The 54147-nt window shown below is 41.5% G+C and carries 46 protein-coding genes; 39 read left to right on the top strand and 7 right to left on the bottom strand.

All coding sequences use genetic code 11. The annotated features are described in order from the left end of the window. Positions 1 to 157 precede the first annotated feature (157 nt). From ACQRBJ_RS12130 to ACQRBJ_RS12095, 8 genes are all read left to right on the top strand, one after another. A complete protein-coding gene (locus ACQRBJ_RS12130) occupies positions 158 to 4510 on the top strand; it encodes a cobaltochelatase subunit CobN (protein WP_445303756.1) in 4353 nt (1450 codons plus the stop codon). 135 nt (positions 4511 to 4645) lie between these two features. Next, a complete protein-coding gene (locus ACQRBJ_RS12125; RefSeq protein WP_337501462.1) occupies positions 4646 to 5335 on the top strand; it encodes a hypothetical protein in 690 nt (229 codons plus the stop codon). Next, complete coding sequence (locus ACQRBJ_RS12120; RefSeq protein WP_445303755.1) at positions 5335 to 5937, top strand: MotA/TolQ/ExbB proton channel family protein; 603 nt, start codon at positions 5335 to 5337, stop codon at positions 5935 to 5937. The genes ACQRBJ_RS12125 and ACQRBJ_RS12120 overlap by 1 nt, the downstream gene beginning before the upstream one ends. A 70-nt stretch (positions 5938 to 6007) precedes the next feature. Next, positions 6008 to 6352, top strand: coding sequence for a DUF2149 domain-containing protein (locus ACQRBJ_RS12115; protein ID WP_117729579.1), 345 nt, complete (start codon positions 6008 to 6010; stop codon positions 6350 to 6352). Between the two features lie 170 nt (positions 6353 to 6522). Then, entirely contained in the window at positions 6523 to 7005 is a 483-nt protein-coding gene (locus ACQRBJ_RS12110) for a calycin-like domain-containing protein (RefSeq protein WP_445303754.1), read from the top strand. Positions 7006 to 7040: 35 nt separating this feature from the next. Beyond that, a complete protein-coding gene (locus tag ACQRBJ_RS12105; protein ID WP_445303753.1) occupies positions 7041 to 9215 on the top strand; it encodes a TonB-dependent receptor in 2175 nt (724 codons plus the stop codon). A 137-nt stretch (positions 9216 to 9352) separates the two neighbouring features. Then, positions 9353 to 10984 carry a beta-N-acetylhexosaminidase gene (locus ACQRBJ_RS12100; protein WP_445303752.1) on the top strand — a complete coding sequence of 544 codons (1632 nt, stop codon included), beginning with the start codon at positions 9353 to 9355 and terminating at the stop codon, positions 10982 to 10984. Between the two features lie 185 nt (positions 10985 to 11169). After that, the gene (locus tag ACQRBJ_RS12095) at positions 11170 to 12618 is read left to right on the top strand and encodes an AAA family ATPase (RefSeq protein WP_445303751.1); all 1449 of its coding nucleotides are present in this window, start codon (positions 11170 to 11172) and stop codon (positions 12616 to 12618) included. Positions 12619 to 12701: 83 nt separating this feature from the next. Here ACQRBJ_RS12095 and ACQRBJ_RS12090 read toward each other — a convergent pair whose 3' ends face one another. From ACQRBJ_RS12090 to ACQRBJ_RS12075, 4 genes are all read right to left on the bottom strand, one after another. Continuing rightward, complete coding sequence (locus tag ACQRBJ_RS12090; RefSeq protein ID WP_445303750.1) at positions 12702 to 13424, bottom strand: hypothetical protein; 723 nt, start codon at positions 13422 to 13424, stop codon at positions 12702 to 12704. Between the two features lie 7 nt (positions 13425 to 13431). Then, the gene (locus ACQRBJ_RS12085) at positions 13432 to 13758 is read right to left on the bottom strand and encodes a hypothetical protein (RefSeq protein WP_445303749.1); all 327 of its coding nucleotides are present in this window, start codon (positions 13756 to 13758) and stop codon (positions 13432 to 13434) included. 847 nt (positions 13759 to 14605) lie between these two features. Next, positions 14606 to 15610, bottom strand: a complete 1005-nt coding sequence (locus tag ACQRBJ_RS12080; protein WP_441937769.1) for a hypothetical protein — start codon at positions 15608 to 15610, stop codon at positions 14606 to 14608. An 11-nt stretch (positions 15611 to 15621) separates the two neighbouring features. Then, positions 15622 to 16647 carry a hypothetical protein gene (locus ACQRBJ_RS12075; protein ID WP_445303748.1) on the bottom strand — a complete coding sequence of 342 codons (1026 nt, stop codon included), beginning with the start codon at positions 16645 to 16647 and terminating at the stop codon, positions 15622 to 15624. Positions 16648 to 16799: 152 nt separating this feature from the next. Between ACQRBJ_RS12075 and ACQRBJ_RS12070 the strand changes: the two genes are divergently transcribed. Then, positions 16800 to 18092: an ATP-binding protein gene (locus ACQRBJ_RS12070; protein WP_445303747.1), complete on the top strand. Its 1293-nt coding sequence runs from the start codon at positions 16800 to 16802 to the stop codon at positions 18090 to 18092. A gap of 331 nt (positions 18093 to 18423) precedes the next feature. On the opposite strand, the gene ACQRBJ_RS12065 is transcribed toward ACQRBJ_RS12070, so the two are convergent. After that, positions 18424 to 18651: a hypothetical protein gene (locus ACQRBJ_RS12065; protein WP_218432065.1), complete on the bottom strand. Its 228-nt coding sequence runs from the start codon at positions 18649 to 18651 to the stop codon at positions 18424 to 18426. Positions 18652 to 19025: 374 nt separating this feature from the next. Here ACQRBJ_RS12065 and ACQRBJ_RS12060 point away from each other — a divergent pair, with 374 nt between their 5' ends. Continuing rightward, positions 19026 to 20156, top strand: a complete 1131-nt coding sequence (locus ACQRBJ_RS12060; RefSeq protein WP_445303746.1) for an ATP-binding protein — start codon at positions 19026 to 19028, stop codon at positions 20154 to 20156. 123 nt (positions 20157 to 20279) lie between these two features. Here the strand turns inward: ACQRBJ_RS12060 and ACQRBJ_RS12055 are convergent, their stop codons facing one another. Both ACQRBJ_RS12055 and ACQRBJ_RS12050 read right to left on the bottom strand, forming a co-directional pair. Beyond that, on the bottom strand, positions 20280 to 21839 hold the full coding sequence (locus ACQRBJ_RS12055; protein ID WP_445303745.1) for an ATP-binding protein: 1560 nt from the start codon (positions 21837 to 21839) through the stop codon (positions 20280 to 20282). 364 nt (positions 21840 to 22203) lie between these two features. Continuing rightward, entirely contained in the window at positions 22204 to 23499 is a 1296-nt protein-coding gene (locus ACQRBJ_RS12050) for an ATP-binding protein (protein ID WP_445303744.1), read from the bottom strand. 438 nt (positions 23500 to 23937) lie between these two features. On the opposite strand from ACQRBJ_RS12050, the gene ACQRBJ_RS12045 reads away from it, so the two are divergent. The 29 genes from ACQRBJ_RS12045 to ACQRBJ_RS11905 all read left to right on the top strand — a co-directional run bounded on the left by ACQRBJ_RS12045 (position 23938) and on the right by ACQRBJ_RS11905 (position 54015). Further along, positions 23938 to 24609, top strand: a complete 672-nt coding sequence (locus tag ACQRBJ_RS12045; protein WP_445303743.1) for a transcription termination/antitermination NusG family protein — start codon at positions 23938 to 23940, stop codon at positions 24607 to 24609. Positions 24610 to 24866: 257 nt separating this feature from the next. Continuing rightward, positions 24867 to 25019: an ABC transporter ATP-binding protein gene (locus tag ACQRBJ_RS12040; RefSeq protein WP_089542799.1), complete on the top strand. Its 153-nt coding sequence runs from the start codon at positions 24867 to 24869 to the stop codon at positions 25017 to 25019. A 117-nt stretch (positions 25020 to 25136) separates the two neighbouring features. Continuing rightward, a complete protein-coding gene (locus tag ACQRBJ_RS12035) occupies positions 25137 to 25409 on the top strand; it encodes a hypothetical protein (RefSeq protein WP_117588191.1) in 273 nt (90 codons plus the stop codon). A gap of 518 nt (positions 25410 to 25927) precedes the next feature. Further along, positions 25928 to 27580, top strand: coding sequence for a hypothetical protein (locus tag ACQRBJ_RS12030; protein ID WP_445303742.1), 1653 nt, complete (start codon positions 25928 to 25930; stop codon positions 27578 to 27580). A 146-nt stretch (positions 27581 to 27726) separates the two neighbouring features. Next, complete coding sequence (locus tag ACQRBJ_RS12025) at positions 27727 to 27996, top strand: hypothetical protein (protein ID WP_217761628.1); 270 nt, start codon at positions 27727 to 27729, stop codon at positions 27994 to 27996. 85 nt (positions 27997 to 28081) lie between these two features. Further along, positions 28082 to 28705, top strand: a complete 624-nt coding sequence (locus ACQRBJ_RS12020; RefSeq protein ID WP_445303741.1) for a hypothetical protein — start codon at positions 28082 to 28084, stop codon at positions 28703 to 28705. 364 nt (positions 28706 to 29069) lie between these two features. Further along, positions 29070 to 29891, top strand: a complete 822-nt coding sequence (locus ACQRBJ_RS12015; protein ID WP_153125141.1) for a hypothetical protein — start codon at positions 29070 to 29072, stop codon at positions 29889 to 29891. Between the two features lie 206 nt (positions 29892 to 30097). Continuing rightward, positions 30098 to 30508, top strand: coding sequence for a hypothetical protein (locus tag ACQRBJ_RS12010; RefSeq protein ID WP_445303740.1), 411 nt, complete (start codon positions 30098 to 30100; stop codon positions 30506 to 30508). Positions 30509 to 30597: 89 nt separating this feature from the next. Continuing rightward, positions 30598 to 31119 carry an IS66 family transposase gene (locus ACQRBJ_RS12005; RefSeq protein WP_445303739.1) on the top strand — a complete coding sequence of 174 codons (522 nt, stop codon included), beginning with the start codon at positions 30598 to 30600 and terminating at the stop codon, positions 31117 to 31119. 321 nt (positions 31120 to 31440) lie between these two features. Beyond that, positions 31441 to 32481 carry a M42 family metallopeptidase gene (locus ACQRBJ_RS12000; protein WP_445303738.1) on the top strand — a complete coding sequence of 347 codons (1041 nt, stop codon included), beginning with the start codon at positions 31441 to 31443 and terminating at the stop codon, positions 32479 to 32481. A gap of 206 nt (positions 32482 to 32687) precedes the next feature. Next, positions 32688 to 34022: a radical SAM protein gene (locus ACQRBJ_RS11995; protein WP_445303737.1), complete on the top strand. Its 1335-nt coding sequence runs from the start codon at positions 32688 to 32690 to the stop codon at positions 34020 to 34022. A 119-nt stretch (positions 34023 to 34141) separates the two neighbouring features. Then, positions 34142 to 36343 (top strand): DEAD/DEAH box helicase, encoded by a 2202-nt coding sequence (locus ACQRBJ_RS11990; protein WP_445303736.1) that lies wholly within the window; start codon positions 34142 to 34144, stop codon positions 36341 to 36343. A 7-nt stretch (positions 36344 to 36350) separates the two neighbouring features. Continuing rightward, positions 36351 to 38945, top strand: a complete 2595-nt coding sequence (locus ACQRBJ_RS11985; protein WP_445303735.1) for a hypothetical protein — start codon at positions 36351 to 36353, stop codon at positions 38943 to 38945. 48 nt (positions 38946 to 38993) lie between these two features. Then, a complete protein-coding gene (locus tag ACQRBJ_RS11980) occupies positions 38994 to 39302 on the top strand; it encodes a hypothetical protein (protein ID WP_445303734.1) in 309 nt (102 codons plus the stop codon). Positions 39303 to 39453: 151 nt separating this feature from the next. Beyond that, entirely contained in the window at positions 39454 to 41349 is a 1896-nt protein-coding gene (locus ACQRBJ_RS11975) for a P-loop NTPase fold protein (protein WP_445303733.1), read from the top strand. Positions 41350 to 41698: 349 nt separating this feature from the next. Further along, on the top strand, positions 41699 to 41968 hold the full coding sequence (locus tag ACQRBJ_RS11970; RefSeq protein WP_445303732.1) for a hypothetical protein: 270 nt from the start codon (positions 41699 to 41701) through the stop codon (positions 41966 to 41968). 461 nt (positions 41969 to 42429) lie between these two features. Next, positions 42430 to 42573, top strand: a complete 144-nt coding sequence (locus tag ACQRBJ_RS11965) for a hypothetical protein (protein ID WP_445303731.1) — start codon at positions 42430 to 42432, stop codon at positions 42571 to 42573. Positions 42574 to 42865: 292 nt separating this feature from the next. Beyond that, positions 42866 to 43027, top strand: a complete 162-nt coding sequence (locus ACQRBJ_RS11960) for a hypothetical protein (RefSeq protein WP_445303730.1) — start codon at positions 42866 to 42868, stop codon at positions 43025 to 43027. 138 nt (positions 43028 to 43165) lie between these two features. Further along, on the top strand, positions 43166 to 43579 hold the full coding sequence (locus ACQRBJ_RS11955) for a hypothetical protein (protein WP_445303729.1): 414 nt from the start codon (positions 43166 to 43168) through the stop codon (positions 43577 to 43579). Between the two features lie 113 nt (positions 43580 to 43692). Further along, positions 43693 to 45474 (top strand): KAP family P-loop NTPase fold protein, encoded by a 1782-nt coding sequence (locus ACQRBJ_RS11950; protein WP_445303728.1) that lies wholly within the window; start codon positions 43693 to 43695, stop codon positions 45472 to 45474. Positions 45475 to 45477: 3 nt separating this feature from the next. Beyond that, positions 45478 to 46329, top strand: a complete 852-nt coding sequence (locus tag ACQRBJ_RS11945) for a hypothetical protein (RefSeq protein ID WP_445303727.1) — start codon at positions 45478 to 45480, stop codon at positions 46327 to 46329. 2 nt (positions 46330 to 46331) lie between these two features. Continuing rightward, a complete protein-coding gene (gene qatC, locus ACQRBJ_RS11940) occupies positions 46332 to 47621 on the top strand; it encodes a Qat anti-phage system QueC-like protein QatC (protein ID WP_445303726.1) in 1290 nt (429 codons plus the stop codon). Continuing rightward, positions 47618 to 48352 (top strand): TatD family hydrolase, encoded by a 735-nt coding sequence (locus ACQRBJ_RS11935; protein ID WP_445303725.1) that lies wholly within the window; start codon positions 47618 to 47620, stop codon positions 48350 to 48352. Before qatC ends, ACQRBJ_RS11935 begins: the two co-directional genes overlap by 4 nt. Before the next feature lie 736 nt (positions 48353 to 49088). Next, entirely contained in the window at positions 49089 to 51071 is a 1983-nt protein-coding gene (locus ACQRBJ_RS11930) for a polysaccharide biosynthesis protein (protein WP_445303724.1), read from the top strand. 33 nt (positions 51072 to 51104) lie between these two features. After that, complete coding sequence (locus ACQRBJ_RS11925; protein WP_218417439.1) at positions 51105 to 51266, top strand: hypothetical protein; 162 nt, start codon at positions 51105 to 51107, stop codon at positions 51264 to 51266. A 691-nt stretch (positions 51267 to 51957) separates the two neighbouring features. Next, complete coding sequence (rfbC, locus tag ACQRBJ_RS11920; RefSeq protein WP_445303723.1) at positions 51958 to 52545, top strand: dTDP-4-dehydrorhamnose 3,5-epimerase; 588 nt, start codon at positions 51958 to 51960, stop codon at positions 52543 to 52545. Positions 52546 to 52653: 108 nt separating this feature from the next. Further along, positions 52654 to 53406, top strand: coding sequence for a hypothetical protein (locus ACQRBJ_RS11915; protein ID WP_445303722.1), 753 nt, complete (start codon positions 52654 to 52656; stop codon positions 53404 to 53406). A 50-nt stretch (positions 53407 to 53456) separates the two neighbouring features. Further along, a complete protein-coding gene (locus ACQRBJ_RS11910; RefSeq protein WP_445303721.1) occupies positions 53457 to 53726 on the top strand; it encodes a hypothetical protein in 270 nt (89 codons plus the stop codon). Further along, positions 53719 to 54015 carry a hypothetical protein gene (locus ACQRBJ_RS11905; RefSeq protein ID WP_445303720.1) on the top strand — a complete coding sequence of 99 codons (297 nt, stop codon included), beginning with the start codon at positions 53719 to 53721 and terminating at the stop codon, positions 54013 to 54015. Before ACQRBJ_RS11910 ends, ACQRBJ_RS11905 begins: the two co-directional genes overlap by 8 nt. Positions 54016 to 54147: the final 132 nt, after the last annotated feature.

The following is a 54147-nucleotide window of genomic DNA, read 5'->3' as shown; positions in this document are numbered from 1 at the left end:
TCAATCTGATACCAACTTCTAAGTATAAAAAATGTGAAAATCACAATTTCTCGGTATTGTGCAATTTCTAAATAACCCCTACCTTTGCAGCCCGAAAAAAGGAATAGATATGAAAAAAGGAATAGATATGAGAAAAGGATTAGGAAAAATCAGAAAGATTAAAAAGAAACACATCTTCCTGGCCTTATTGGCTGTGATCGTTCTGGGAGGTTTGGCGAAGGCTTACTCTGCCTGGGTGGGTACTACCCGCATCGCTTTCCTCAACTATCAGGCTATTGCGCTGGGACAGATTTCGTATGCCAACGACAATGCGATGATCAAACTGAGTGAGATTACGACCGATGATTTCGAGCATCTGGATGATTACGATATGATTATCGTGAATGGTATGGGTCTCCGAATCGACGAGAACCAGCGTAAGCAGTTGGAAGAGGCTTCCGACAAGGTGCCAACCCTGACTCATGCTGCTACCAACCCAGCCAACAATATCGTATCAGTAGATAACTTCGATGCCGATTATCTGATGCAGTACATCGAGAACGGCGGTAAGAAGAACTATCAGAGTATGCTCGCTTATATCCGTAAGTTTATCGACGGAAAGAAGTTCATGGCTCCAGAGCCGGAACGTGTAAATGAGCGACCAGACTATCTCCTGACTCATTTCGACCCGAAGGATGAAAAGGGCGATGAACTGGGCTTCAACAGCATCCGCGAGTACAACGCCTTCCTGGCAAAGAACGGTTTATATAAAGAAGGTGCTCCTACCATCATGCTTACTGGTTTTATGGGTGCGGCTCCTGATATGGAAAAAGCTTTCGAAAAGAAGGGATTCATGGTGTATCGCATCAATAAGCTTCAGAGCTTTATCGCCGGTCATCATGCCGACAGCATCCAGGCGAATGCCGTAGTGAATATGGCGCATGGCAGACTGGGCGATTACTTCGTTGAGTTCCTGAAGCAGAAGAATATTCCTCTGTTCTCACCTCTTAATATCAACCGCTTGACCACCGATTGGGAGAACGACAAGCAGGGAATGAACGGCGGCTTCATGTCGCAGAGCATCGTGACTCCGGAGATTGATGGTGCTATCCGTCCATACGTAGTTTTCGGACAGCGCATCAACAAGGAGGGCTTGCAGGAGGTTTACGGCATCCCAGACAGAATGGAGAGTTTCGTAGAGAGCGTGCAGGGCTATGTGAATCTGAAGAACAAGAAGAATAGCAACAAGCGCATCGCCATCTTCTACTTCAAGGGTCCCGGTCAGAATGCTCTCACCGCTTCGGGAATGGAAGTGGTTCCATCGCTCTACAATCTCCTGGTTCGCTTGAAGAATGAAGGATACAATGTAGGCAAGTTGCCAGCCAATCCTCAGGAACTGGCAAAGATGATTCAGGCTCAGGGTGCTGTCTTCGGAACCTATGCCGAGGGTGCCTATACCCAATTCCTCCAGTCGGGACATCCTGCCCTGGTTACCGCCCAGCAGTTTGCCGGATGGACCCAGAAGGCTTTGTCTAAGAAGATGATCAAGGAGATGAACCAGCTCTATGGTTCCTTCCCTGGCAAATATATGGCTACCGATGACGGTAAGTTGGCAGTGGCAAGACTGCAGTTCGGTAATGTAGCATTGCTTCCACAGGTGATGGCAGGTGTGGGAGGCGACTCCTTCAAGATTGTGCATGGCACCGACCAGGCACCTCCTTACACCTATGTTGCCTCTTATCTCTGGGCACGTTATGGTTTCAGTGCCGATGCACTCATCCATTTCGGAACCCACGGTTCGCTGGAATATACCCCGAGAAAGCAGGTGGCACTCGGCAGCAACGACTGGAGTGACCGATTGATTGGTGTGGTTCCACATCTTTATATATATACCATCGGCAATGTGGGCGAGGCAATGATTGCCAAGCGCCGCACCTATGCCCAGACCCAGAGCTATCTCACTCCTCCTTTCAAGGAGAGCGAGTTGCGACAGACCTATAAGCAGTTGAGTGATGCCATCCAGTCTTACGAAAAGAAGGCATCTGCCGAACAGTCGCTCAAGGTGAAGGCGCTTACCGTGAAGATGGGAATCGCCCGTGAACTGGGGCTCGATGCCAAGCAGATGAACAAGCCTTATTCTGCAGATGAATTTGCGAGAGTAGAGAACTATGCAGAAGAGTTGGCAAACGAGAAGATTACCGGCAAGCTCTATACTCTCGGTGTGCCATACGATAATGATGATGTCCGCACCAGTGTCTATGCGATGGCTACAGATCCTATTGCCTACGGAATGCTGGCAGTAGATAAGCTGAAAGGTCGTGCCCAGGAGGGTGTGGAGAAGCACAAGCAGCTTTTCGACCGTCTCTATCTGAGCAAGGCACGCAATACCGTGACTCAGCTTCTGGGTTCTGCCTCGGTTTCTGATGAATACATCTGCCGTTATGTAGGAATCACTCCTGCCGAACTCCAGATGGCTCGCAAGGTTGAAGCGATGCAGGCTGCTCCGGATCCTATCCAGATGATGATGCAGATGGCAGACCAGATGGGTGGAGCGAAGGAGGCGAAGCCGAAGAGGGTGGACCACCGTACGGTAAGCGAACTCCGTGCTGCCAAGGTTTCTCATAAGAAGAAGATTCCGCAGATGAGTCGTGAGGCTTTTGAGAAGATGGAACAGACCGGTCGCTTCCCTGACAAGATGATGGAAGCTATCAAGAAGGGACAGAAATGGTATCAGGAGGATTTGAAAAAGGCGAAGATGGCGAAAGCCGGCAAGGCTTCTCAGAAATCTTCTAAAGATAAGGGTATGATGATGTCGAAAGCACCTAAATATACCCGTCAGCAGATTCATCTGGCTCAGGCTATCACTACCATAGAGCATGCCTTGCAGAATGTGGGCAAGTATTCGGAGGCGCTCCGTCAGAGTCCGCTCAACGAGATGTCTTCTCTGATGAATGCCCTGAATGGCGGCTTTACCGCCCCATCTCCAGGTGGTGATCTGATTGTGAATCCGAACACTCTGCCTACCGGTAGAAACCTCTTCTCCATCAATGTGGAGAATACACCTTCGGAGGATGCCTGGGAGAAGGCGAAGGAACTTTGCGACAATACCATCAAGATGTATTGCGAGCGACATAAGGGTGAATATCCTCGTAAGGTGAGCTACACGCTCTGGAGTAGCGAGTTTATCGAAACAGAGGGTGCTACCATCGCCCAGATTCTCTATATGCTCGGTGTAGAACCGGTAAGAGATGCTTTCGGTCGTGTTACCGATCTGCGTCTCATCCCATCCAAGCAGTTGGGCCGTCCTCGCATCGATGTCGTGGTTCAGACTTCCGGTCAGCTCCGTGACCTGGCAGCATCCCGTCTCTTCCTCATCAACAAGGCGATAGAGATGGCGGCAAATGCCAAGGGTGATAAGTACGACAACCTGGTGAAAGCCGGTGTTACCGAATCCGAAAGAGTGCTCGTAGAGAAAGGCATGTCGCCAAAGGAGGCACGTGAGGTGAGTATGTATCGTGTCTTTGGTGGCGTAAACGGCAACTATGGTACCGGTATCCAGGAGATGGTAACCGCAGGCGATCGCTGGGATAAGGAGAGTCAGATTGCCGAGGTCTATCTGAACAATATGGGTGCCTACTATGGTGATGAGAAGAACTGGGAGACCGTTCGCAAGGCTGCTTTCGAGGCAGCGCTGACCCGTACCGATGTGGTAGTTCAGCCACGACAGAGTAATACCTGGGGTGCCTTGAGTCTCGACCACGTATATGAGTTTATGGGAGGTATGAACCTTGCTGTGCGCAACGTGACCGGTAAGGATCCGGATGCTTATCTCGCCGACTATCGCAACCATAGCAATATGAGAATGCAGGAGGTGAAGGAGGCTATCGGTATCGAGGGCAGAACCACCATCTTCAATCCTGCCTATATCAAGGAGAAGATGAAGGGTGGAGCCAGCAGCGCCAGCACATTCGCCGAAATCGTAACCAATACCTACGGCTGGAATGTGATGAAGCCAAAGGCAATCGACAAGGAGATGTGGGACGAGATATATAATGTATATGTCAAGGACAAGTACCATCTCGGAACCAAGGAGTTCTTCGACAAGCAGAATCCGGCAGCGCTGATGGAGATGACCGCCGTGATGATGGAGAGTGCCCGCAAGGGAATGTGGAAGGCTACTCCTCAGCAGCTCAAGGACATTGCCAAGCTTCATACCGAGACCGTGAACAAGTATAAGCCTTCATGCTCCGGTTTCGTCTGCGACAATGCCAAGCTGCGCAACTATATCGCCAGCAAGACCGATGCTGCTTCTGCCAAGGAATATCAGCAGAATGTAGAGCAGATTCGTGATGCTGAGGCTGCGAAGAACAGCAGCGACAAGGGTATGGTGATGAAGAAGGAGACGCTGAATGAGGAGGCTCAGAAGACCACCACTGTGGTGAGCAGCATCGTAGTAGGTGTCATTGTCATCGTAGCATTCGTGATGTTGGCTATCCTCATTCGCCGCAGACGGAGTCAGAGTGAAGAGTGAAGAACGAAGAGTGAAGAATTCAATAGTATTTATAAATAAAAATAGGTGAAGAATTATGAGTGATGAAGAATAACAATATAGCCAAAAGGACTATATGATTTTTCACTCTTCACTCTTCGTTCTTCACTTTCAAAAATGGAGACATTAGTTTTAGTAATGATGATATTGGTTTGCTTCAGTTTTGTGCTGAAGCAGACCTTCCACGGAGTGAAGGAGATTATGATCATCTCGGTGCTCGTAGCTTTCTTCGTGGGAATGACCTGGCCATTCGCCATCGAGCAGTCGAAGACGCAGATTGCGGCTTGGATAGCTGACCAGAAGCTGATGCTCGATATGGCGGTGCTGCTGAGTATCGACGTGGCACTCACGATGCTTTTCTGTGTGCACCACGTAGATCTGAAGACTTCAGAACATGTGAGCCGCCGCAAATGGGTGTTCTTCATCTTCCTGAAGTATTTCCCGGGGTTGCTGGTTTTCCCTGTGCTGTTCAGTGTTCTGGTGATGACCATCTTCCTGCTTCCCGGCGTATCGTTCCAGGTAGTAGCATGGGTGCTTGCGGTAGTGCTGCTGGTCTTGACTCCGGTATTCACCTATGGTTTGAGATGGCTCTTGCCGGAGCGACCAATCCGCTTGGAACTGCTTTTTCTGGTAGAGGTGCTGCTCGGATTGATGGGCATCATCGGTACGGTGAATGGCAGGACTGCCGTGGCAGGCTTCAATAGTTTCGATGCCCTCTCGCTTCTCGGCGTCATCGCCATCGTCATCGTAGGAATGGCTATCGGATGGGCAGTTTACAATTATCAAATTAAAAAATATAGAGTATAATGAATTACATATCAGACGTATTGTTTTGGATTTCCACAGGCATGCTGGTTCCTGTGATTATTTTGTTGATTTTCTTCTTCCTCAGAGCCTTGCTGCTCCTCGGAGGTTTCTTCGGACAGTATCTTGTAAAGCGCAAGTCGGGTGCGGAGATTCGTGAACAGATGAACACCCTGACGCTCGATAACATCGATACCTTGGGCGATCGCTTGCCGAAGAACAAGCAGGCTGTCATCGTTTCCTATATGAAGAAACTCGTGGACAACCGTCAGAGCAAGGCGCAGGTGAACCGCATCCTCGACCAGTATGCCCAGTTTGTTGAGAAGGATCTTTCTCTTCCTTCTACACTCCTGAAGATGGGTCCGATGCTCGGTTTGATGGGTACCTTGATTCCGATGGGTCCAGCCCTGGTAGGTCTTTCTACCGGCGATATTGCTTCGATGGCTTACAATATGCAGGTGGCTTTCGCTACCACCGTAGTGGGATTGTTTTCTGCAGCCATCGGTTTCGTAACCAAGCAGACCAAGAACCGCTGGTACACAGAGGATATGAGCAACCTCGAATTTATGGCAGACCTTTTGGAGGAAAAGCAAAAAGGCTTTTAAAGGTAAAAAGGTAAAAAAGTAAAAAGGTAAAAAAGGCTTTTAAAGGTAAAAAACTAAAGACATATAATTTATGAGACAGAGACGCAGAAATAGGCTTGCACATGATGGCGAGGATGATGATCCGATGAGCGTAGTGAGCAACCTCTTCGATGTGGCGATGGTGTTTGCCCTTGCCCTGATGGTAGCCCTCGTTTCGCGCTATAATATGACGGAAATGTTCAGCAAGGATAACTTCACGATGGTGAAGAACCCTGGCAAGGAGAATATGGAAATCATTACCAAGGATGGACAGAAGATCAATCGCTATACTCCTTCTGAAGACCAGAGCCAGAAATCTGGCAACAAAGGAAAGAAGGTGGGCATCGCTTACCAGCTGGAGAATGGCGAAATCATCTATGTTCCGGAAGATAAATAATTGAATTTCCGTATATCAGGAAGTTAAAGGAGTTAAGGCGTATGTCTTGCTGCTTAAAAACTACGCCAAAAAGACTATTGTCTTAACTCCTCAGCGACCGTAGGGAGCGATAACTCCTTTAACTTCTGAACTTGAATAAATAATATTGTAACTAAAAGAAAAATAAGAAAATGAAAAAGTTTAAGACAATGATGGCCATGATGTTGGCTTTGGTTTCTATGTGTGTAGCATTCAACTCTTGCAGCAGTGATGATGATAATGATACTGTGGCAGCTGCCAAGGAGATTGCCGGTTCATACACCAGCTCTCTGGATATGACCGTAATGGGCGAGGCTTCTACATACGATAATGTTACTTTGAAGATTGAGGCTATTGATGATGCTACCGTCAAGGTTACATTGCCTGCTTGCGGCGAGGGCATGATGGCTCTTCCTGCTCTAGAGGTTCCTGCAGTAAAGGTTTCTGGTTCAAATGGTGCTTATGCATTCGCTCAGGAAAACTATGCTGGTACTGTTACCGTGAATGGTGCTGAGAAGAACTATACTGTAACCTTGCAGGGTACTTTGAAGGACAAAACGCTGACTGTCAACTACTCAATACAGTATGGCAAGATGCCTATGCCGATGATTGCTAAGTTTGTTTGTACAAAATAAAGGGATTGTTTCAGGATAAACTTTGATATAATTCGATGAAACAAAAGATATTCGCACTATTCCTGATCCTTTGCGGATTGTGCCTGAATCTGAAAGCTGAAACCCAGGGAGATATCGTGGGTAGAGTGCTCGATGATTCGGGCGCACCTCTGGTGGGTGCCACCGTCCAGATGGTGAATGCCAAGGGAGGAGTAACCACTGATGAAGACGGATATTTCCGCATTCCTTACAGCAAGGAGGGAGCGGTGAGAGTGAAGGTGAGCTTTGTGGGCTATCAGACTCAGACTTTCGTACTGAAAGCGGATGAGAGAAAAGGTGAGCAGCATGTCCTTCGTCTTCAACCGGATGCTACAGCCCTCGATCAGGTGGTAGTTACCGCAACCCGAACTCCGAAGGCTTTGAAGGATGCTCCTATGGTAACCCGTCTGATTACCGCCAATGATATCAAGATTGCCGATGCTACCAATATCCAGGACCTCCTCACCGAGCAGATGCCGGGTCTGGAATTCGGCTATGCCATGAATCAGGAGACTTCTCTCAACATGAATGGTTTCGGTGGAAACGCCGTGCTCTTCCTCGTAGATGGTGAGCGATTGGCTGGTGAAACCATGGATAACGTAGATTACAGCAGATTGAATCTGGATAATGTGGGACGTATCGAGATTGTAAAGGGTGCTGCTTCGGCGCTCTATGGTGCCAGTGCCGTAGCCGGAGTCATCAATATCATTTCCCGTGAAAACAGCGAGCCTTGGACTGCCAATGTCAACACCCGCTACAACGACTTCAACAAGGAGTGGCGCCACGGTGGAAGCTTCAGCTTCAATGCCGGAAAATGGAATTCGCAGACCAGCATCCAGCGCACCACATCAGATGAGGTTCAGCTTACCAGTCCTTTCGATACAGAATCCAACATCCTTCATATCTATGGTGGAGAGACCTTCAATGTGAAGGAGCGGCTTACCTACAAGCTCTCTGACAAGGTGAAGCTGATAGGTCGTGGCGGCTATTTCGCCCGTATCAGCAATCGCAGCAACTACGATGACCACTATAAGGATTATTCTGCCGGACTGAAGACGGTGATGAATCTCTCGGAGAATGATAACCTGGAGATTTCATACGGCTTCGACCAGTATGACAAGACCCGATTCGTGAACAGTGAGCGCACTCACGACCACGATTATACCAATCGTCAGAACATCGTCCGTGCCCTCTATTCCCATATCTTCGGCAAGAACACATTGACGGCAGGTGCTGATTTCCTGAACGATTATCTCACCACCTATCAGTTTGCCAACAATGGTTCCAAGACTCAGAACTCATACGATGCCTTCGCCCAGTTCGATTACAATCCTTTGCAGTGGTTGAACATCGTGGCTAGCCTTCGTCATGATTACTTCTCTGCATCCAGCCAGCATGCCACCACCAGTCGTCTGGCTCTGATGACCAAGTGGAAGGGCTTTTCCATCCGTGCCAACTATGCCGGCGGATTCCGTGCCCCAACCCTCAAGGAGATGTATATGAACTTTGATATGGCGGGCATGCAGATGATTTATGGCAATCCGGATTTGAAGCCGGAGAAGAGCGACAACTTCAACCTGGCGCTGGAGCATACCGGAAGGGTGAAGAATGCAGGCTTCGTGACCGGTCAGTATAGTCTTACCCTGATGGGCTATTATAATAAGTATGATAAGCGCATCACTACCGAGGATTATGCCGATTATACCCCGGGAACCGGTCAGCCGGATGTGGCTTCCCGTTATTGCAATGAGGATGGAGTAGAGGTGAGCGGCATCGACTTCAGTGCCCAGTACCGTTCGGATATGGGTCTAGGTGTGAAACTCGACTACAGTTATCTCCATGTAGGTGGCAGAAGCGTAGATTCCCAGTTCTCCCAGCCTCGTCCGCATTCTGCAACCTGGCGTCTCGACTACGATCGTCAGCTCTGTTCGTTCTATCGCATCAATGCCGCTCTGTCAGGCAGATACCTGTCCTCTCCTGATACGAACATCGAGAAGCATGACAGCAGTTATCAGTTGTGGAAGTTCACGCTTCAACAGCGATTCCTGGATGCCGTCAATTTGAACTTCACGGTAGATAATCTCTTCGATTATACACCAGAGAAGTATTATTGGAGTTCGGCAATGACCACCGGTCGCACCTTCTCTGTGGGACTTTCGGTTGACATCGACCGCATCGTGAATCTCTTCTAGAAACCGCCATCTGGCAGTTTCCAGACCCAAAATAGGTTAAAAAAGCCATAGTGAAGGATGCTTTTCTTCAAATTATGCCGTACTTTCGGTATAAAATCGTAATTTTGCAGTGATTTAAAACCTATTCATTCAAAATTATGATACGAAGAATCATTCTAACTATGGCTTTTTTGGCTAGCCTTTCATTATCAGCCAAGGATGTGAACATGGGCAGTTGGCAGATTGTTCCATTGCCTCAGCAAGTCAAGGAGATGAGCAGTGCTCCTTTCCGCATCACAGCCAAAACTACAATCTATTATGCTGCTGGAGATGAGAAGCAGAAGAAGGACGCCGGGTTCCTGGCATCTCATATCAAGGAGGTAACCGGTATCGGGGTAAAGACTACCGACAAGCAGGCGAAGGGTCAGATCCGTCTGGCGCTGAATGCTGGCGATACCCAGTCTGAGGCTTATTCTCTGGTGGTCAACAAGAATGGCATCACCATTTCAGCCACCTCTCATGTAGGTATCTTCTATGGCATCCAGAGTGTGATGAAGGCATTGCCTATCACCCGGAACGTGAAGAGCGTTTCTCTTCCTGCTGCCGAGGTTACCGATGCTCCCCGTTTTGCTTATCGTGCGTTCATGATCGATGTGGGCCGTCATTATTTCAGCGTACCTTATCTCAAGAAGTTGATTGATGTCTTTGCGATGCACAACATCAATTATTTCCACTGGCATCTTACCGAGGATCAGGGCTGGCGTCTTGAAATCAAGAAGTATCCGATGCTTACCCAGATTGGTTCCAAGCGCAAGGAAACCATCCTGCCAACCAACAAGAACGAGTTTGATGGCGTTCCTGTTTCGGGATATTATACCCAGGAGGAAGCTCGCGAAATCGTGAAGTATGCTGCCGACAGATACATCACCGTGATTCCGGAGGTGGATATGCCGGGTCACATGCTGGCAGCCCTGGCATCTTATCCTGAGTTGGGCTGTACCGGTGGTCCTTACGAGGTAGCTACCCGTTTTGGTGTTTTCGAGGATGTGTTGTGTGCCGGCAAGGCTCAGACTCTTCAGTTTGCCAAGGACGTGATGGATGAAATCATGGATATTTTCCCATCAGAGTATATTCACATTGGTGGTGATGAGTGCCCTAAGAACCGCTGGAAGGTTTGCGGGAACTGTCAGAAGAAGATTGCAGATCTCGGCATCCAGGAACTTCCTAAGCACAGCAAGGAGGAGCAGCTCCAGACCTGGTTTATGGGTGAGATAGAGAAGCAGATCAGAAACCGTGGCAGAAAGATGATGGGTTGGGATGAAATTCTGGAAGGAACTCCATCCAAGGACATCACCGTTTGCGGTTGGACCAGTGTGAATGCCAGCATCCGTTCTGCCCGTGAAGGTCATCCTACCATCGTAGCTCCTATCAGCAATTTCTATTTCAGCAATCCTCGCATCAACAAGATAGAGGGTATTCCTAGCATCCAGCGAGTATATGATCTGGATCCTTGCTCTGATAAGCTGACTCCTACCGAGCAGAAGAACATCATCGGTGCCGAGGGTTGTATCTGGACCGAGTGGGTAAAGGATGCCAAGAAGATGGAGTGGGAGTTGTTGCCAAGACTTGCCGCCCTTTCTGAGGTTCAGTGGACTGCCAAGGATAAGCGCAACCTGGAGAACTTCTTCCCAAGAATGCTCCACATGCAGGATCTCTACCGCCTCTACGGCTTGAATTACAAGGCTGATATCGAGGATGCCGTGAAGAAGCATCTGGAAGAAAAGAAGTAATATTTGTAGATAGCACCGCCCTAACTATATAAAAATAGGTAGTTAGGGCGGTGTTATCGTTTATAGGTGCGCCCTAACTATGTTAAAAAAGGTAGTTAGGGCGGTACTATCCTTGCAGATTTCATTTTTTTTGTTTATCTTTGCACCGATAAAATTTAGTATAAATGAAATAAAATCAGAAAGTTATGGATGCAAACGGAATAATAGGACGTGAATATGAGCAGAAACTCATTCTGGAACGTTGTAAAAGCAACAAGGCAGAACTGATAGCTGTCTATGGTCGTAGGCGCGTAGGAAAGACTTTTCTGGTTCGAAAAATGTTCAACGACCAGTTTGCCTTTTCCTTTATTGGTATGTATGAAGTGAGCCGTGCGGTACAGCTGGAGCAGTTTCGGATGGCGTTGGCGCAGTATGCTAAGCAGACCGTGCCCAAGCTGAAAACCTGGTTTGAGGCTTTTGCTGCTTTGCGTGAATATCTGTCGGGCTTATCTCAGCAGGAACCGATTGTTCTGTTCTTTGATGAGTTGCCTTGGATGGATACGCCCAAAAGCAATTTTATCGCAGCTTTCAGTTATTTCTGGAATTCATGGGCTTCTATGGTCCCTCAACTGAAACTTATCGTCTGTGGCTCTTCCACCACGTGGATGTTGGCTAAGTTTATAGGCGATAAGGGCGGATTGTATGGTCGCGTTACCCGGCAGATCTATCTGGCTCCATTCTCTCTGGGCGAGACAGAGCTGTTCTTAAACGAATTGAAAGGCCTTGCTCTTACCCGCCAGCAGGTATTGGATGTGTATATGATATTGGGTGGTATTCCTTATTATCTTGATATGCTGGAGCGTGGTGTGCCGTTAGATGTGTGCATCGACAGACTGTTTTTCTCGCAGGATTCGCCATTACGTGGAGAATTCGATTTCCTCTTCCGTTCCCTCTTTAATGACTCCAAGCATTATCGCAAGATAGTAGAGGTGCTTTCTGAAAAAATGAAGGGGATGACCCGTAAGGAATTGATGGATGAGTTGAAACTGAAAGGTGGTGGACAGTTATCAGAAATCCTGGAGAATCTGAAAAAATGCGATTTTATCAGGAAATATGCTACCATAGGAAAGAGTGAAAGGGATGCCCTATATCAGTTAACTGACTTATACTCATTGTTCTATACCCGTTTTGTAGCAAATAACAGTGGGCAGGATAAGAACTTCTGGAGTAACATGCGCAATTCGGGAAGTAGAACAGCCTGGAGCGGTTATGCTTTCGAACAGGTATGCCTACATCATATCCCACAGATCAAGAAGGCATTGGGTATTTCTGGTGTTTTGGCGAATGTTTATTCCTGGTCCTGCCGTCCTTTTGTAGATTCTACTGGTGCAGAATGGCGAGGAGGTCAGATAGATATGCTGATAGACCGTGCTGATGGAGCTATCAATATCTGTGAGATGAAATATGCCAAGGATGAGTTTGTGATAGATGCCAGCTATGAGCAGCGGCTGCGTGACAGGATGTCTTCCTTCTCTGTGGCGACCAAGACGAAGAAGGCATTGCTGCATACTTTCATCACGACTTATGGGGTGAAGCAGAATATGCATAGTGGATTGGTGAATAGTGAGGTAAGGATGAATGATCTCTTTGGATAAATGGTATTTTAATGTCCGTTTTCAAAACTGATACTGCCCCCATGAGATAGGGGGCAGGTCGGTGAAAAACGTTGAAAAATCGCCTAGAACCATCTCTTCTTCATTTTCTTCAAGAAATCCTTGGTGATAGGGAAGCCGGAGGCTTCACCTATTACGGAGTCGGTATAACAGAAGGGACATTCGGCTGTAGGCGGCTCATCAGGGAGGTAATCCGTGATTTCGGATGGCGAGAAGATTTCGCCGCAGAAAAAACAGCCGCACTTTTCAGATTTTTCTATTTGTTCCTTGTTGCTGAAGCTGCAATCGTGAGCCTGGCGGAAGATCCTGTCTTTCTCTTCCTCTTCTTTCTGCTTTTTCTCAGCCTTTTCCAGATAACCCTTGAATCGTCTCTGAAGATAGAGCGGCACATGATAGTGAGGGGCGAAGACATACAGCGACGGAACATGGTCGTGGTATTCGATCAGTTTTCCCTCACCGTCATACACTCTTTCAGAAAGACATTCGCGGTCGTAGTGCAACATTCCCATCGGAATCTCCGAGATATAATAGCAGAAGGTATCCAGCGGATAGTCGTCTTCCTCCTTCATCTTTTTGCGGTAAAGGACATCCTGGTGCATCAGTCTCTCTGCCTCCTCCAAAGTTGTGGTGAAGGCTTGCGGACAATAGGTGTTCACCTTGTATTTCGGATAATGTGAACGCTTTTTCTCCTCCAGCTCTTCTGTTTCTAATACTTCGAGCTTGAAGATGGCAGGAACATCCCGATGCTGTGGATGTTCAGCCAATTGCTTGAATTCTTCGTATGTCATAGGATGTTTATTTTAAGAATTGGTGTGTCTTCTTGTATTTTGTACCATCGCAGTTGGTGATATTGATTTCCAGGACCAATCCTTCCAGCTGAAAGTCGAGCGGGATGTTGATGGCACGTCTTTGGATATCCATTTCGTAGAAGATGCTTCCGTCCTTTTTGCAGAGCACGATGTCCAGATAGTCTGGCATATCAGGTATAGTTCCAGGCTCTGACATTTGTGGTTGAAACTCCCCAAACTCTTCCTTCACATACTCGAATAGTCCCCGAGTATATTTTTCGATATCCACCCCTACATATCGAGTATAGGTGTATTTGATGATACATAAAGACATTTTATTCTTTCTTTTTGGTTATACCTTTATAATATAGTAATATGAAGGGAAAATTTCAAAAAACCGAGGGTGTGTCATAAGTCTGAATAATAGTTGGTGCATAACAGTTGACCACCGCATGCACAACAGGTGTTGTGCATGCGCATATCAGCTGTTATGCAAGCGCACAACAGCTGTTGTGCGACCGAAGATACTAACTATCTCAACAACATATCCTATCTTTTCCAACAACATATCCTATCTTTTCCAACAACAAGAATAGGGTGAATCATAAACTTATGACACACCCTCGCTTGATTATTTAAATGATGTCATCCATTAGAATTTGGTAAGTTGTTCCACCTTGCCGAATTTGATGGTTGTTCCATCTATGATGACCTTTACTTTGTTTTCAGCCTTGTTACCCCTGTCGTAAAATGTATATTGATACCAGGAATTGCCGAGAGGTTTGATACTGATGATACCATGTTTTTTACTAGGTCCTTCTAGCGCACTACTTTGGAACAGCCAAGTGGCATAACCTTCTTCAACTAATTCGGAACTGCTCAGATACTCGAGAAGAAACTGCCCCCATGAGATAGGGGAGGAAGATAGATGAAAACGTTGAAAAATCGCCTAGAACTATCTCTTCTTCATTTTCTTCAAGAAATCCTTGGTGATAGGGAAGCTGAAGGCATCACCTATTACGGAGTCGATATGGCAGAAGGGACATTCGGCTGTAGGCGGCTCATTAGGGAGGTAATCTGTGATTTCTGATGGCGGGTTGTTGAGTGATTGTGCTTTTAAAAAACACCCCCATCTGAAAGTGTATCAGATGAGGGTTGTTTCTGAATTTATAGTTACCTTTTTATCTATTTCTTGGTACTGTATCGACTACAACATCGCTAGGTATCTCTGTAGGAATGTCTTCAGATGGTTCTTTGTAATTTGGATCTGGCTCATCTTGTGGAGAACCATCATCGTCAGTGATATCTGCTGCATTGAACTTTCCTTCCTTCTTGGCTTTCAGAAACTCCTCGTATTCCTGACCATTATAGTCAATCTTTTTGAGTAAACTCTCTTTGACTGTATCCTGATCTTTGACGATAATATTAGTATTACAACTTATATCTTTATTATATGCATAGTTGTATAGCTCAGGTATGTCATCTGAAAAAATAGTACTTTCTCCAGAGGCCAAATCTACTCCTTGATGTACTTTCTTTGCTTTTATAACACCAGTTGAAGATTGCATGATAGTGATTTCAACTGAGTAATCTGAACCCTTTACCATTTCTGATCCTGTATTTCGGATAGGTTGATCAATTTGGCAATGAAGTCCAGTGGCATCACGTCTCCAACCATAGCTTCCTGTTTCTTTAATAAGTGAGAGCGACATGTTGTTGGAGTACTTATTGATAAGATAGCTTATAAAGTCGCTACTTTCAAGCATCAGTTTGCCAAGTTCCAAGTCGGGCATCTTCTTGATTGGTACTCCAGTTTTCAGAGCAAGTTCGTTACTTACAGAGTCGAGTTTGAGGACAGAGAATGTATTGATAATCTTAAAAGTCTTGTTGTCTGTTGGCTTGAAAATTATCTTTGACATTCTTGTGTTCTTGATGCTGACTATATAGCTGCTGTCCTTCTCATTCTTCTGAATGTCGAGATCACCTTTCTCGATACTGTCAGGTAATGATAAGTCACCATACAGCTTTGCTGCTGGATAAATGTCATATGCTGTCGCTTTGTCACCGTCTTTGACGGCTGCGATAAACTGGTTGGTCAAATCTTCGACCGTACTCTTGTTAGAGTCGCATGATGACAGTCCTAGGACTGCCATCAATGCTATAGTTATGATACTTTTTGCTTTCATAGAAAAATGTATTATCTCCATCCTGTAACTTTTCTGTTTCTTACATAGATTTTATTATAGTTAAGATTCACTCCAAGTTCTCTAAATAGTTGGAAAATTCCACTTGGCTCATACAAACTGTAAACTCCTGCATTGTTACGGAATGTTCCCTTGAAAGTGAACAACTGAACAGCAGTTCCATCGGCTTGAATTTCTTTGTATTCCGTAAGGATACCTGCTGGCATTCCTACATATATCTTACCTTGTTTGATATAATTGTAAGCTTTTTCTCCATATTTCTTGATTAATGCAGTCTTTTGTGCTTGTAATATTTTTGTTAGTGTATCATTATATTTCTTGATAGCTTCCGCTTTCTTTTGTCCCTTGGCTTTAATGGCTTCATCTGGGGTATCATATCCATAATATGTAGGCTTGAAAACACCTGTGTTGAAGTCGAGGTTTATACCAGCAACCAATTCGTATTGTAAGTGGTCTTTATACTGATATAATCTGTTGTCTCTTGCAGGACGCTCAAAAACTGAACAGTCTGGTCTCATATTGGCATAGATTTCTGTTCCTTTTTCTTTGAAGTAACCAAACATACATTTTCCTGAAGGGGCGTAAAGGAATGCTTGCTTGTTATTATTATAGAAATCATTGACAAATTCTGGCATTCTTGAAGTTAGCGAGGCCAAGTTATCATAATTGTCAATATCAGCTTCCTGTATATTGAGAATGACTACTCTGCCATCGGAAAAAAGAATGACATCATGTAAGCATCCTCCATAGATGGTTTCTTCGTCATCCAGACAATCTTCGTCTTGATAATAAAACTTTTTCGGAGCTGGAAGTTGTTTGATGATTTCATACCATTCTTTCGGGTCTCTGCCACTTTGGCAAAGAAGATATCCGATACAAGTAGCAATCTTGTCGTTCTTGCCTAGAAAGTATTGGAATGCTTCTTTGATGGTTTTGCGCGATCCAGGACCATTCAGGTAGGGGGTTAACTCTTTCTTTATTTGTGGGACAAACTGCTCAGGATGTGATAGGGATATCATCCTTTAAAATCAGTTAAAAAGTGGGCGCTCCTTTATAAAATTTGTGGCAGGATTCCCTCATAAAATGTGTATATTTGCAGCGTTATTCCCTCATAAAATGTGGGCGGAAGAGTAATTATTCCCTCATAAAATGTGATTTAAAGATATGGATTATGGAAAGATTAGCTATCGATGAACTTCTGAAATGGAAGAATAAACAATATCGGAAACCTCTTATTATTGAGGGTGCCAGACAGGTGGGAAAGACTTGGCTGGTGAAGGAGTTTGCCCGCCAGAATTACAAGCAGCTGGCGTATGTGAACTTTGAAGAGATGAAGATCCTGCAGAATCTCTTTGAACAGGACTTCAGTATTCCTAGAATTCTTACAGCTATTGGGGCTGCAACGAATGTAACCTGCACAGAGGGCGAAACGCTGATATTCCTGGATGAGATTCAGGCTGCTCCTCATGCTGTTACTTCCCTGAAATATTTTGCAGAGAATGCACCGGGTTATCATGTCATAGCGGCTGGTTCTCTTCTGGGTCTCGAACTGCATCAGGGGGAGTCTTTTCCTGTGGGTAAGGTGGAATTTCTCTCTCTCTATCCAATGAACTTTATCGAGTTCGTGATGGCTATGGGGGAGAAGAATCTGGCGCAGCTGCTACTGACGAAGGATTGGAATATGATAACGATGTTTGCTCCCAAGTTTCAGGAACTCTTGAAGTATTATTACTATGTGGGAGGCATGCCTGAAGCCGTATTGAGCTTTAGCCAGAATCGTGATTGGAAAGAGGTGAGAGCCATACAGAAGGATATTCTGAGCTGTTATCAGAGAGATATGTCGAAGCATGCTCCATCAGAGATTATTCCCCGTATTACTGATTTGTGGAAATCCTTGCCAGCCCAGTTGAGTAAAGAGAACAGGAAGTTTATCTATGGAGTGGTGCGCGAGGGGGCAAGAGCCCGGGAGTATGAGTTGGCCTTGCAGTGGCTGCTGGATGCCGGACTGATATATAAGGTATATAATGTGAAAGCTCCCCGACTGCCACTTGCCAGTTATGAAGACCGGGCAGCCTTCAAGATTTTCGTCCTGGATGTCGGGCTTCTAGGTGCGATGTTTAATCTCAAGGCAACGACAATAGTGGACGGCAACAGTATTTTTACCGAGTTTAAAGGGGCGTTGACGGAACAGTATGTTTTGCAGCAGCTCGTTCTCAGGTATGAACCGTATTATTATGCCAAGACCAACAGTACTCAGGAGATTGATTTTCTGCTCCAGGATGAGGAGGATGAGATTGTTCCGCTGGAGGTGAAAGCCGAGACGAATGTCAAGGCAAAGAGCCTGCGCCAGTTTGTTGCAGACAACCGGTCAAAGAAGGCCTATCGCATCTCCATGAATGATTATCAGCAAGAAGATTGGGTTACGAATGTACCGCTCTATGCGGTAAATGGTCTCGAATTTTAGCAATAGCACCGCCCTAACTATATAAAAATAGGTAGTTAGGGCGGTGCTATCTTTGCAGATTCTGGAGTAACTTCAATATCCGTTTTCAAAACTGATACTGCCCCTATGAGACATTGTCTTATTTGGTTTTAATGGAGTTTCAGGAAATGTAAATCCCCAATCTGCAAACTTCAACAGGTTGGGGATTTATGTTTTATATTATCTTCTTGTTTTACCAAAAACGTCGGAATGTGTGCCTGTAGTTAGCATGAGGAGTGTTCTATGGGATAGCCGCGCTTTTTGCAAAGCTTTAAAGCTTTGTCAAATCTCTTAGTAGTATCAAGTTTATACATTATTCTCCTAAAATAGTATCAAACATTTCATCAACAGAATTCCAATGGGTAACTCTGCCTTTCTCCTTGTCTTCTTCGGCAAGTTCAAGATCTGTTTTCTTTGGTTTCATGACAGAAATAGAACTAACGCCATTCAGCATTTTGATAGCGTTCTTCAATTTTGTCAGCATTGCTGGATCTGATACTGTTACCAACAATTGAGGCTCGTTTATTGCTAATGTATTCATACTTACTCCTTTTTAAAAACATTCATCAATTTACAGCAGCAAAAATACTTTTTTTTCTCTAAACTACCAAGTAAATTAAAAGATTTTTTTTATTTTGGTATAGAGTACCCGTTTTTATGTGCTAACTTCATGGATTTACAGTCTCTTGGAGATATGATGGATAGAATGTCCGTTTTCAAAACTGATATTGCCCCCATGAGATAGGGGGAGAAGGTCGGTGAAAAACGTTGAAATAACGCTCTAATCCCAAAATTTACTATGTTTTTTGGGATTGTAATCCCAAAAATAGGTATAAATTTTGGGATTACGATTATTTTTCCTTATCTTTGCATCCGAAAGAAAGAAGGATTCATAACTTAAAAGAAAGGATATTTATGATACGTCGTCAAATACAAGATACAATTGAAGCCCGGATATTTTCCGGGAAGGCTATCATCGTGATTGGAGCCAGACAAGTGGGTAAGAGCACGCTGTTTAAAATGGTGCTCGAGAATCGTGATGAACCTACTCTTATGTTGAATTGCGATGAACCAGAAGTAAGAGAGTTGCTGGCAAAGGCAAATTCTTCTGAGTTGCGTCTGCTTATAGGCAACAATCTTATTGTTGTGATAGACGAGGCTCAACGGGTAGAGAATATCGGGATGGTTTTGAAACGAATCACGGATAATTTCCCAGATGTACAACTCTTGGTGACAGGTTCCTCCTCTTTTGAATTGCAGAATAAGCTCAACGAACCTTTGACAGGACGCAAGTTTGAGTACCATCTTTTCCCTTTTTCTACAAGAGAACTGATGAAGGCTCATGGACTGCTTAGTGTAAAACAAACATTAGAGAATCGGCTTATTTATGGTTCTTATCCAGATATCATGAATCATGAGACGGATGCAAAGGAGTTGCTGTATAATTTGTCTAACAGTTATCTGTATAAGGACTTGTTGAATTTAGAAAGTGTTCGGCGCCCAGCCCTGTTGTCCAAGCTGCTTACTGCCTTGGCACTGCAGGTTACAAGTGAAGTTTCATATAATGAGTTGGCGCAAACCGTAGGAACAGATAATAAAACGGTAGAGAAGTACATTGATTTGCTCGAAAAGTGTTATATCATATTCAAGTTGAATGGCTTTAGTCGCAACTTACGTACGGAGTTGAAACGTGCTAAGAAATTCTACTTTTATGATAATGGAATACGTAATGCTATTTTGCAAAACTTTGCACCTCTTGCTCTCCGGCAGGATGTGGGGGCTTTGTGGGAAAACTTCTTCATTAGTGAGCGAATGAAGGTCAATCAAAATGCTGGACGATATGTAAACAGCTATTTTTGGCGTACCAGTCAGCAGCAGGAGATTGATTATCTGGAGGAGTGTGATGGTCAGTTTTCCCTGTTTGAAATGAAGTGGAATCCTAGGCGTGCCAATACAAAGTTCCCGGCCTCTTTCCTTTCTGCTTATCAGGTGAAAGATAAGTGCATCGTTACGCCTGAAAATTGGATAGATTGGGTTATAGAGTGATAATGCTCCCCCTTTAATGTCCGTTTTCAAAACTGATACTGCCCCCATGAGATAGGGGGAAGGTCGGTTTAAGAATTTGTGAAAGTCAATCGTAATCCATCGGCTACCCCCTCCCCCTCAGTGTCAGAAAATCACCCATTCCAGAGTATTCACCTCATCTTTGACAGAGAAGTTCAAGCCCACCTTTACAATTTCCTTATTCTTCAAGGCAAAGGCTTGGGCATAATGCTTGTCATTGATTTGGTCTAATGCCTCTTGCGCACTCTTATTGAATTTCAGTTCCATCACATAGATGGTGTCGGCAGTCTCCATCGTGATGTCGATTCTCCCTTTAGCCGTGTGCTGCTCCACAATAATATTGTAGTCAGTAAGCAAGGCAAAGATGATATAAAACATCTGCTGGTAATGCCCCTCGTAATTGGTGTTGTCGCAATATGGAATGGTTTCCTGGAAATCAGCCAGCATTTGCAGGGCTTCATCCATTTTACCACTATTAATATAGGAAGAAATGTCAGCTATCACAACCCTACCCGTATCTATTCCCGATCCAAGGTAGCCCGGCAACAAACTGTCGAACAGTCCCACCTCAATCTCCTTGTTAGGAAAGTCGAGCGTATAAACATCTATCTTCTTTTCGTAGTCCTTGATGGTGAGATAGCCACTCTGATACAGCAGAGGAGTGAGCGAAGTCATTCTTTCCGTTGCAGCGTCAAAGGAGGAAGCCTTAGCCCTCACTCGCCCCAACTGCGATGGCAACACATGAAACTCCCTCATTTTTTCAATCAGATAAGTAGGTGTACCGGATCCAAACCAATAAGCCTTCAGCTTGCCATCAGCAAAGCAATTGAGCAAGCTGTAAGGATTGAAGACATCAGGCGATGGCCAAGTGAAGTGATAACCATCATAATGGTCTTTGAGTTCCTGGATAGTCTCCTCCCTGCTCAGTTCCAGATGCTCGGCAAGAGCATCGATGTCATCACTCATCTGGGTCAACAGTTCCTCCTTGGTGATGCCACAGATGCCGGCATAAGGCTCGTCCATGCTCACATTCTTGATGTTGTTCAGCTCGCTGCAGATGCTGAGCTGCGAAAACTTCGTGATGCCCGTCATAAAGACAAATCGAAGCATAGACTCGTTTCCCTTCAGAGGACTATAGAAGTTGCGCATTGTGTTACGGAGCTCATCGAGTTTTTCCTTCTCATGCGCCACATCCAGCAGCGGAGCATCATATTCATCAATGAGCACCACCACCTGCTTGCCAGTCTTTTGGAAAACCACTTCTATCAAGTCATTGAACCGATTATTGTTTCCGTTACGGTGATTTTCTATACCATACTTTTGTTCATAATCTTCCAAAAGGTAGCCCAGATGCTCTTCTAGCTGCGCCTTCTCCATATGCTTACCCTTGCTCAGGTCGAAGTGCAGAACAGGATAAGTATTCCACTCCTTCTCCAGCTTCTCGATGGCAAGCCCCTTGAACAGTTCCTTCTTTCCCTCGAAATAACTTTGGAAGGTGGAAACCAGCAGCGATTTGCCGAAACGGCGTGGGCGACTCAAGAAGAAATACTTTCCATCGGTATGTGTCATACGATAGATGTATTCCGTCTTGTCGATATAGAGGTTGTCCAACTTGCGGATTTCCTCAAATGTCTGAATTCCTATAGGATATAATTTTCTTGCCATTGCGTCATCGAATTAATTCATTTGCAAAGCTACAACAAAAAAATGATACCACCAAACTTTTATGAGGGAAAAGTTCTATTCTTTTCGTGGTGAAGGCTTGCGGACAATAGGTGTTCACTCAACATATCGAGTATAGGTGTATTTGATAATACATAAAGACATTTTATTTGCCATTTTATTCTTTCTTTTTGGTTATACCTTTATAATATGAAGGGAAAATTTCAAAAAAAAGCGCCAATATTTTGAAAAAAAGTATTGGCGCTTGATTATTGAATTCGCGTGAATGAACTTTTCGGATAAAGAGTCAAATTTTCGATAGAAAACAAACTTTTTCTTAGTTTTCTATCGAAAAATTAGCTTTTACTTAGTCTTTTAATGTAGCCAAAGGTATAACCTTTACTCCGTCTTCTCTGGTATAAGCCATTTCGCCTCCTGTCATGACAATCAGCAGGTCTGGCTCTCTGAGTGGCATCTGATGCTCTGTCTTGTTCTTCTCACGAATCAGATCCCGTAGTTGCAGGAGATGCTTGGCACCATCTTCTATCTCCCGACTACCCAACTTGCATTCTATCAAGGCATAGCGGTCATCTGCAAGATGAAGCACTATGTCTGCCTCCAGGTCATAGCGGTCGTGATAGTAAGAGACTCTACCTCCCAAGGCTTGCGAATATACCTTCAGGTCGCGAATGCACATACACTCAAATATGAAACCAAAGGTTCGAAGGTCTAATTCCAGACTTCTTGGTGACATACCCAAAGCAGCAACAGCTATGGACGGATCTACAAAGCAGCGTTTGGCTCCCGAACGGATTGCAGCGGCTGAGCGGATTGCCGGACACCATGCTTCCACATCTTCTATGACAAACAATCGTTGCAGGGCAGAAACATAATCGTCAAATGTTGGCATCGACGTTTTCTCCATTTCTACCGTGATGTCTGCCAACATCTTGGATTTCTTGATGAGGGTGCAGATGTTCCGGGCATAAGAACGCATGATGAGTCGAGCCAAAGCTGGCTGTCTTCTTACGCCATCTACCCTCGATATATCTTCATCGCAAATCACATTTACATAATCCTTTGCTATCAGTAATTGTGCCTCCTGCGAAGTGACGTCCAGTGATGCTGGCCAACCGCCTCGGCAAGCAGCGAAAATCAGTTTCTCCACGGTCATGTCTGACTGCAATCCGTCAATATCGTAAGCTGGGTCATCAAACAATAAACGTAAAGATATGGAGCCTGTTGATTCCTTTGACTCATAAAGGCTCATAGGATACATGGGCATCTTGGAGATGCGGCCAGTACCCGTATGCATGATTTCTCCGTTTTTGTCTTCGACAACCGTAGAACCGGTTAAGATAAACTGACCTTTCTGGTTTCGCTCATCTACGGTATTCCGAACAGCATCCCATAAAACTGGTGCTACCTGCCACTCGTCTATCAGTCGTGGTGTTTCGCCTTTGAGCAGCAAGGATGGTTTGGTGCGTGCCGTCGCCAGATATCCTTCACGCTTATCTGGATCTTGCATCTTGATTACGCTCTTTGACTGCTGCATGGCCGTAGTAGTTTTTCCGCACCATTTTGGTCCAACAATCTGTACTGCTCCAAAGGCTTCCAGACGAAGTCGGAGCATTCTGTCTACTATTCTATCTAAATACTTCATATTCAATATGTTTTTGTTTGCAAAGATAGTAATAAATAGCGGAATCTACAAATAATTTTGTATTTTTGTGGTACTTTATTTTGTGTTTTAACGGTATTTTATTTTGTGTTTTTGCGGTACTTGATTCTGATACCTTACTATATATAGGGGCATCTTTGTTTCTTTGGTAGAGATGAAGGTGTCCCTATCATTTTAAATAATTTTTCAAAATATTTACATAAGAGACACAGAAAACCGAAAAACATTCTTTAAACCAACGACTTAGAAGATTGTGTACGAAAAGAATGCTAAAAAAATGTAGAATTTCGTAGAATGATATTAATTTTTTAACACGCATAATTTGCTAGTTTCCAACAATTTTCGTATTTTTGCAAGGAGATTCTGTGTCTCTTATGTAGAGATTCAGATGAACGACATCAAAAAACGAATTTGATTCGCATGATGAAAGAGACAAATATACAAGCACAGGTTACGTCCACTATTGCAGGGGACGACGGCGAAGCCATGGTAAAAAACGAAGAAAACGCAAAGGAAATGGCTCCCCAAAAGCCTAATGATGGGCTTGATAAACCTGCTGATGCAGGATGGTATGTGGCTGTAGTGAGAGTGAATTGTGAGACGAGAATAGCAGATTCTATACGAATCAATCTTAATCACAATCATGTTTGGTTTGATTACTGGATTCCCAAGGTAAAAGTCGTTTATATAGACAAACGTTCCAATAAGCGAAAAGTGAAAGAAAAGCTATTTCTTTCCACTTTCATCTTTTGTAACGTCTCTTCGAGACAACTTGACAAAATCCGCTTCCGTTCGGATGTGTATAAGATGCTGACGATGCCCGGTCAAAGGAAAATATATCAAATTCCCGACCATGTTATTGCCAACTATCGATATTTTGTAGAGAATGATGAAGAACCTGTCACTGCAGCCCCTGCTCCTTTGAAGAAAGGTATCAAAGTGCGAGTGGTAGCAGGTAGCATGAAAGGTGTGGAAGCATACGTACAGAGCTATAATGGCAAGAAAGCCGTTATCGGCAGCGAAATCAAGTATATCAGTGGTGCAACGCTTACGATAAGTAGAAATTTACTCGAAGTCGTTGAAGAAGATTGAGTTGTAGAATGATCTTGTTGCATTAAAAAACTATGAGTCATCTGAGTAAAATGTTATAGTAAGTTATAGCAAAGCGGTCCCATCCCGCACAACCTGGCGAGGGCTTTGATGCCCCGCCAACCTTATAGCGTAGCGGTTCCGAGCACCGGAGGGCGGTTACATCCCTTGCCCTTTTGGAAAGGGCGAGGGCTTTGGAGTGGGTTAAGGACCCCCTCTTCGCAAGAGGGGGACAGGGGAGTCGAAACAAAACTTACGTTATGAACATAGAAGAAAAAAAGGCAGATTTCATGCGTCGCTTCAAGGCTTCTAGGGAGCGAAAGGCAGAATACATAGCACAAATGGAAAAGCGAATGCGTGATGACTATCGCCGCAGAACCGGTAAGGAAGCTGAATCATTTTGTGTGTTGTAATGTTTAGCCCTAAACCAAGTATAGGTTAATAAATGCATTTTTTCTCTTAAATCCTTGGTGATTACGAAAGAAAGTCGTAAATTTGCAGACAAAGATTAAAATAAAGGAGAATGTATTATGTTGACAAGTAATGTATCACAAGATAGAACCATTCCTTATTGGGATGAAATCAGGAATTTAAGCATTGAGGATAAATATTCCTTGATAGCTAAAATTGAGTCTTCTTTGGGCGATGTTGATATGAGTGAGTCGACTAATTCGATTCATGGTATACCACGTGAGGTGATGATTGCAGCTGCAGAATATGCTCTGAAGGAAAATAGAGCAGGTCGCTGCATTCCAAATTCGCAAGTTGAGTCTTTTATCAAAGCTAAAAGAGGATGGAAGTAGTTTGGTCAGGCTTGGCTCAATATTCCACACATGGCATATATGATGCTCGCTACACTTCGTGGGTATCAGGTCAGGATATGGTTATACGCCATTTGTTGTTAGCCCCCAACCGTGTCTATTATTTGATAGATGGCGAGTAAGTTGTAATTATGGGAATTGTTCATGTCAAGCGGTCTCCGCAAGCTGTAACTTCCATGATTAAACGCTTTTTAGAAGAATATGACAAATAGGTAAGTCTTCAGAAAATTGATGCTGTCAGCAACTGTTCGGAAATTCCGAACAGTTAGTAAAGAAGACAATCGTATGATTACACGTAATATGGATTACTCCGCTATAACCCTGATGGGTACCTCTCCAGAGGTAATCCTGTCAAAAGTAGAATAAAAATAATATTCCTCATTCGAGCGACGACCAGTGCAGAGCGATACTGCAATGAGGAACCAAAATAACTTTATTCAAAAAACTGATAGGTGTAACTACTTGTAATATAGTGGGGACGCTGTATTGATGATATACTTATGGCAAAGTTAATACCACTTGGCAATAACGGCGGCAACGAGAATCGCCCATCCGACGAGGAACTTAACCAGATGTTCGGCGCTTTTATGGATGCTTTCTTCGGTGGACTCTCAGATGAAGACATTGACGAAGAATCTGACGACGACATTATACCCTTCGATGAATTCGGCGATTCCGATTACTGGGATGACCTTTATGAAGGTCCAACCCCCTTCGCTTATTCCGTAAGCTCATCGAATAAGAAAAAGCGAAAGAAATCTCGCAAGAAATCGACAGACCGCCAGGTTCCCAACTATGCCTATAAGCCGAAGGGAGAGGATCCGGAAGGCTATTTCGTCAAGAAGATACACTCCGTCATCAGGTGGAGAGTGACAAGCACCAATGATGTCAACTATGACCTGCGAGTCTTTGAGGGTTGGCTGGCTCAGGCACAAAAGTACGTGGCAAAAGAAAATTTCTACTATGCCGTATGTATCACTAGAGCCTTATTGTCAGATGTCCTCACCTTCCATTTACTTTGGAATCATGATTATCCCAAGCAGATGGCGAGGGTTCGCAAATTGGAGCGGGCAGTATCTGATGTCTATTACCAGTGCTTGTCTTATTCGAAAGACAAGGATTTCAATTGGATAGACCTTTGTCTCGAGCTTTTGCAAGAGAAAAAAGGAAGCAGTCCTTTCTCCAAGGGCGAGGCGGGCTTCGATGTAGAGGACTATATCGAAAAAGTCGTAGCCTTGTTGCCAGATGAGAAGGCAAAGCAATACAGAGATGCTCATCCTACAGATGAACAACTGTTGGAGAAGCCCATCCCAGTCAGCTTGCCTGATAAGATAGAGATGCCGCAGGGACTCGAGAATGAAGATAAAGCACCATACATAACCGATTTTATCGATGAAATCCCCAATGCTCAATATTCATCATTGATTGTGAGCCTTCTTGATATAGTGAAAACTCATGAGAAGAAGTTGAAGAGTTTTGGAATAGTTAAAGCCGAAGAGTTGAGGAAGATGAAAGCCGAGTATGAGAACTTTGTCTTGGCTTATCATCGTGGTGGAATTGATGGATTCCGAAAATATTCCAACTATACTCTGACACGTCCCTTTTGGAGTATCGTTTACAACTATCATTTTTTTATCACTAATACGGCATCCAAGAATAAGTTCCTTCAACAAGTCGTGGAGCCATACTTGGATTTGGTTTGGCGACAATGGGACAGTCCGAAGTTGCAATCAAAGTTCGATGAAGTTAAGGAAAAGGCAGCCAAGGCACAAGCCTTGAAGCAAGAACGGGAAGAGTCGCTTGCTGCTATGCCGTCTTATTTGGAAGGACTAACCTCCGACCAATATCTAGCCTTTCACGAGCAAGCCTTGCGGATATTGAATCGAGACAAGAAGAAGCTCTCAGAAAGCAGCGGCATCCTGAAGGTTGACATAGAACACAGATATCAGCCCTTGCTGAAGCTTTTGAAGGAAACGCGAGGTATTGAAGACAGCTTAGATGCTAAGATTCGTCAGGGCATCGATTCAATCTTCCTCTCCATCTATCAAGTTCTATGGGATTATATGCTCTATCCCTACGACTTGGATTATATAATAGAGAACAAGAAAGTGGTGAAGAAGGTGCTGGATGAGATTTGGAAGCTGAAACAATGATATACGAACCGTTGCTTGCAACGAAATAAATCCGTGAGATCCGTGTGAGCCCTTCAAAAAAAATATTCAAGAAATCGCTTGGCGTTTTCGAAAGAAAGTCGTATATTTGCAGCCGAAAAGATATAAAATAACAGGAGATAGGAATCATGATTAGCGATAGAAAAGAAGCCATATTGTTTATTGCAAAGAAACAGCATGGTGGCAAAAAAGAATTGATCGGCGAGATTGGAGAAAAATTCTTCAATCAATTCTGTCGTATGGGCTTTATCAAGAAAGGCATTACAAAAGATAAGTTGGAACAAGTGAACTCTACTTGGCAAATAACCAAGCTTGGCAAGGAGCAGGAAAAATTCTATCGTGAGCCAACTCGCTTGGAACGACTAGATGGACAACGTTTTTATGCTTTAGGGGTATAAATGATGAAAGGGTATTGCGTTTTTTGGATTCCATCCATATATCATGTGGCACCAGTTCCCTTGTCAGAGAATTCTTTTTAAGGCTTTGACAAACCCCATATATCATTATGTCAAGGGATTTTATCATGAACATAAGAATCATACGGATGACTGTGACTCCATTCTTGATGCTTATGTATGTACGGAGGAAAGCGACTCTCAGATTTCTTCTCCAGACAACAAACCTTTAATATTTTATTTGCGCCAATATGAAAAACGATTCCGAGACTTTACTGAACAATTGGAATTTGATGCATCCTATCTTATGAGTATCTTGGATTCACCAGATTATCGTGATGTCTTGTACAAGGAAAAGTTTGAAAGATTTGATGCAAGATGTATAGATATCTTAGGGGAGGTTGTCTATTATCGTGCATTATTGTATTCTCATAACAATGTTTCTTATCACAAAGCTCTTGGTGATAACCATACGCTACAGGCATGTGCATTTAATACTGACAATGCTATAAATAATATAAAGGTGATAAAGGAGCGAGTGGAAAATGTCTTTCAGGGCAGACGAGCTAATGCTACATTAGTTCATATTAAGATGGCTAATGACATGCTTGTTGCAGGAGATAAAATCTCGAAGTTAAGTGTGCGCTTGGGATGGCTTGGTGCTATTTTGGGAGTGCTGAGCTTATTACTTGGATTCATTTCTTTATTATAAATGCTCAACCTCTTGAAGTCTTCTGCTCATATCAAGGCAAAGAGAGGATGGAAGTATTTTGAAATCCGTGAGATCCGTGTGAGCCTGATTAGAATTGCTTCCATGTTACTATGTTGAAAGAACAGATGAGGTGAAGGAATGTGCAAAGCAATCCTTCACCCTAAAAGATAATGCAAATGAGCACAATGAAAGCTGGCTTTCAGATTGCCGAGTGCAGCTTATCTTATGCAAAACGATAATAAAAAAACTTTTTTCAAAAAACTGATAGGTGTAACTATTAGGAATACAGTGGGGACGCTGTATTGGTGATATACGTGTATGTAATGGGCTTTAAAAAACAAATATAAAAATTAAGAGGAATATTATGGTTTCTATATTAGTTAAAATAGTCGTTATAGTTGTGAGTGCTATCGCTGGTGGTTTCTTTGGAGCATGGTTTTCTTACCGATTTCAAAGCCGAAAAATCGTCAAGGTACGTCGTATAGCAATCAAGGCATTGGAAATCTTCTTGAATTATGCAAAGAAAAGACAGACTTATGACTTGGCTGCTTCGGAATTTAACAATAAGATTAACATAGTAGAGAAAAGAGCAATATTAGTTGCTTTATGTAAGCTTGGTATTCCTATTGTAAAACCTGTTGATGATGTGTTTTGTATTGAACATGTTCGGTTTGAGCACGAGGAAATTGACCGAGATACGATCAATTTGATGATAGAACAAATCAATAAGGGTAATTGTGATGAATTATTTTTCTCAGATGTTGAAGCCTATTTCTCTTCCAATTCTCGTTTGTTGGCAGTTAGGGCTGTAGCTAAAAAATATGTAGATATAGACTTTTCTAAATGTGATTATGACAAAACGAAGAATGTCATTAATCATCCTAATTTTCCTATAGAGTTGTTTACCCCAGGTGAGTTTAATGTTATAAGCGTCTTTAGACTACGTACCAATTGGGATACTTATTTCGATGCTAATGGAAAGGCAATTCCAGAGAAAATGACTACTCTAAAGAAAGAGATAGATTTAGGTATTTGGGATACCTATCTATTTTGGGATTTGGAATCTTATCAGAATATGCAAAACCAAAGCAATATGGCAAATGTTTTTGCAAAAGTGATGTTGCAAAACATGGGTATTCAGCTAAATGCAACAGCCTCTAACGAGAAGTTTGATGAAAAGAAATAAGGTGTTTACAATCAAATCTCCATTAGTAAATCTGATAGGCAAAACCTCATATGCTTATCTCAAAGTGAAAGTAAGTAATATTGCTATGCAAGGATGCTACTTCATTTTGCGATATGCAATACGGATTTATAGTAACCATCTACTTCTCCATATTGCCCGCTAAAAAATAAGTATTACCTTTGCTGCCGATTAAAAAATGGTAACAAATGGAAAATAAGAAGAAAGCAAAAGTTGATTACGCAGCCATCATTCGTGAGTTCGAGATGTATGGTCGTTCTCTCATACAATTTTGTGATGATAGTAGTTATGTTTATCCTAATGTGCTTCGATACTATCGTAAGTGTTTTTGGAATAGCAAGTCTAAGTTGGCTGCTTCTCCTAATGGTGACAAGTCTCTTGTTCCCTTGGAGATTGAGTCGGCAGCAAGTGTCAACTCAGCTTCTTCAAGTGTGGACTCTTGCAAGCCAGAAGAACCGACCATGCCTGTGGTTGCTCCTTCTATCCCGACATACAGTATCGTATCGATGCACATATCGTTCAGCAATGGGATGGAGTTGTCACTTTGCGAGACAAATGTAAATGAGATTACAGCTTTGTTGCACAAAATAGTTGGCTGAAATGATATCCTTTACAAGTAGACAGAAGTACTATTTTTATTCTGGTCCTATGGATATGCGTAAGGATATCGATACGCTCTCAGAAGTAGTTGGAAGAGAATCATTCCTTGTCTATGTGGTTTATCGATGAGATAGGTAGACTATTTGGAATCGAGCATGACTGCAAGAAGGCAGGTTTTACAGCCGACCAGGTTCTTGTGGAAAGGCTTCAAAGAAGCAAGCCTATCATGGACCGAATCAAAGAGAAGTTTGAGCGATTTGCTAGATCGAATTACAAAGGCTTAGGCGCTTTGACAAAGAAGGCTCTTAAATATATCAAGACTGAATGGTCGGCAATGCAAACCATTTTGCAGGATGGCAACCTTGAGTTGTCTAACAACCTGGCAGAACAAATGATGAGACACATCAAGCTGAATCTTAAGAACTGTCTGAACATCGGCAGTGAAGATTCTGCGCTTGACTATGCCTTCATGTTTTCTGTCATAGAAAGCTGTAATATGAACAAGTTATCTCCTGGGTGTTACATCAAGGAGCTAGTTAGTCGTCTTTCTGCCAAGCCTGTTTGTACAGCAGAAAAAGTGGCACTTTTGCCTTGCTTTATGCAAAAATAAAAGTTAAATCCAATCATTTTTTATTTTTAACATCTCTTGAAGCGCCTTTAAATAAAGGCGCTTCAGAGGGTGTATGGAAATATAGAAGGTTACTTAGCATTTAATAAGATGGAAATTTATTAATCTTTATAAAAAAAGAGGGATTTATGCTTCTCGTTTCAAATATTTTTTGTACCTTTGCTGATAGTTGTCGTATTCCTTGATAAGGATATGCGATGATGATAAAATATAAAATTGGGTGAAAGCAGGCTGCTGGGCAATATTCTGAGGTCTCGCATCTTGATATCTGCCCCAAAATAGATGAATCTTGGAATGATGGAGATGACAAAAGAAGATATATTAAAGGATTTATTGATGACTCCTAGTCCTTCTGGTTGCGAGCAGGCTATCATCAAAAAGATGGCTATGTTCCTAAAAGATTATATAGATGAGTTATCGATTGACAACTATGGCAATCTCATTGCATTGAAGTATGGGAATCAGCGCAACAAAAAACTGATGCTGGCAGCCCATGCTGATGAAGTGGGGATGATGGTCACCTATATAGATAGCAATGGTTTCCTTTCTTTTCAGGAAATAGGGGGCATTGATACGAATCTCCTGCCTGGACAAAGGGTGGAAATTCATAACCGGAAAGGAATAGTTACTGGTATCATAGGTAAAAAGCCGATTCATCTTCAGGATAGAGATGCTAAGGCGAAAGACTATGATGCAGAAGACTTATGGATAGATATAGCTGCAAACGATAAGAAGGATGCTGAGAGGATGGTTGAAATAGGCGATTATATTACCTATCAGACACAGCCTTTGAGCTTAAAGCATGAGGTTTGGACATCTAAGGCTCTAGATGATAAAGTGGGTCTGCTTACCTTGATAGAAGTTGCTAAGGCGCTCAGCGGCAAGCTGCCTGCTATGGATGTATATTTTGTAGTCTCTGTACAAGAAGAGCTGGGTGCACGCGGCATAAGAACGGCAACCCTTGGAATTAATCCAGAACAGGGCATTGCAATTGATGTTACCCATGCAACGGATTATCCCACTTGCTCTCCGCAGAAAAGTGGAGAAATAAAACTGGGTAATGGCATTGTGATAGCAAAGGGACCTAATATTGATCAGTTGATGGGGAGGAAACTCATTGATTTGGCTCATCAGCACAATATCAAATACCAGATAGAGCCTTTTGCCCGCCCAATAGGTACTGATGCCAACTTCATGCAAATCTCAGGCACAGGTGTTAAGACTGCTTTCATGGGTATCCCATGCAGATATATGCATTCGCCAAATGAAATTGTATCTTTAGTAGACATTAATGAAGGAGTAAGGTTGCTTACTCATTTCTGCGAAGTTGAATTAGATAATTAATAATAATTGTTTAATAATTTAAAGCTTTAAAAATGAAAACAAAAAAAATTTTATTTTCATGGGAAGAGAAGACTTCTTTTGACACAGAGCGTGTAGGAGCCATGTATTGCTTCAAGCGTTGTGATGTTAATCAGAACTAATCTGTAAAATCCCGAAGGGAAACTCTGGTGGCATGCGCCAGAGATTCCCTTATCATTTGATATTTTATGAAAAGAAAAAGTGGAAGCTATCAGGTTGATGATATCCTCTGTTTTCCAGAAAACATCTCGCTTATTCCTTTTGAGCATAAAACGTTGGTGTTGTCTGCAGATACAGGAAACTGGATAGTTTTGCATAATGATAGCCAACTGAAATATTTGAATCAGTTAATTTCTGGAGTCACAATCGGGGGTGTATATGAAAAAGCTCAGCAAGAAGATGCTTTGCCTGACCTCATGAAAGTGCTCTCATCAGTATATGCCAGAAGTTTTGCACAGGTGGGGCATTCTCCATTAGCAACAGTAGTCAATGCATCCAAATACTTGAATGTTTATCTTACCAATGCCTGCAACTTGCATTGTGTTCATTGTTTCATGAATGCAGGAATCAAGTTGGAGCATGAATTAAGTGTAGAAAAGTGGAAGGAGGTTTTGAGAGAGTTTTCTCAGGCAGACGGTGAATTTGTTACTTTTACAGGAGGTGAACCCACAATGTATGACGGATTCGAGGAGATTGTTACTTTTGCTCATCAGCTTGGGCTGAATGTTACGGTCCTTTCCAATGGGTTGCTATGGACAGAAGAGAAAATCCTCAGGCTGAAGACTTGTATTGATGAAATTCAGTTCAGCATAGATGGTGTTACCGAACAGGATAATGCTAAGGTGCGTGGCAAGAATCATTTTCAAAAGGTAGTAGATACAGTATGCCGATTTGCCATGGCGGATGTTAGAACCTCGGTTGCAACAACATTCACTTGGGAAAATCTGAGTACTGCTGATGCGTATAAGCATTTTGTAGATAGCATTAGGCAAAGGGTAGGAGATAAAGTTTTCTTCAAACTGACCAAGAAAATTCTCCCTGGCAGAGGCAAGACCTTTTCTGACGAAGAGAACAGACGCTACTATGAACAGATAGATGCCATTGAAAGGTATGTGGATCCTACAGCTGGCTATGCTAACTTCATTGAGGGGCACGAACCGAATGTCATGATACGGAATTGTGGGTTCGGAGGCCTATCTATCTCATCCAATGGTAATGTATATTTCTGCAATCGTATTCATGAGGTGGACTGTTTTGGTAATGTAAATCGCGATAGCTTGCAAGATGTTCTGACCAAAGGGAGACAGGTTTTGAATGATACTGCTGTTGAAAATGTAGAGCCTTGCATGGGCTGTATCTTGCGCTATATTTGTGGCGGAGATTGTCGTATTGACCATTTCAATTTCAAAGGTCATATCAAAGGTTGGAACCAGAAATTTGTTCAGACACGTTGCACGGATGAGTTTAAGAAACGATTAATCAAGAAAATGGTAGATAGTTTTACCTTTTATTATAATGTATAATGAACCAATATCGCTTTGTTTGTATCTACGAGACTTATAAGTCACCAGCCCATATAGAATTGAGAATTGAGGTTTGTTTGGGAAGCAATACGAAATCTATGTCTCCTTTCATAAGGAAAGTGGATATAGAAGAGTTGTTTCATGCCTGCGTGCCTGAGTCTCAATGTCTGCTCCCCCTGCTCAACCAGATGGGTTTGGTAAAGCAGCCTTTTCGAATATCCGGAAAGGTATTGTCGGATAAAAAGGTGCAGACTCTTTTAATCGAGAATCCCTGGAGTGGTGTTCAGGTGAATGGTAAGGGAAGCATTAGAAAATCTTCCCCACTTCTTCCTGTTCCCTGTATACAAAAACTCTCAAGAGGACAGCTTTTAAATGGTGAGTTGTATATTACCAATATAGCAAATTGGAACAGAAATGTCAAGGTTCGTCTTACTTATCAGGAAGCCTTGACTTCATTCTTCCCGAAATACAATGAATGTCCCTACCTGACATCTTCTGGTCATTTCCTCCTTCGTGATTCTGAAGCAGAAAAGAAGCTCTTGGCAGATTTGGAAACTAACTTGAATTTGGAATTAGGCGAGTTAACATTCCGGGAATATGATGTTGATGCATTGGCTCGATTGGCAGATAGGGGGTGGAAGATTTGGGTGGCTAAGACCAAAGGACCTATAACTCAAGTTTATCTTAAACATCATCCTTCAGGTATCAATTGGTTTACGAGCGATTCTACTTCATCCTCTTCTGATGATGCAGTGATAGAGCAGATACTGAATAACTATCTGAATGGCAGAAACTATGTTGATAGTAAAGGTAAACTCAGCTTTTTTCGGGCAAAGGATATCACAAAGGTGGAAACAAAACAACTGTCTGATAGTTTGCCTGCCTTTGATTGGGAGCACCTCTATGGTGCCCAGCGCACATTAACAGATTCAGAGAAATCCATTCTCCTTTCCTCCATTTCGTGTGGCGTAAGGGCAAAATTGCGTACCTATCAACAGAAAGGTGTATTCTGGCTGGCTGAAATGCGCATGAATCATCATGGTTGTCTGTTGGCAGATGAGATGGGATTGGGAAAGACACTTCAAGTCTTGTCTCATTTATACAGTTTAGACCATCAGGAAGGCAAGCCTCATTTGGTTATTGCTCCAACGTCGTTGGTCTATAATTGGCAAAATGAAATAGCTAAGTTTATACCCTCATGGAACAATCATGTAGCTATCCAGCTTCATCAACCTGATGCTCATAAACGGTTATTGATAGTTTCTTATGATATCCTACGTTTAAATATTGATGCTTATAAGCGATTGGAATATGATACCATCATCATAGATGAGGCGCAAATTATTAAAAATCGGGACACCAAGAAATATAAAGCAATAAAAAACTTAAGGGCGCAGCATCACATCATCCTCACAGGAACACCTATAGAGAATAGTATAGATGATATCTGGTCTCATTTCATGCTACTGATGCCTGAGATGCAGTATCTTTATGCTATGCTGAGCAAACAATGTCAATCTAAGGGTGATGAAGCTTTCCTGGAGATGTCTCGCAAGTTCCTGAAATCTTTTATTCTAAGGCGAAGCAAGCGGGAGGTTCTGCAAGATTTGCCAGAATTGATAGAAAAGACAATCTATATAGAAATGACAAAAGCAGAACGTCATCTTTATGACAACGTTCATAAGATGGTGCTTAAGGCCTTGACCAGTGGGGTAAGTGGCAGGATTGAAAGTATAGCTTTGGAAGGTTTGCTGAGGTTGCGCCAAGTGTGTGTGACTCCCAAGTTGCTTCCTGATACTATATATAAAGGTATAAGCTCATTGATTTCATCAAAACTTCAGACGGCTCTTGATTACATTGAAATATTAAGTCATAATCATGGGAAAGTCTTGGTATTTTCTCAATTTGTGGGAGCATTAGAGGAAATGGAGCGTGTTCTGGGGGAAAGAAAGATACGTTATGAAAAAATATATGGGGACACGCGAGATAGAGTATCTCCAATCGAGCGATTTCAGAAAGATAAAGATATTAAGGTGTTTCTTATTAGCATAAAAGCGGGTGGAGTTGGCTTGAATTTGACGGCAGCTAATAATGTCATTCTTTTGGATGACTGGTGGAATCCTGCAGTGGAAGACCAGGCATTTGCTCGGGCTCACCGCATCGGTCAAAAGCAGAATGTGATGGTGTTCCGTTTTATTTGCAAGGATACCGTAGAAGAGAAAGTATTGCAGCTCCAGGAGCAAAAAAGGCAGACGGTAGATATGTTTAATGCTGCCAGCAGTCATTTGAGCCTGGAGGAATTAAAGGGTTTATTAAATTAAGAATGATATGGAAAATTTAAGTATGGCATTGAGGGCCATGTTTAGTCAGATGAGTGGTGATGTTATTCTGAAAGAGGCAGGAATGGTACCTTTAGGTGCTGAAAAAAGCCATTTAGATACTCAATGTGGAGAGTCAACCATAATAAAATTGTTGCTGCAGGAGGATAATAATCACTATTCTATCGATCAATTGTCAATGATAGGACAGGTGATCAACCAAAAATGGATAATGCCAAGTACCAGCTGTTTGCCTTTCAAGTTTTATGAAGGTGACTCTATTTTTAATATGCTACTATACTTTTCTACGAAGATGCTTATCGTTAAAGATGGAGAGCCGGTATGCAGATATCGCACACTCCTTAGATGGCATCTTCTTACAGTGCAATTAGGGGAAGACCTTTTTACAACTTCTTTTTTGGCTTCTCATGATATAGTGAATAAATTTAAACGTAAATTCTTTGATTGGAATGCTTATCTGAAGCATGATTGTAAAGAACTAAATGCGCTGTTTAATAAACCAATGGCTGAATTGCACATGCATTTAAAAGGATCTTCTTATAATGTAGACCTCAGTTGGATATGTTTGATGTGTAATGTGTTAAGCATGCGTAAGGTATTTGAAAATGTAGCCGAAAGTCGCCAAGATCAAAGTTGGAATACTAGTCTATACGAGAAAGTTCGTAAGGCTTCAATCATACGATTCTATTTGTCAGGGGTAGTAAAATGTCATGATTATATTATATCCAAGAGTGAGTTGACCACCTTCTTAAATAGTCCAAAGTCTGATTATCGAGATGATTTAAATGTTCCAACATTTGAAGATTTTTTAAAACCATGTTATGAATCCGCAATAAACAAGGCAAAGAAACAGGGAATCGCTCCTGAATATGTTTTAGATTATATACCGGTAGAGTATTATGAAAAGAATCCTGTAAGTAATTTTGTGATGGCATCGGAAAGAATGTTCATGTATGAATGTTTTCGTTATATATATTCAGGTGACTGTAAGGATACAGACTTCCCTACACTGTTTTATGCATATCTTTCCTATAAGGATGGTTTTAGGCATATGATATTGCAACTTAATTCGCGAGTAGGTTTTGCCAATTTTGCGAATTATGAGGAACTGAAGTCTGAGTTCATTCTCAAGAAATACTATCCTTTACTATACAAGGCGGCAATAGAGGGATTTGTCAATGACACCAATAATAGATATATAGAGGCAAGAATAGTTCCCAAGAATTCTGCCGATGAAATATGCAAGTCTATTGAAGAAATCTATAGCCCTTTGAAAAATGAATATAAGGATAAGTGCTCCATCATTTTCCACTTTATCAAGAAAAGGGATGAGTCCTATAAAAACGATTCTTCCATTAGGCATAGGGTGCTCAGGGCGGAACTAAAGCAGAAAGCTTTTGCTATATATGAATTTCGTAAAGAACAGACCAATCCAGAACTTGTTGGACGAGTAGTTGGTATTGATGCTGCCAATTCTGAAATATTTGCTCGTCCAGAGGTATTTGCTCAAGCCTTTAGATTTTTGCGTGGTCATGAAGTTTTTCCAATAGAACGTAATCGTCCATATGACTTAAATATAACCTATCATGTAGGTGAGGATTTCCTGGATGTAGCCGATGGTTTGCGTGCAATAGAAGAGGCTTTCATCTTTTTGGGTCTTCGAAATGGAGATAGATTAGGACATGCCCTTGCATTAGGAACTGATGTTCGTGCCTATTATGCCAAACGATATGATACGATTTGTGAATCTAAACAAGTAATTCTTGATAATTTGGCTTGGTTGCATCATAAGTGTACCAAACTGAAAGGTTCTATTTCTCTTTTAGGTTATCTGGAAATAATGTTTCATAAGTATTTTCGAGATTTATATGATAATAATCTTTGGAGTAAAAAAACGGTGATAGAGCATTACTTTGTTGAACCGAATCCGGAGTTACAGCAATTAGATAATATACGCACCTACTATCTGTCCTGGTTGTTACGAGGTAATTCACCAACGTTTGGAACTGATTTCAAAAATTATAATGACGTGTCTGATTGGATGGAGAGAAGATGGATAGATGCTGGAATGAATCAGCATATAGGTGTAGAAATAGCTTGCCAGAATGCGGATGCCAGGAATTTGTATGACATGTATCATTCCAAGGAGTATGCGGATAGAAGTAGTTCTGTTGATTCTTTTGCTATCCCTTCAACCTACAGAGATGATTACTATGACTTGTTGGAGAAAATACAGGAAGATTTGATGAACAAGATAGAGAAGAGGCATATTGCTATAGAGTGCAATCCTTCTTCTAACTATAAAATAGGGGAAATTGAACGATATGATCAGCATCCTATCTTACGCTTTTTCAATTATGGTATAGATACCCCATATTCTTCTCATAATATTGCCGTCTCTATCAATACAGATGATCAAGGTGTTTTCTCTACGTCATTAGAACGAGAGTATTCTTTGATGGCATTGGCTATGGAGCGAAACGAACTGAAAGGTCATACAAATTCTCCAAGAGCAGTGATAGATTGGCTGGACCGGGTTCGTGAGATGGCAATCGAACGTCGTTTTGATACAAGAGGATATTAAGATTGCAACAGAGAATCAAATGATATTACTTAATTTTAATAAAATAGTATGGATACTTATTATAAAGAATGTTTTGTAGAGTCTGTGTATCATTATGAAGCACTTGAAAATTGGCAAAAGTTTCAAATTGGTGATATTTTTCAATTAGCCTATGATGATACACATGATATAGTCAAAGTGGAGAATGAAAATTTTTGCATTGGAAAACTTAGTGATGAAGATAGCAAATCTATGCTGCCCTTCTTGAAAGTTGGATGGAATAATTTATTTTCTGCAAAAATATGTTTGAAGAATGACGTTGATTCTGAAGATAAACGAATCAAGATAGTTATTTATCTAGTTTCTAAAATGAAGTAAAATCTGTTAATGTACTTCCTATTGGTATGGTAAATGTAATCGGTGTAATATGTATAGGTTAGCTTTGATGTTCATATAAGAAAGCTTATCTAAAGAATAAGTTGAATTGTATAATGTCCTACATCTTGGATAGAAAAAATTACGTATAGCCATGAATAATCAGATTTTTGATTTCTTGAACGAATATGCAAAACTCCCATCTCCTCAGTATGCAGTCTTGTTACGGGGAAAGTGGGGATGCGGAAAAACTTACTTCGTGAAGAATTGGCTTGCAGAGTTTGACAAGTCTAACAAACTGCCAGCCAATGAAAATAGCATCGAACTGAAGCCAATATATGTTTCACTCTTTGGTATGAGAGAAATCTCAGATATCAAATCTGTCATTGATAGATGCGTGAATCCATTCTTCTATACCAAGGCTGGAAAAATGCTAAAGATTGCTGGACGTATTGCAAGCAAGATAATCTTCAAGACAGAACTTGATATAGATAAAGATGGAAAGAGTGAAACATCATTCTCTGGAGCGTTGGATTCTCTATCCATTTTTGAGAATGATAATAAAGATGAAGTTAAGGGTGTAAAGTTTATTATCTTTGATGATCTGGAACGATGTCAGATACCGATGAAGCAATTGCTCGGTTTCATAAACTATTTTGTGGAACATTGTGATTGTCATGTTGTTGTGGTAGGTGAGGAGAAATATCTAGATGATAAGACCCTGCATGATTTGCTCGAATTCAAGGAAAAGATAGTTGGTAGAGAGTTTGAGATTCTCCCTGATATAGAAGCTGCCATAAAGCTATTTGTTTCAGAACCTATGATGGCAACTGATTTCCTCAGTAAAGAAACTGGAATGATTCAACTGTGCTTTGAGTGCAGTGCAACACATAATTTGAGGTTGTTGCGTCAGTCACTTCTGGATTTCAGTTCGTTAATCTCGGCTTTGCCAACCAAACTGGTAGAGAATAATCATGAATATTTGCGTTCTTTGTTGTCTTGCTATATTGCTGTTTATGCAGAATACCGGAATATAGACAATCGTGGTTATATTGTCGATTGGGGGAATTGGGCAGTGAAGGCTTTTGTTGATACCAAGGATGAAGAATCGCAGAAGATAAGGAATCTGATGGGGAAATATAACAGAGTTAATAGCCTTAATCAGTTTGAAGCTTTGAGCAGTGAAATGGTTCCCAAGATAGTAGAACATATAGAAAAAGGACTTAGTCTGGCTCCAATGTTTGAAAAGATTCTGTCTCAGAAATCAAGGAAGCTTACAGCTTTGGAAAGATTAGGTTCATATTGGGATAAGACGAATGATGAATTCAATGAACTATATGACTCATTACTGGAGGAATTGAAGGATGGAACCATATCCGAGCCTGCTAATATGGGCAAATCTGTTGGCTTCCTTGGATATTTCGATGCCATGCACTTTCGTGAACTGCCAGAGGATGCCATCTCTGATATAAAGAACAGATTGTTGGATATCTATCAATCTTGTACCTGTTTGAAGAATTTGTTCAAATGTCACTATTCATTTATACAGGGCTACAATTATGTAAGAGGATGTGACCATGATAAGATGAAGACAAAATGTATCATAGACTTTATAGCTAAACTCTTTGAGCAAAAGAAGGTAGAACTGCCCGATGATATGCAATTAGCATTGCGTCAACTATCTGATGAGAATGTAGAGAGTTTAGCTTATATAGATTCTGGTAGCTATCCTGACCACTCTTCTAGTTTTAGGATGCGTCCTATATTTGCTAAGGAGAATCCGCAGCAGCTCTTTGATTCTCTGCGCAAGATGAGCAATAGGGGACGTAACGCTTTTAGTCAATTCCTGGCATACCATTATGAATTCCATGTGAATTGTGATTTTTCAGATACATTCCTTCCAGACCATGATGTCTTGGTTAAGCTGAGAGATTTGGTTATAGAAGAAGCCAAATCGAAAGTCTCGATAGAGAAATGGTCGTATGATGGATTGATAGAGGGATTGGATAAATCCATTAGAAGGGCGAATGGAGAGTCTAGGATAGAATAGATATATAATAAACTTTTTCCCTTTTTAAAGTGGGCTCTTTAATTGAAAAATAAAATCTACAAGTATTTGATGTACAAAGATATTCAAATTATAATCATGGCTGGCAGCGTAGGCAAGGACATCCGATAGTATGAATGCAAGAACTGCGTAGTTCATGCAGCTGATGAAAGTAAGGTGGTAATTCAAGGCTTGGATGGCTATAGCTTAGTTAGAAGAATGGGCAACTGCTTGTTTGTTCTTTGAAAGAGAAACTGAGAATCAATGATTTAAAAAAATAAACTTTAGAATTATGGCAAGTTATGATGTTTTGCATGTTTTCTAAGTGCATTAATTGATACAATTTAGCGTTATGACAGCAAAAGAATATTGTATAGCCTTTTGTGAAGGCTACTTCTACGCCCAATTAGGCGAGAAGCTAACAAATGGCAAAGTGACAGAACATACACTGGACTTAGCTAAGGAAACGGCTCAGACATGTATAGAGCAACAGATAGCCTATCCCGGTTTTGATGAAAAGCAAAAACAGGTGATGAAAGAAAACGTTCATGAATGGGCTGATACTGTGATGCAGGGTTTCAAGAAACGTTTGCGTGAGAGCGGCAGATTGATAGAATCTTGATGATGCGCTAGCCGACAAATAATCGCAACTCTGTTGCGTAGACACTTATCGGCAGCCCTTTAGGGCACAGGCTCCGCTGACGATACCAGAACTCTGGCGGAGGCTATAGCGCAGCCAGCTACATCCTCTCGTTCCTGAGGAAAGAGAGGCTTGGTGAGAAAGGTGGAGCTCTCCTTGCAGGAGACACGGAGAGGTAGAAAAATACCTTTTTTAATGGGAAAAAGCGATGCCAGTGAGTGCAATGAAAGCTCGCTTTATCAACAAGGAAGGACGGGATGATTTTAGAAATCTTTTACTCATTTTATCCGAGACAGATATAATTTATCTTATAATGTGAGCAATTGGATACATGAAACGAATGATGATATCAAGCCATTGGATATGCATGCAAAGCCATTTTGACAATCATGTGATGTAATCAGAATGAATACAACGAACAAGGGGGAACGGCCAAAGACTGGTTGTTTCCCTTTGTTCGTTTAGAGGCAATTGTATCAGGTGTATCTGTCATCTCTGATATTCCCATCAATTATCGGCTTGCGGTAATTGGTGGTGAGGAGGGACTGGTAGATGATGCCAACGCCAAAATACTGGCAGCCCTATAAGCCACAAAAAAGAATAAAAAGAGGGATTTTGTAAAATGAACCAAAATGAACCAATTTTCCTGAATCTTTACATGAGAGACACAGAAAAACCTAAAACTTTCGTTCAATTAACGACTTAGGAAATTATGTACGAAAAGAATAGTAAAATAATGTTGATTTTCGTAGAATGATATTAATTTTTTAACACGTATAATTTGCTAGTTTCCAACAATTTTCGTATTTTTGCAAGGTGATTCTGTGTCTCTTATATCGAGATTCAGATGAACGACATCAGAAAACGAACTTGATTCGCATGATGAAAGAGACAAATATACAATCAAAGGTTACGTCCACTATTGCAGGGGACGACGGCGAAGCCATGGCAAAAAGTGAAGGATATGTAGCTGAAAATGGTTTTGTAGCAACAGATCCGACGCACTTTGGAAAGACGTATCATGATAAACAGTCGAGTTAAACGTGTTGTCCGTGAGGCTGTTTTCTTACCACCTTTGTCTTTGTGAGAGTTGAGGACAAAAATCTTAATGAAATCCGCTTCCGCTCCGATGTTTATAGTTAGCCCGTATGGCGGTATCTGTATATTATCTTTCATATTATGAATACGGATATTAAGAGTTTGATACCATCCATGCATGCAGAACTGAAGCGTATACAATCTCGTGTTGCAGAGCTTCAGGTATCATTGCAGCAAGGTTCATCTGATGAAAAGGCGATTCGAGAGGAAATTTCTCGAATGAATCTGCGTCAGGTTGAAATCATGGATGCAGTCGGAATGTTCCGCCACTTGGCTATGGGTAGGCGAAACTGGATGCATACCGGTAGCCATTTAGGTGCGGAAAACATAGCTTTTATGTTCTCACTTTTTGAGAGCTGCAAGTTGAATGACATTAATTTTGGCGATTATATAGAAGATATACTCACCCGACTGATGGAGGGGGAGCAAGACTTCATGTCCCTAATCCCATGTAATTATAACTCGAACAAAAAGGTGAATGTCAAGGCTGCCTAATTGGCAGCTCTGGCAATACCAATTAATAACATGTTTTTTTGAAAAATGTTGGATGTGCTAATTGCTGAAAATCAGTAATTACGTTCTAACGGTGATTTACAATAGATATGGTTATGTGGAAAGATTCTGAAACGGTAGTTGATTATTTGAAATTCGACTATATAATAGATGCTGTTACAAAGATAGTTCTTGATGAAGGATTGTCTCCTTCAAGTATCGGTCTATATGGAGATTGGGGTAGTGGAAAGTCCAGCTTAATGAAAATGATTGAGCAGAAACTGACCCAAGGGGACGATAAATCTATCTTATGCGTGAGATTCAATGGTTGGCTTTTTGAAGGATATGAAGATGCAAAGACGGCTTTTTGTGGAACGATTCTTGAAAAGATAAAGGAAAAGGAAACTTTAGACTCTAAAATAACGGAAAAAATAAAGAAGCTCTTGGATAAAGTTGATGTCCAAAAGATATTAGGCAAGGGTATCCGATATGGTTTGGATTACTTATTGACAGGAGGTGTTCTTGGGTTAACGGAAATTTCAATTTCTCAGATTACCAAAGCTTTGAAAAGCAAGGCTGGTGCTCTCAGTGAGGATGAAATTACCGATGTGTTGCGTTCTTTCAAAACAGAAAGCAATATACGTAAGGATATAAAGAACTTCCAAAAAGAGTTTGCAGATATTTTGAAAGAAACCCAAATCAAGCATTTGGTGGTTTTTGTGGATGAACTTGATCGCTGTACACCAGAAACTATCTTAGATGTGATAGAGGCTATTCGTTTGTTCCTTTTTGCGAAAGGCACTTCTTTTGTAATCGGAGCAGACCAAAGATTGATAGAATACGCTATTCGAACTAAATATAAGGATGTAGTAGGCAACAACCTTGATATAGGCAAGGAATATATGGAGAAAGTGATTCAATATCCAGTGAATATTCCAGCTCTTGATGAAAATGAAGTTGAGAAATATATATCTTGCTTGCTTTTGGAGAAAAAGTTACAAAAGGAAGAGTTTTCTGAGATTTTAGAGTATATTCGCCAATTGAAGCCTTATGATAAATTAATTTATACATCGCTTAGTGAAGAAAAATCTGATTTGGCTGATAAGTGTAGAGATAGTTTATATCTTTCAGAGCAAATATCCTCTGTTCTTGCTAAGCAAATAAATGGTAACCCTCGCCAGTGCAAGCGTTTCCTTAACACTTTGTTCATGAGACTTGATATGGCAAAAACGAGAGGCGTTGATCTGAAGCAAGATGTAATGGCAAAGTTGATGTTGATAGAGTATTTTTATGGTACATTCTATAAATTGGTCATTGATGGTTCAAATAAGGAGGAATTAGCTAAGTTCGAGAAAGGTAAAGAAACAACAATATTCAAGGACTACAGTAATGATGAGTGGCTGAAAAAATGGAATGAGATTGATTGTAAGTTGTCAGAAGAAGATTTGAGAGATTATTATTATTTTTCAAGTTCTCGTTTTGCCTACAATCAGTCAGTTGTTTCAAACATTTCGCCCACTGCAAGAATATGCCTTGACAAGTTACTTGATAAGACTGAGATTCATAGAACTGAAGCAGTAGAACAATTGAAAGACTTATCATTGGCAGAGCATAAAAATATAGCAAAGGTTCTATATGAAAAAATGAAGAAAGAGGACAAGATAGACAATGACTTGTTTAAGTCTTATTTGAAAGTGATAAGTCGCAAAGACATGATGGCAGAGGCTCTATCTCAACTAAAGTCTATTCCTGTCCAATTCTATTCAATACCACAGATTGCTATGCTTGATTCTATCACGATATTTATTTCGGATGAAGAGAAAGCTGAATTGGAAAAATATTTTGGAAATGAATTTGGTAAACAGCAAAACATCATTAATAGTTTGAAAAAGAAATAAGTTATGGGAACATCTAGTTTATATAAGGGCCCAAAAAGTTCGGTTCTTCTTCCTTCTGATTTTGATGCAGAGGCTGAGGAAGAGGGAAAGTTAGAGGGTGATTCTGCCGGAGAAAGTGACGAAAATACAACTGGCGAAGAAGATACTACGGAGGAATCATCATCTGACGATAAGGATAAGGAAAATGAAAAATATTCGACTACTTACTCTTTCCAATCAGCTAGGCGAAATTTCACAAAGTCCTTTGGTGGAAGCAGAACAGATGTTAAGTCAGCTGTAAGGGGTTATGTAAAAGCATTAGGAGGCTCGAAACTAGCAACTCGTCAAGACCGCAAGGCTCGTCAAGTAACAGGAGGCATCTACTATTTGTTTTCTGGTAAACCGAGTGATGTCAGAAGGAAGTTAGAAGATGCTGGCATTTCTGTAGAGAAAAGGCCTGTAAGGGATGTCTTAAGCGATGTCATATTATATTTGGCTCCACCAGCAGATAATCTTGAAGACTCATTGGTTACAAATTCTTTGTCGGAGGCAATGTCTGAATTAGCTGAAGTCATAGACATTTCGGAAGATGCTATTGAAGCTATTAATCCGAAACTCATGGAAACTTTATTGAGTCAATTTGTCAAGTGTTATATATTCAACAAAATCATAAGAGATATGACTTATGGAGCTTTTTCTAAAAGTGATTCTACGAAAGCTGTAAAAGATGGGGAAACTCAAATCAAAGAATATGTAGATGCAATAGTAGATGCGGTACTTCCAACATATTTTATAGAGGAAGTGAAACAAGAAGAGATTAACAAAGTGATTGGTGACATGTATGAAGCATGTTATCAAGAAGCTGAAAAAATGTAGATATGGAAAGATTTATTTGTAAGTTATCAAGCAGTGATTCTTTCAAAAAGGAAGGTTATTCTGAGGTAGGTTTATGGGATTCCAATATGTTTAGGTATACGATGTGGAAGAAAAATAAAAGACAACTGCTAACGATACCTCATTTTTTCCAAGATGAAGCATTAGACTTGTTTTATATTTCTCTCATGGTGTTCTATGTGGATTGTCAAGTCAGGAGAAAAGATTCGCCAGACCGATGGACACGTTCTTTTATGATAGAAATGCCAGTGCTAAAGAAAGCGAAGTGGGATGCAAATAAGCAACTATTAGAGAAAGCTCTGGATTTTTTGACAGGGGATCATTGGACATTCTCTTTTCGAGATCGACCTTACTATATAGAGGGTGAAGCTAACTATAAAAAGAATCTTTGGCATTATAGAAAATCGCGAGTTATAAATGATATGGATACATTCTGTATGTTGTCTGGTGGCTTGGATTCTTTTATAGGAGCCATCAATCTATTGAAAGAAGGTGTCAGGCCAGTTTTTGTAGGCAACTATAATGGCGGTAAGGGAGTGAGCGTATATCAGAATAAGGTGATTGCCAGTTTGACTACACATTTTTTGTATGACAGGCGAAACTTTTTCCAGTTTTATGCTTCTCCAATGAAATCAAAGGAGAATACGACTCGTTCAAGATCGCTTATGTTCTTCTCTCATGCAATTTTGTTGGCATCAGGAATGGGACATCAAGTGAATCTCTGTATTCCTGAAAATGGAGTTATCTCTTTGAATATACCTCTAACCATCCATAGGGCTGGAAGTTTGAGTACTCGAACCACACATCCTTATTATCTTGGCTTGCTTCAACCGATATTAGATAATTTGGGGATTCAAGTAAAGATGTATAATCCGTTCCAGTTTAAGACAAAGGGTGAAATGATTTTGGAGTGCAAGGATTGGGATTTTCTGAAAGAGAATCTGAAATGGACAATGTCATGCTCACATCCCGACTTAGGTCGATGGAAAGGAGAAAGCGCATCAAACCATTGTGGAGTCTGTCTCCCTTGTACAATACGAAGAGCCGCCGTTTATAAAGCAAAGATAAATGATGATACAATTTATCGTGACGCTAATTTTCAAGACGAAAAAGCTTCAATCAATCTCAAATCATATAGATTGGGCTTGGCTCAACATTGTAATTCCTATTTTGCAATACAGAAGAATGGTTCAATCTATGCAAACAAGGAGGCATTTGCCGATTTGTACAAGCGTGGCAGACTTGAACTCTTTGAATTTTTAAAGACAATATGATGAGATTGTATGATACTCATTTTCATTTGGACTTACAGAAAAATGTCAAGGCTGCTATAGAGGAAATCAATGCAAATAAGATTTATACGATAGCAATGACAAATCTTCCTGTTCTATATGAAAAAGAAAAGCAGCAATATGACAGTCCATATATACGAACAGCGTTGGGGTTTCATCCCGAGTTAATTGGGGAGTATAAGAAATACATACCTTTGATGTGGGAGAAACTAAGTGAAGCTCGTTATATTGGAGAAGTTGGTTTGGACTTTACTGATAAAACTTATCAAGCGGATCAGGTATCTTTCTTTTCTGAATTGGTGCAGAGATGTCGTAAGGATGAAAATAAAATCATTTCCATTCATTCAAGAAAAGCAGAAAGAGAGGTTTTGGATGTATTGGATGATGCCTTTTCATTTAAAGCAATCTTGCATTGGTATTCTGGTGATGAAAGTTTGTTGAATAGGGCTGTGAAAATGGGTTGCTATTTTTCGGTTAATGGCAATATGTTGAAATCTCGAAAGATTGAGCGAATGTTAGAAATTGTTCCCAAAAATAGAATTTTGCTTGAAACAGATAGCCCATTTGGGGACACAATAAAATCCCATGCAGAATCTTTGAAGATACTAATAGATGGACTTTCGCCAAAATACGTTATGTTGGCGGAGGAAATAGAAGGCATTTTATGGAACAATTTTCAAGATTTGTTATGTGGTTATGAAAATCTTAAATGACAATTTTATAAAATCTCAGGAATCTTCAAGATTCTAGATTAATTTGATAGGGTTTCCAGTTAGATATTCCGAAAAACAGATACTGAAATCACCCATTAAGTTGTTAATATAACGTTCTGATATTTAAGTTTTAAGTAACAAAATAGTTCGTAAATCATCATTAGCCCGTATGTCTGTACCTATATAATATATTACCTTTGCATCCGTAATCAAAACAGTTTGATAATGGAAACAAGGGAATATTTCGAAAAAGTGATGCAGGACGACAACCAAAACCGTAAAGATTGTAGCTTGCGCAATTATTTCAGAGAATGTGTAAGTTTCTAAATAATAAATAAGGTGATTTTCCATTGATGACTTGCCGTTCTAAGTACTTGTTTTTTTCTCCAGGCGGTCCCATCCCGCATAACATGGCGTAGACCGCTTTGGTCCGCCAACCTTATAGCGTAGCGGTTCCGAGCACCGGAGGGCGGTTACATCCTCTCGTTCCTGAGGAAAGAGAGGCTTGGTGAGAAAAGTGGAGCTCTCCTTGCAGGAGAGACGGAGAGGTAGAAAAACTCCTTCTTTAACGGTAAGGAAGGACGGGTAGGTTTTCGAAAAAATAACACTATGATGATGAATAATTTCAAAGATATAAAAGTAGCAGTAACTAGTACCGGTACGATGCCAGTCTGGATGCTGTAGAGAATGAAGTTTATACATTTAATATTTTCCAAGAAATAAATACACAAAACTTATGAGAGATAGAAACAATCAGAATGGCTCTTCTCAGACGCCATTCTCTGGGATACTCTATAAACTCAAAGTATCCCTCTTTGCGAATAAATTGACGAATTGGTATTTTTCAAAGGCAACCCTGCCATATTGGTGCATTCTCGCCCTCGATAGCATTGCTATCGTCATAGCGGGTATGATAGCAACCTATATCGCAGAAGGAGGCGAGGTGATAGCTTCCCATTTCTGGAACTACCTTCTCATGTTCGTCTGCTCCCTGCCACTCTTCGTGGTAGGCATGCGTATGTTCCATACCTATTCCGGTATCATGCGCTACTCGTCATTCGTTGACCTGCTCCGCATATCCGGTGCCCTCGTTGTCGGTTTTATCTTGAATTGCGTACTTCTCCAGGTGATTCCAGAAAATCTCCTTTGCGAGATTACCACAGAATCCATTGTCGTTATGCTCTTCATCTCCATGATAGAGATGTGGACGATGCGAATCCTCGTGAAGTATATGTACGACTCCAGTTTCTCTGCCGAAACCAAGACTCCGGTTTTCATCCTCGGTGTACGGGAAGGCGGTATCTCCTTGGCAAAGTCCATGCGCAACGACCATCCTTCACAGTATATCGTGAAAGGATTTACAACGGAAGAAACCGCTATGATAGGAAGATTCCTGCTGGGTTGCGAAGTCTATTCCTATGATGAGACTTTGATAGGCGTCATGCATAAGATGAATGTCAAGACCCTCTTCGTAAGCCCTCTGGTCACAGAGAAGTTCCTGGAGAAGCAGGATATGATTGACAAGCTCACTGCAGAAGGTATCAAGATTATGATGATGCCGAAGGCACAGAGCTGGGACGGCAAGTCAAACCTCCGTCATCAGATGATGCGCGAGGTAGATATCGAAGATCTTCTTCCACGAGACAAAATCGAAGTGGATATGAATGCGATAGGAAAGCTCCTCAGCGGTCGCACCATTCTGATTACGGGAGCAGCTGGAAGTATCGGTTCCGAGATGGTAAAGCAGATTGCCATCTATAAGCCACAACGCCTGATTCTCGTTGATGAGGCTGAGACCCCAATGCACGATGTCCGTCTCTTCATGAACAAGAACTATGCTGATATCCCTTGCGAAACCATCGTAACCAGCATCACCAATGCCACCCGTATGGAGCGCATCTTCTCCGAGCATCATCCAGACTATGTTTTCCATGCCGCAGCCTATAAGCATGTACCGATGATGGAGGACAACCCATCAGAGGCAGTACAGAATAATATATATGGTACGCGCGTGATAGCCGATATGGCTGTGAAGTACGGCACTAAGAAGTTTGTGATGATTTCTACCGATAAGGCTGTGAACCCAACCAACGTGATGGGCTGCAGCAAGCGAATCTGCGAGATTTATTGCCAGGCATTGAACAAGGCGATTGTGGATGGCGAGGTAAAGGGCGTCACCCAGTTTGTCACCACACGATTCGGCAATGTCTTGGGAAGTAACGGTTCCGTTATTCCAATCTTCAAGAAGCAGATAGCGATGGGCGGTCCTATCACTGTCACCCATCCTGACATCATCCGTTTCTTCATGCTCATCCCAGAAGCCTGCAAGTTGGTATTAGAGGCTGGAACAATGGGTAAGGGAGGCGAGATCTTCGTCTTCGATATGGGCAAGCCAGTCCGCATCGCCGATTTGGCAAAGCGTATGATAGCCCTTTCGGGAGTAGATGGCATCGACATCAAGTACGTTGGACTCCGAGATGGAGAGAAACTCTTCGAGGAAGTCCTGAACGACAAGGAAGCTACCATTCCTACCCATCATCCAAAGATCATGGTAGCCAAGGTTCGTGAGTATCCATACGAGTTGGCACGCAAGAACGAGGAAGACCTCTATCAGCTCTCCTTCACCTACGATGATATGGCAATCGTGAAGAAGATGAAGGAGATAGTGCCAGAGTACAAGAGCCAGCACTCAAAGTACAGCGAGCTTGATCACAATTAAACATTATACATTAACAATTATACATTAAAAAAGATGTTATTACTTTTATTAATACTTTTTGGTGTCCTCTCCGGTATCGCCCTTCTTATCATCCTCTGGGATTATTTCAAGCATGGAGGTGCAGCGGTATGGGACACAGAACATCCAGGTAGAATCATCACCCAGAAGGTAGCGAAGAACAGAAAGAAGAAATAATCCCACCGATACTCACCGATTATCACTGATAGGGTTATGCTCAATAAGTATGATACTTAGTGGTCGTAACCATAATACTTAGCGGTCGTAACCATAATACTTAGTGCTCGTAACTATGTTGTTTACGCCTTACTTACCCTACCCACCCCTAGAAGTGCAGGCCGGGGCTGTATCCTGCAGAAGATAGTCGTTCTCTACGAAAGAGTGAGGGTGAACACTTGGTGATGAAGTCGGTGAAGGGTGAACCCCGATGCCAACCTTTAGCGTTAATAATGTGTTAAAAACACTATATAACCCATTATAATATAGACTCTTATATTTCTAGCATGCGCTGTATATACAAAGTTCTTTTTACTAGGGTTCACCGCGGAGCCGAAAAGGTGAATGCTTGGGGCAAGTGTTCACCCCGCTGTTCACCATTCGGTAACTTAAGATTGATAGTACTTGTTTATTCAATGTCTCATGAGGCTGAACATCAGGCTGAATACTGAACTCAGAACACTGAAAATGGGGTAAAAATAGCGTTTTATGGATGTTTTAAATCCTATATAACCCATTGATACATATTTCTTTATATTCTTTAGCATGCGCTGCTTATAAAAAGAGTGAAACGCTAAAGTTCAGCTTCAGCCCTCCTCGGCGGCAGTAGTAATTTTAGAAAATCTTTTTTTAAAGAACATAAGTTAAAACAATGAATATAATTAAAACAGAAATTGATGGCGTTCTCATTATAGAGCCACGCCTCTTCCGCGACGCTCGTGGCTACTTCTTCGAGAGCTTCAGCGAGCGAGAGTTTGAAGAGAAGGTTGCCCCACTCCTGGGACACAGTGTTCACTTCTGCCAAGACAATGAGTCAATGAGCAGCTATGGCGTGATGCGAGGTCTGCACTTCCAACGCCCACCATATACTCAAAGCAAGCTGGTACGTTGCGTAAAAGGCAGAGTGCTCGATGTAGCAGTAGATATTCGCAAAGGATCACCAACCTATGGCAAGCATGTGGCTGTAGAACTGACAGAAGACAATCATGTCCAGTTCTTCATTCCAAAGGGATTTGCCCATGGTTTCGCAGTCCTTTCAGAGACTGCCGTCTTCCAATACAAGTGTGATAACTTCTATCATCCAGAAGCAGATGGAGGTATCAGCATCCTCGACGACACTCTCGGTATCGATTGGAAGATACCAACAGAACATGCCAATCTCTCAGAAAAAGATACGAAGCATGCCATGCTGAAGGACTTCGATTCACCATTCGACATCAATGTAGATTTATACCAATAATGCTTCTGACGGATTTTTTAGCTCATTTGATGTCTATGTTTCTAATGGATTATAAGATATAGATGATGCAATATTAGAATAATATAAACATTAAAACTAACAAATAAAATGAAAGTATATTATTTAAATAGAGAACGATTCTCGAAAGGTGATACTAAGATTGCTTTTGAATTCGCAAAAAAGTTAATTCTAGAGAATCCTAATTTGAAGATTCTAACATTCTTAGTTTATCAACAAAGACAATATGAGGCTTTTTTGTCAGAAATAGGTTTTACAAAACAGCATTATAAAAATCATGGGGTTGTTGCCAAAAACGGAGTTCGCATTCAAATACATACAATAAAAACGTATAATCCTGATTATCAATTTGCTGGTTCCCCTCAACACGAAGTATTAATAGCTGTGGGTGTTCCTCCAAAAGAGTTAGAAAAATATGAGGATAAATCAGATATTTATGCGTGTATTGTGATACCTTGGCTCTTGGATGAAAATGTAAGTTTTTTGAATCTCCATGAGGCAATAAATATAGAAACAAACGAGTCGGTAGCGACTAATTATAACATAGACCAGAGAGTGGTTAATGCGATTAATTGGTTGAAAGCAACCTCTTATCCAAATGAAGGTTATCACCATCCGAATGACGAAAAGAGATTACAAGAAATGTCAAATGCATTGGCTCATTATAGTGTCCCTTTGGATTATGATTCGGTAATTTATTGTGGAATGCATAATGGATTGTTACCTTCAGCAGCAAGGCAAACTGCTAATGCTTTTGTTAAAGCGCAACAACGCAAGTTCCCAGTAAAGGGTGAGCATAATTATCCTTTTTATAAGAGGATGATGGAAACTGAAGAACATTAGCTAAAAAATTAACAATAGAATCATTACCAAATTTCTTTGATTTAACAAAAATGGAAAAGAAATCATATATCGTATCCTACGATTTGGCAGATGGTGGAGATTATGAAAAGCTATTTGAAAAGTTAAAATCATATTCTGGTTGGGCTCATATAACAGAGTCTACGTGGGCAGTTTTAACAACGAAGGAAGCTAGCGAAATTAGAGATGAAATAGAAAAAATATTAGTGGAAGGTAGTCGTTTGATAGTTGTCGAATCAGCAAATGTTGCGGCTTGGAGAAATCCAATTTGTTCTAACAAATGGTTAAAAGATAATGTCTGATATGGATGGTAAACATTTTGAACAGTTGGTGAAAGAAACTATTACTGAGTTCCCAAAGTTGGAAGGTCATGAGTCACATGAAGAAGAAAAGGTTTCTGTAAAACGAGGGCGCATAGCAGAGTTTACTACTTATGAAGTTGCAGAGCATGAACTTGTCTTGCTAGAGAAAGGATCTGATGCTTCTTTGTGGTTGAATTTTGGCGTAGCTTTACTATCTGTATTTTTCTCTTTGCTTGCAGCTTTGCTTACTTTAGATAGCAAGAATCATCAAACAAGTTTTTTGTATTGACTATAATTACAGTCATCTCAGGTTTGTTGGGTTTGATATGTATGATGTTTTGGTGGAAAAATCGTGGAACTCAAAAAACAATTTTTCGCCAAATAAGACAGAGAATACGAGAAAACTAACGGTAAATCACCC

The sequence above is a fragment of the Prevotella sp. SGI.167 genome, from assembly GCF_050313615.1.
Taxonomy (GTDB): Bacteria; Bacteroidota; Bacteroidia; order Bacteroidales; family Bacteroidaceae; genus Prevotella.
The sequence above is the reverse complement of the archived record's forward strand: the minus strand, read 5'-3'. Positions and strand labels throughout refer to the sequence as shown.

Bases quoted from the DNA above. Each gene is read 5' to 3' on its own strand.
- ACQRBJ_RS11995 (WP_445303737.1), top strand. From the start codon at position 32,688: ATGAAAAGAAAAAGTGGAAGCTATCAGGTTGATGATATCCTCTGTTTT.
- ACQRBJ_RS12050 (WP_445303744.1), bottom strand. From the start codon at position 23,499: ATGAAGTATTTAGATAGAATAGTAGACAGAATGCTCCGACTTCGTCTG.
- ACQRBJ_RS12075 (WP_445303748.1), bottom strand. From the start codon at position 16,647: ATGATATCCCTATCACATCCTGAGCAGTTTGTCCCACAAATAAAGAAA.
- ACQRBJ_RS12060 (WP_445303746.1), top strand. From the start codon at position 19,026: ATGATACGTCGTCAAATACAAGATACAATTGAAGCCCGGATATTTTCC.
- ACQRBJ_RS11905 (WP_445303720.1), top strand. From the start codon at position 53,719: ATGTCTGATATGGATGGTAAACATTTTGAACAGTTGGTGAAAGAAACT.
- ACQRBJ_RS11960 (WP_445303730.1), top strand. From the start codon at position 42,866: ATGATGAAAGAGACAAATATACAATCAAAGGTTACGTCCACTATTGCA.
- ACQRBJ_RS12105 (WP_445303753.1), top strand. From the start codon at position 7,041: ATGAAACAAAAGATATTCGCACTATTCCTGATCCTTTGCGGATTGTGC.
- ACQRBJ_RS12065 (WP_218432065.1), bottom strand. From the start codon at position 18,651: ATGAATACATTAGCAATAAACGAGCCTCAATTGTTGGTAACAGTATCA.
- ACQRBJ_RS11985 (WP_445303735.1), top strand. From the start codon at position 36,351: ATGGAAAATTTAAGTATGGCATTGAGGGCCATGTTTAGTCAGATGAGT.
- ACQRBJ_RS12070 (WP_445303747.1), top strand. From the start codon at position 16,800: ATGGAAAGATTAGCTATCGATGAACTTCTGAAATGGAAGAATAAACAA.
- ACQRBJ_RS12025 (WP_217761628.1), top strand. From the start codon at position 27,727: ATGATTAGCGATAGAAAAGAAGCCATATTGTTTATTGCAAAGAAACAG.
- ACQRBJ_RS12030 (WP_445303742.1), top strand. From the start codon at position 25,928: ATGGCAAAGTTAATACCACTTGGCAATAACGGCGGCAACGAGAATCGC.
- ACQRBJ_RS11935 (WP_445303725.1), top strand. From the start codon at position 47,618: ATGATGAGATTGTATGATACTCATTTTCATTTGGACTTACAGAAAAAT.
- ACQRBJ_RS11910 (WP_445303721.1), top strand. From the start codon at position 53,457: ATGGAAAAGAAATCATATATCGTATCCTACGATTTGGCAGATGGTGGA.
- ACQRBJ_RS12000 (WP_445303738.1), top strand. From the start codon at position 31,441: ATGACAAAAGAAGATATATTAAAGGATTTATTGATGACTCCTAGTCCT.
- ACQRBJ_RS12095 (WP_445303751.1), top strand. From the start codon at position 11,170: ATGGATGCAAACGGAATAATAGGACGTGAATATGAGCAGAAACTCATT.
- ACQRBJ_RS11980 (WP_445303734.1), top strand. From the start codon at position 38,994: ATGGATACTTATTATAAAGAATGTTTTGTAGAGTCTGTGTATCATTAT.
- ACQRBJ_RS12035 (WP_117588191.1), top strand. From the start codon at position 25,137: ATGTTGACAAGTAATGTATCACAAGATAGAACCATTCCTTATTGGGAT.
- ACQRBJ_RS12125 (WP_337501462.1), top strand. From the start codon at position 4,646: ATGGAGACATTAGTTTTAGTAATGATGATATTGGTTTGCTTCAGTTTT.
- ACQRBJ_RS12090 (WP_445303750.1), bottom strand. From the start codon at position 13,424: ATGACATACGAAGAATTCAAGCAATTGGCTGAACATCCACAGCATCGG.
- ACQRBJ_RS12100 (WP_445303752.1), top strand. From the start codon at position 9,353: ATGATACGAAGAATCATTCTAACTATGGCTTTTTTGGCTAGCCTTTCA.
- ACQRBJ_RS12120 (WP_445303755.1), top strand. From the start codon at position 5,335: ATGAATTACATATCAGACGTATTGTTTTGGATTTCCACAGGCATGCTG.
- ACQRBJ_RS11970 (WP_445303732.1), top strand. From the start codon at position 41,699: ATGACAGCAAAAGAATATTGTATAGCCTTTTGTGAAGGCTACTTCTAC.
- ACQRBJ_RS11975 (WP_445303733.1), top strand. From the start codon at position 39,454: ATGAATAATCAGATTTTTGATTTCTTGAACGAATATGCAAAACTCCCA.
- rfbC (WP_445303723.1), top strand. From the start codon at position 51,958: ATGAATATAATTAAAACAGAAATTGATGGCGTTCTCATTATAGAGCCA.
- ACQRBJ_RS11930 (WP_445303724.1), top strand. From the start codon at position 49,089: ATGAGAGATAGAAACAATCAGAATGGCTCTTCTCAGACGCCATTCTCT.
- ACQRBJ_RS11955 (WP_445303729.1), top strand. From the start codon at position 43,166: ATGAATACGGATATTAAGAGTTTGATACCATCCATGCATGCAGAACTG.
- ACQRBJ_RS12110 (WP_445303754.1), top strand. From the start codon at position 6,523: ATGAAAAAGTTTAAGACAATGATGGCCATGATGTTGGCTTTGGTTTCT.
- ACQRBJ_RS12080 (WP_441937769.1), bottom strand. From the start codon at position 15,610: ATGAAAGCAAAAAGTATCATAACTATAGCATTGATGGCAGTCCTAGGA.
- ACQRBJ_RS11925 (WP_218417439.1), top strand. From the start codon at position 51,105: ATGTTATTACTTTTATTAATACTTTTTGGTGTCCTCTCCGGTATCGCC.
- ACQRBJ_RS12045 (WP_445303743.1), top strand. From the start codon at position 23,938: ATGATGAAAGAGACAAATATACAAGCACAGGTTACGTCCACTATTGCA.
- qatC (WP_445303726.1), top strand. From the start codon at position 46,332: ATGGAAAGATTTATTTGTAAGTTATCAAGCAGTGATTCTTTCAAAAAG.
- ACQRBJ_RS11945 (WP_445303727.1), top strand. From the start codon at position 45,478: ATGGGAACATCTAGTTTATATAAGGGCCCAAAAAGTTCGGTTCTTCTT.
- ACQRBJ_RS12015 (WP_153125141.1), top strand. From the start codon at position 29,070: ATGGTTTCTATATTAGTTAAAATAGTCGTTATAGTTGTGAGTGCTATC.
- ACQRBJ_RS12010 (WP_445303740.1), top strand. From the start codon at position 30,098: ATGGAAAATAAGAAGAAAGCAAAAGTTGATTACGCAGCCATCATTCGT.
- ACQRBJ_RS11950 (WP_445303728.1), top strand. From the start codon at position 43,693: ATGTGGAAAGATTCTGAAACGGTAGTTGATTATTTGAAATTCGACTAT.
- ACQRBJ_RS12040 (WP_089542799.1), top strand. From the start codon at position 24,867: ATGAACATAGAAGAAAAAAAGGCAGATTTCATGCGTCGCTTCAAGGCT.
- ACQRBJ_RS12085 (WP_445303749.1), bottom strand. From the start codon at position 13,758: ATGTCTTTATGTATCATCAAATACACCTATACTCGATATGTAGGGGTG.
- ACQRBJ_RS12055 (WP_445303745.1), bottom strand. From the start codon at position 21,839: ATGGCAAGAAAATTATATCCTATAGGAATTCAGACATTTGAGGAAATC.
- ACQRBJ_RS12115 (WP_117729579.1), top strand. From the start codon at position 6,008: ATGAGACAGAGACGCAGAAATAGGCTTGCACATGATGGCGAGGATGAT.
- ACQRBJ_RS11915 (WP_445303722.1), top strand. From the start codon at position 52,654: ATGAAAGTATATTATTTAAATAGAGAACGATTCTCGAAAGGTGATACT.